Annotated in this window: 39 protein-coding genes (1 of these 39 only partly in view); 8 read left to right on the top strand and 31 right to left on the bottom strand. The window is 44.9% G+C overall.

Translation table 11 applies throughout. The features are described 5' to 3' along the window. The 4 genes from IY568_RS07505 to IY568_RS07490 form a co-directional block, all read right to left on the bottom strand. A protein-coding gene (locus IY568_RS07505; RefSeq protein ID WP_194867217.1) for a tyrosine-type recombinase/integrase crosses the window boundary here: on the bottom strand, positions 1-1,135 show its 5' portion. Its footprint begins 74 nt before the window's first position; the window shows 1,135 of its 1,209 coding nt (coding positions 1-1,135); its start codon is at positions 1,133-1,135; its stop codon lies beyond the left edge, outside the window. A 124-nt stretch (positions 1,136-1,259) separates the two neighbouring features. Further along, the gene (locus tag IY568_RS07500; protein WP_194867216.1) at positions 1,260-2,108 is read right to left on the bottom strand and encodes a DUF417 family protein; all 849 of its coding nucleotides are present in this window, start codon (positions 2,106-2,108) and stop codon (positions 1,260-1,262) included. A gap of 249 nt (positions 2,109-2,357) precedes the next feature. Continuing rightward, positions 2,358-4,151, bottom strand: coding sequence for a S8 family peptidase (locus IY568_RS07495; RefSeq protein ID WP_194867215.1), 1,794 nt, complete (start codon positions 4,149-4,151; stop codon positions 2,358-2,360). Between the two features lie 697 nt (positions 4,152-4,848). Continuing rightward, entirely contained in the window at positions 4,849-8,034 is a 3,186-nt protein-coding gene (locus IY568_RS07490; RefSeq protein WP_194867214.1) for a M43 family zinc metalloprotease, read from the bottom strand. 811 nt (positions 8,035-8,845) lie between these two features. Between IY568_RS07490 and IY568_RS07485 the strand changes: the two genes are divergently transcribed. Beyond that, entirely contained in the window at positions 8,846-9,646 is an 801-nt protein-coding gene (locus IY568_RS07485; RefSeq protein WP_194867213.1) for a GIY-YIG nuclease family protein, read from the top strand. Between the two features lie 585 nt (positions 9,647-10,231). On the opposite strand, the gene asd is transcribed toward IY568_RS07485, so the two are convergent. From asd to IY568_RS07420, 13 genes are all read right to left on the bottom strand, one after another. After that, the gene (gene asd, locus IY568_RS07480) at positions 10,232-11,344 is read right to left on the bottom strand and encodes an aspartate-semialdehyde dehydrogenase (protein WP_125556901.1); all 1,113 of its coding nucleotides are present in this window, start codon (positions 11,342-11,344) and stop codon (positions 10,232-10,234) included. Between the two features lie 602 nt (positions 11,345-11,946). After that, positions 11,947-14,634 (bottom strand): TonB-dependent receptor plug domain-containing protein, encoded by a 2,688-nt coding sequence (locus IY568_RS07475; protein WP_125556903.1) that lies wholly within the window; start codon positions 14,632-14,634, stop codon positions 11,947-11,949. 89 nt (positions 14,635-14,723) lie between these two features. Next, positions 14,724-16,463: a hypothetical protein gene (locus IY568_RS07470; protein ID WP_125556905.1), complete on the bottom strand. Its 1,740-nt coding sequence runs from the start codon at positions 16,461-16,463 to the stop codon at positions 14,724-14,726. A gap of 172 nt (positions 16,464-16,635) precedes the next feature. Continuing rightward, entirely contained in the window at positions 16,636-17,940 is a 1,305-nt protein-coding gene (locus IY568_RS07465) for a tetratricopeptide repeat protein (protein WP_194867212.1), read from the bottom strand. A 17-nt stretch (positions 17,941-17,957) separates the two neighbouring features. Further along, positions 17,958-18,563 carry an energy transducer TonB gene (locus IY568_RS07460; RefSeq protein WP_010381305.1) on the bottom strand — a complete coding sequence of 202 codons (606 nt, stop codon included), beginning with the start codon at positions 18,561-18,563 and terminating at the stop codon, positions 17,958-17,960. A 9-nt stretch (positions 18,564-18,572) separates the two neighbouring features. Next, the gene (locus tag IY568_RS07455; protein ID WP_010381303.1) at positions 18,573-18,983 is read right to left on the bottom strand and encodes an ExbD/TolR family protein; all 411 of its coding nucleotides are present in this window, start codon (positions 18,981-18,983) and stop codon (positions 18,573-18,575) included. Positions 18,984-19,003: 20 nt separating this feature from the next. Next, a complete protein-coding gene (locus IY568_RS07450) occupies positions 19,004-19,531 on the bottom strand; it encodes a MotA/TolQ/ExbB proton channel family protein (RefSeq protein ID WP_010381299.1) in 528 nt (175 codons plus the stop codon). Between the two features lie 2 nt (positions 19,532-19,533). After that, complete coding sequence (locus IY568_RS07445) at positions 19,534-20,868, bottom strand: MotA/TolQ/ExbB proton channel family protein (protein WP_416365160.1); 1,335 nt, start codon at positions 20,866-20,868, stop codon at positions 19,534-19,536. A 46-nt stretch (positions 20,869-20,914) separates the two neighbouring features. Continuing rightward, entirely contained in the window at positions 20,915-21,667 is a 753-nt protein-coding gene (locus IY568_RS07440; protein ID WP_194867211.1) for a DUF3450 domain-containing protein, read from the bottom strand. A gap of 187 nt (positions 21,668-21,854) precedes the next feature. Further along, on the bottom strand, positions 21,855-23,744 hold the full coding sequence (locus tag IY568_RS07435; protein WP_125556911.1) for a methyl-accepting chemotaxis protein: 1,890 nt from the start codon (positions 23,742-23,744) through the stop codon (positions 21,855-21,857). 223 nt (positions 23,745-23,967) lie between these two features. Further along, a complete protein-coding gene (locus IY568_RS07430; RefSeq protein WP_194867210.1) occupies positions 23,968-24,720 on the bottom strand; it encodes a basic secretory protein-like protein in 753 nt (250 codons plus the stop codon). After that, the gene (locus IY568_RS07425) at positions 24,720-27,071 is read right to left on the bottom strand and encodes a GH92 family glycosyl hydrolase (protein WP_194867209.1); all 2,352 of its coding nucleotides are present in this window, start codon (positions 27,069-27,071) and stop codon (positions 24,720-24,722) included. The genes IY568_RS07430 and IY568_RS07425 overlap by 1 nt, the downstream gene beginning before the upstream one ends. Positions 27,072-27,260: 189 nt before the next feature. Beyond that, positions 27,261-28,532, bottom strand: coding sequence for a sugar MFS transporter (locus tag IY568_RS07420; RefSeq protein ID WP_194867208.1), 1,272 nt, complete (start codon positions 28,530-28,532; stop codon positions 27,261-27,263). Between the two features lie 170 nt (positions 28,533-28,702). On the opposite strand from IY568_RS07420, the gene IY568_RS07415 reads away from it, so the two are divergent. Both IY568_RS07415 and IY568_RS07410 read left to right on the top strand, forming a co-directional pair. Then, positions 28,703-29,896 (top strand): AGE family epimerase/isomerase, encoded by a 1,194-nt coding sequence (locus tag IY568_RS07415; protein WP_194867207.1) that lies wholly within the window; start codon positions 28,703-28,705, stop codon positions 29,894-29,896. Further along, entirely contained in the window at positions 29,893-30,843 is a 951-nt protein-coding gene (locus IY568_RS07410; protein ID WP_194867206.1) for a carbohydrate kinase family protein, read from the top strand. Before IY568_RS07415 ends, IY568_RS07410 begins: the two co-directional genes overlap by 4 nt. A 65-nt stretch (positions 30,844-30,908) precedes the next feature. Here IY568_RS07410 and IY568_RS07405 read toward each other — a convergent pair whose 3' ends face one another. Then, positions 30,909-31,175 carry a hypothetical protein gene (locus tag IY568_RS07405; protein ID WP_125556921.1) on the bottom strand — a complete coding sequence of 89 codons (267 nt, stop codon included), beginning with the start codon at positions 31,173-31,175 and terminating at the stop codon, positions 30,909-30,911. 133 nt (positions 31,176-31,308) lie between these two features. On the opposite strand from IY568_RS07405, the gene IY568_RS07400 reads away from it, so the two are divergent. Next, positions 31,309-32,394: an MBL fold metallo-hydrolase gene (locus IY568_RS07400; protein ID WP_194867205.1), complete on the top strand. Its 1,086-nt coding sequence runs from the start codon at positions 31,309-31,311 to the stop codon at positions 32,392-32,394. Between the two features lie 19 nt (positions 32,395-32,413). Here IY568_RS07400 and IY568_RS07395 read toward each other — a convergent pair whose 3' ends face one another. The 3 genes from IY568_RS07395 to IY568_RS07385 all read right to left on the bottom strand — a co-directional run bounded on the left by IY568_RS07395 (position 32,414) and on the right by IY568_RS07385 (position 36,847). After that, a complete protein-coding gene (locus IY568_RS07395) occupies positions 32,414-32,920 on the bottom strand; it encodes a YcgN family cysteine cluster protein (protein ID WP_194867204.1) in 507 nt (168 codons plus the stop codon). Between the two features lie 89 nt (positions 32,921-33,009). Further along, positions 33,010-34,812, bottom strand: coding sequence for a DUF885 domain-containing protein (locus IY568_RS07390; RefSeq protein WP_194867203.1), 1,803 nt, complete (start codon positions 34,810-34,812; stop codon positions 33,010-33,012). Positions 34,813-34,882: 70 nt separating this feature from the next. Beyond that, a complete protein-coding gene (locus IY568_RS07385; RefSeq protein WP_194867202.1) occupies positions 34,883-36,847 on the bottom strand; it encodes a sensor histidine kinase in 1,965 nt (654 codons plus the stop codon). Positions 36,848-37,180: 333 nt separating this feature from the next. Between IY568_RS07385 and IY568_RS07380 the strand changes: the two genes are divergently transcribed. Together IY568_RS07380 and IY568_RS07375 are read left to right on the top strand one after the other, a co-directional pair. After that, positions 37,181-38,320, top strand: coding sequence for a Na/Pi symporter (locus tag IY568_RS07380; RefSeq protein WP_010381270.1), 1,140 nt, complete (start codon positions 37,181-37,183; stop codon positions 38,318-38,320). 123 nt (positions 38,321-38,443) lie between these two features. After that, entirely contained in the window at positions 38,444-38,968 is a 525-nt protein-coding gene (locus tag IY568_RS07375; RefSeq protein WP_194867201.1) for a hypothetical protein, read from the top strand. On the opposite strand, the gene IY568_RS07370 is transcribed toward IY568_RS07375, so the two are convergent. From IY568_RS07370 to IY568_RS07335, 8 genes are all read right to left on the bottom strand, one after another. Then, positions 38,933-40,099, bottom strand: coding sequence for an anhydro-N-acetylmuramic acid kinase (locus IY568_RS07370; RefSeq protein ID WP_194867200.1), 1,167 nt, complete (start codon positions 40,097-40,099; stop codon positions 38,933-38,935). The genes IY568_RS07375 and IY568_RS07370 overlap by 36 nt on opposite strands. Positions 40,100-40,103: 4 nt before the next feature. Further along, entirely contained in the window at positions 40,104-40,526 is a 423-nt protein-coding gene (locus tag IY568_RS07365) for a hypothetical protein (RefSeq protein WP_125556934.1), read from the bottom strand. Between the two features lie 3 nt (positions 40,527-40,529). Further along, entirely contained in the window at positions 40,530-41,327 is a 798-nt protein-coding gene (locus IY568_RS07360; RefSeq protein WP_138539302.1) for a substrate-binding periplasmic protein, read from the bottom strand. A gap of 143 nt (positions 41,328-41,470) precedes the next feature. Then, positions 41,471-43,936, bottom strand: a complete 2,466-nt coding sequence (locus IY568_RS07355; RefSeq protein ID WP_194867199.1) for a glycosyl hydrolase family 18 protein — start codon at positions 43,934-43,936, stop codon at positions 41,471-41,473. Between the two features lie 81 nt (positions 43,937-44,017). Continuing rightward, positions 44,018-45,454 carry a lytic polysaccharide monooxygenase gene (locus IY568_RS07350; RefSeq protein WP_125556940.1) on the bottom strand — a complete coding sequence of 479 codons (1,437 nt, stop codon included), beginning with the start codon at positions 45,452-45,454 and terminating at the stop codon, positions 44,018-44,020. Positions 45,455-45,506: 52 nt separating this feature from the next. Beyond that, positions 45,507-48,632: a glycosyl hydrolase family 18 protein gene (locus tag IY568_RS07345; protein ID WP_194867198.1), complete on the bottom strand. Its 3,126-nt coding sequence runs from the start codon at positions 48,630-48,632 to the stop codon at positions 45,507-45,509. Positions 48,633-49,145: 513 nt separating this feature from the next. Then, the gene (locus IY568_RS07340; RefSeq protein WP_194867197.1) at positions 49,146-50,114 is read right to left on the bottom strand and encodes a sensor histidine kinase; all 969 of its coding nucleotides are present in this window, start codon (positions 50,112-50,114) and stop codon (positions 49,146-49,148) included. Positions 50,115-50,210: 96 nt separating this feature from the next. Then, positions 50,211-50,753 (bottom strand): heme NO-binding domain-containing protein, encoded by a 543-nt coding sequence (locus tag IY568_RS07335; RefSeq protein WP_125556946.1) that lies wholly within the window; start codon positions 50,751-50,753, stop codon positions 50,211-50,213. A 109-nt stretch (positions 50,754-50,862) separates the two neighbouring features. On the opposite strand from IY568_RS07335, the gene IY568_RS07330 reads away from it, so the two are divergent. Next, positions 50,863-52,197 carry an HD domain-containing phosphohydrolase gene (locus IY568_RS07330; RefSeq protein ID WP_194867196.1) on the top strand — a complete coding sequence of 445 codons (1,335 nt, stop codon included), beginning with the start codon at positions 50,863-50,865 and terminating at the stop codon, positions 52,195-52,197. Here the strand turns inward: IY568_RS07330 and IY568_RS07325 are convergent. Continuing rightward, positions 52,194-53,744: a methyl-accepting chemotaxis protein gene (locus IY568_RS07325; RefSeq protein WP_194867195.1), complete on the bottom strand. Its 1,551-nt coding sequence runs from the start codon at positions 53,742-53,744 to the stop codon at positions 52,194-52,196. The two genes, IY568_RS07330 and IY568_RS07325, sit on opposite strands and share 4 nt — an antisense overlap. 219 nt (positions 53,745-53,963) lie before the next feature. Between IY568_RS07325 and hemH the strand changes: the two genes are divergently transcribed. After that, positions 53,964-54,986 (top strand): ferrochelatase, encoded by a 1,023-nt coding sequence (gene hemH, locus IY568_RS07320; RefSeq protein ID WP_194867194.1) that lies wholly within the window; start codon positions 53,964-53,966, stop codon positions 54,984-54,986. Positions 54,987-55,026: 40 nt separating this feature from the next. On the opposite strand, the gene IY568_RS07315 is transcribed toward hemH, so the two are convergent. Next, entirely contained in the window at positions 55,027-57,597 is a 2,571-nt protein-coding gene (locus tag IY568_RS07315; RefSeq protein ID WP_138539512.1) for a putative bifunctional diguanylate cyclase/phosphodiesterase, read from the bottom strand. Between the last annotated feature and the right edge of the window lie 74 nt (positions 57,598-57,671).

Raw genomic sequence — 57,671 nt, 5'->3', positions numbered from 1 at the left:
CGATTTTTGAATGGCCAAGGTCTTCAGACAAATGCTTCAGTGGTCTGTGCTGCGCGTCATGGGTAGCACCTGTGTGCCTTAACCAATGGGAGGTCGCAGCTTGTAGATTTTCTGACTCTTCCTGAAAACCATCTTCATTCAGTTTTTTTATTGCAAGATCAAAGCTCTCCTGAACGATGCGACGGATTTGTCTGACATTCATCCCGCCGCTCCCTCTTAGCTTATGAATAATGGGATGTGGCTCATCAACACGGGGGAGGGAGCTCAAACCACGGCTCAGGCGATAACGTTTAAGGTAACCAATAAAGTCCTCGCTCAAGGTAACATCCCTGAGTTTGTTGCCTTTTCCCATAATACGTAAAAACCAAAACCCGTCCTGATCTTGCCAAAAATGACTCATTACCGGTGCCCATTGTGGTCTATCAGACAGTTCAGAGATACGCAGATATAAGCCTTTTAAACAGGCGAGGGTAAACAGGTTACGCTCAAGCTTGGGATCCTTTTCGCAACGATCTTTTGTAACGCCAAACACATATTCCCATTGTAAATCACTAAGCGTGTCAGGCAGCTTAATCTGCGACTGAACAACCAGATAAGGACAGTTCTTTTTAACAACAGGAACGAAATTTGTAAAAGTTCTTTCTTCTAAAATCGCAAATTTATAAAATACATTGAGCGCGGTGAACATAGATGAAAGTGTTTGCTGACTAACCCCATTAGCCTTGTAAACAAAGGGGCGCCAGCTTGGATTAACTCGTCTAAAGCCTTCAATATCCTTAAATCGCCATTGTACTGAATCCGCTACCCACTCATCTTTTGTTTCAACAACAAACTCAACATAACCCTCAATGTCTTCTCGTTTTAAGTCGAACACCGAGGTCTTTTGAATACACCAGGCCCACAAGAAAAAACGCTCAATCTCATTGCGAAAACGATTAAAAGTGGCTTCAGATTTACGGCCATATACGTACAAAAACTGATAAAGAAATGCTAGTTCACCTTTACACCGTTCGGGATCAAACACGTCATTTTTCAAAAAGTGGTCAATATCAGGGTACTCAGTTGCCAGTGTATTGTCTTCAAGATGCGCAACTAAATATCTAAGCTGTCTGAGTGTGTCAACAAGAGGCGTCATAAGGTGTGTATAACACTGATTATTTAAACAGTGGTTTATTCTGACCTAAGCATTTGTAGATTGCAACGGTCATATCCCACTAAAAGGAAAATTACACACCCATTGACTCAGTCTGTCCGGGCAATTAAACCTCGACCTTTCTATCCGACTGCTTAACGTACTCCAGAATGATGAGAAGATTACAGATGAACCATAAATCTTTGATAATGAACAAGCCCAGTCCATCGATCACTGTTGCATCGGAAAAACCCCCGTCAGCGGTGAACAAGAATGTCTGAGTCATAACGAATACCGCTCCGGTCCCAGCCAGACCAGCTAGCATCACAACACGCTTGTTAAACCAAACCCCAAACCCGAGAACAATAGCAAAAACCAGGTCATAGATACCTATCAAATCAGATGCCTGCTGTACACTAAACAGAGTATATAACCAGCTCATGAAAGGCGAAGTTTCGACCAGGGGCACGATTGCTTTTGCTTCAAGCTCTAAGAACTTCATACCACCAATCCAGAATAAAACAATCGCAACTGGTATATAGTTCAGTAATGCATGGGTTCGGATATCTACACGTGTACCAAAACACAAATAAAATGCCAGAGGCAAAAGCGCAAAATACTTAATAATACCCTGGCCCGATCCGATTACTGGAAACCCTCCGTGTTCAGCTATCCAGCGGCTTGAATCGAATAAGGTTAATAGCATAATAACACTTACGAAAATTAGTGAGAAAAATTGAGGTCTACGAAGAGAAGGTAATATTGGTGATGAAGCCAAGATGATCCCCGTGAATAAAAACAATCCGCCTAAAAATAGGCCGAGATTTGACGAAGAATAAATATCTGTAAGAGAATAGAAACCAAACGCCTTTTCTACATATCCAGAATGACCGCCGAGCATAAAAGAAGTGCCAATCACAACCAGACTGGACGCAATGACAAAAGCGATTAGCTTAAAATTAATTGAGTGAGACATAGTGTTCCTGAAATATTGATTGTCCTTAGGAGACCGGTAAAGACAATATTTATTTCACGAGCTCTCAAATTTGTCTTTTAGACTACTGAGATGACTAAAATATATGTCGACGTTCTTTTTGCTCTTTGAGTTCACATAAACACAAAGTAGGCAACCACCTGAGTACCGGTAGCTCACGCACACTTATCTAAACAAGAAAGCAGGCCAACTAATTGCCCTGCTTAAAAGCAAACCGATGTAAGGTATCCGTTAGTTTGTTTGTGCTTCCAGGCTTACACCGTTATATGATGAGTAGCCTCGTAGCATGATGTGATAAGTGCCTGCAGAGGGATTATTCACTGTACATACTTCATTGTTACCATTTTTGTAAGGGCGACAATCATAGGTCGTGCGAGTAGGTTGCGCATTTGCGCGCACATACAAATCAGCGTCACCTGAGCCACCGCTCATAGTAAAGGTTACTTTGCTTACGCCATTACCAACGTTAAATGTATAGAAAGTTTCACTACCAGATCCACCACTCAGGCTAGTTTTTGCTACGCCATCTTGTAGTTCATTGCCACCGCCACCATTGAGCGCTGCATCTACAGCTGCAGAAGCATCAATGATACCCGTTCCACAACTGCTACAAGTAGCAGGGAAACTGCGAGTCGTGCTCTTCAAAATACTTTCAACTTCGTCCGGTGTTGCAGTAGGCTTAGCTTGCTTAATCAGCGCGGCGACACCAGCAACATGCGGTGCTGCCATTGATGTACCCTGGGAGTATGCATAGCTGTCACTGGAAGGTGTGTTGCTGCCGGTATTATAAGTTGACAGAATACCTTCTGGATCATTAGCAAAACTCTGCGCACCACCTGGTGCTGCAACGTCGATATTTGATCCGTAGTTAGAGTAATATGCACGACCGCCATTACGACCTACAGAAGCAACGTTGATAATGCCTGAACAGTTACCCGGGTTGAAGTTTGCAGAATTTGCGTTGCTGTTACCCGCCGCGATAACAATAGTTGCACCATTTGCACGCGCAGTATTAATCGCACTCTGTGTGGTAGAGCTACAAGCCCCCTGGCCACCCAAACTCATATTAATGACATCCGCTGGATTTGCATTTGCCGGCACGCCAGAAACCGAGCCGCCAGACGCCCAGATGATACCATCAGCAATATCAGAAGTCAGACCGCCACATTTTCCAAGTACGCGAACGGGTACTACTTTCGCATCGTATGCAACGCCAGCAACCCCCTGACCGTTGTTTGATACGGCCGCAACTGTACCTGCTACATGTGTACCGTGCCAGCTAGAGCTACGTGCACTGTGAGTATAACCACACTCATTCGCAGATACCGCGTCACCAGGATCGCGAGCATCGCTATCACGACCACCACCGTCATTTGCTACAGACAAATTAGAGATCATGTCGTAGCCTTGCAAAATATTTGGATTCAGATCAGAGTGTGGACGATAACCGGTATCCAGAACAGCGACTACGACACCATTACCAGTTGATTTGTCCCATGCGGCCGGGGCATTAATACCACCTGCAGATTCAAAATAGTGCCACTGATCAGAATAGCGTGGATCGTTCGGCGTTGCGAACGGCTGTAGCATTTGGTCAATTTCGATATACTCGATATTGCCTGTAGATGCCATTTCCTGCATCAAGCTTTGTGCTTCTGCCGCTGTCAATGTCTTATCTACGCGCATAACGTGGTGGTTGCTTAAAGCCATTTTACGAACATACTTGGTTTGTAGTGAAGCTTTCTTTTTACTTTTGAAGTTCTTTACAAAGCTTTGTGCTCGCGCGTTCATCATTGCAGGGGACATATCAGCATCAGAGATAGACATAAGTTGGTTGCTGTTATCTTTATACTTGATGATAAATTGAGTACCAGCTGTATTCTGACCTTCAATTTTCTGACTCAGTTGCGTCATGCTTGCAACGGAGTGGAGTGCTTCAACCTCATTTGCGAATGCATGGGTTGTAGCGAACATACCTGAAACAGCCAGCGCGATGGCTCCAATTTTTAAATTATTAGTTGTCATAATAGTTTTTCCCTAGATTAGTTGTTGTTCCTTCCGTCCAAGATTAAGTACAGAAGGTTCACAACTGTAAACACAGGGTTACCGTTTGTTTAAATTACTTTTGGCTATATAAAATACAATTCGGGTTATAAGACATGACTTTATTTCACATACTTCATTGTTTTGTAATATTTTATCAACAAAAAAATGACTAGTTATGATATATTCTTCATGTAAATGAATGTAAACAGTTAGTAGTATTTTAATTAGCATTTCAAACGTTTTAATGTCGATAATTTCAGCACGATACTGTTAAGATTGCCTTATCAAACAGCAATCCAAATTTCCCCGTCGAACGGATTTCACTCTTGTAATAAACTAATACCTGAGCGGTAACCACTTCCCACTAACGCGATCTATCGCATTTCAAAAGCAAAATTCTGAGCATAAAACGAACGGGCGTTTATCAAAACACGCCTGCTTAAAAGTAGGCATAAATGCATAAAAACATATTAAATCCATACATATATATGTATATTTTTACTCCTTTAAGAAAAGCTAGGCCAATGATTAACTGACACTTATCAGGGTAGGGGAAAGTTCACAGAGCTTAGGTAAGCTTCACTCTCATTAAGCCTGGCTTGCTTAATGGTTTTTGCAGAGTAGGGCAGCATCGCGTCCGATGCTGCCCTGTAATCAAATAAAGACTAGTGCTTCGCTATAGCCCACGGCATTGCTGGACGTCAAAGTCCACTATGATACTTGCATTGGTGGTATCGCCTGTGATCTTAAGATAAGACCAATACTCACTGCCAGCTGCAATTTGGATGCACTCCGTTGTTGTACCTGAGTTCGACTCTGCATCTTTGTCATTATCACTTGGCCATCCGCCATTTTTATAAAGTATGTGCAAGTTACTCGTGCCATGCGCCGTCGTGATTGCCACATTTTGTGCAGATGACACATCGGCGATCGATAACCACACGGTGCCATCTCCGCCCAGGCATTCAGCTTTACCAGCTTCCAGACGACCTCCAATTACCGGCTGCTGCGTCGCACATGCATCAGGTATAGTCCCACTCGTATCTTTAGCCATTACCTCAATAGTATAGTCCTCTACTTCGCCGTCGCCGATGGTGCCACACGCACTTTGAGCCGCGCCATTATACTTCATGGCAATACGTAACCTCGTTTTCGTGCCTACCATGTTTGCGGGAACATTAATTGTTCCTGTTACTTCACCTTTGCCTGACACATCAGATAGAACCTGCTCAGATTGTTCGAACTGACCGTTGTTATTAAAGTCGATCCAGGCAACCCAGTGTTCAGTGTAGGAACCACCCGGAGTGAACGTAAACTGGTTATCACCCTCTGTCAGTTTAATAGTCTGGTCTGAAAAGTCGCTATATCCGTTCGCCGGTGAAGGGTTACTAAATGTGCCACTTTGGACATTTGCAATCCATTCATATCGGGTATTACCGCTGGCAGAGCAATATTCGATACCCGTAATGTCGACTAAAGCTTGTGCGCTATGGCTTAGGCCATCGTTATCTGTCACTTTCAACGTGGCAGTATAATTTCCTGCCTGAGCATAGGTATGCGTTGGGTTGGCATCACTACTTGAATTACCATCTCCAAACTGCCACAAGTAGCTGACAATATTACCGTCTGTATCTTCCGAACCAGCACTACTAAATGTAACAGACTGACCATTCATAGCGGAGTAGGGACCATTGGCCTGAGCAGTAGGTGCAACACGCTCTAATTTAACTTCAGCCGTGGTGGTATCCGTTGATGTATTTCCATCGTTATCTGTGACGGTTAACTTAACTGTAAAGACATCTTTACTTTGATAAGTGTGTATCGGACTCGGCGAAGTCGATGTATTACCGTCACCAAATTCCCATAAATAACTAACTATGCTGCCATTCGCATCATTTGAGCCTGAGGCGCTAAACTGAATAGCTTCGCCAATGATGGCACTGTAGGGTCCATTTGCTTCGGCGATTGGTAACTCAGAATTTGCCGCTCGTTCATAATAAACAACCAATGATGCATCGCTATACTCAAGGAAAGGATCTATCATAATGTTCAGCTGACCGCCACCTGCGTCAAATTCACAATACTCGCTGTGCCTTGGTGCACTGAAGGGACCACAATCATGATTATCTGCAGTCGGTACAGAGTTTAAACTAACGTATGCGTCCGGATCTCCCTGATAGCCACCCGGCATAACCGCAACAGTGCGCAAAGCATCTGACGGAATATCAAATTGATACGTTTTTGGTTCCGCGCCTTTAGCAGAGCTTAAACCTGTTACTTCAGCCAAAAACACACGCTCACACCCATTACACAGCGTATCGTCCACACCAGAAATTACGCTCAGCGTCGCATTAGAGTATGCGCTAAATGCATCGATCGCTGTATGGTAAGAGTCTGTGCTTGAAGGCGCTGAGATCGTGACCAACTCAGGTGAGCCGGCGCTTCGGAATGAGATAAAATCGGCGTCCCAGTTATCTCCATTTTTTACAGGCGCTTTACCTTTAGAGACATACATATCCGGGTCTTCATCATAGCCATCCAGATAAAAAGCGACAGCCTGAGTGCCTGCCGGAATCGTGATCTCATAGTTGTCTATATCGCCTTTTTGACCAGACAGATTAGAAAATGACTGGATCACATCACCTTTTGGCGGTAATACTACGCCAGAAGTACCATCCCAGGGGTGGTCGGCATTACTGGTATATTCTTCAAGGCCTGTTGCAATCAGGTTTGCATTAGACCATAGCGTTGCCCTGGCCGGGCCATGAAGCGCAGCGGTCATTCTGTCCACTTGGTCCTGCGTGAACATGGCATAGTTATCCGAATAGTGCATAAAGTTTTCGGTATTTGTCGGCTGATCCAGACAGTTCTTTGCATTATTTTGTAATATGCTGCTACTCATTTGTGGTGTATCACATGATCCATCACCGGTCGCGTTACAAAATGCCTCAGAGTGGATTGTACATACATTGCCGTCAAACGTGTGGGGCAAGTTTAACCAGTGGCCAAATTCGTGAGTTAGCACAGAGCGGAAGTTTTCGTTGGTGTTTGCACCAACATAATCCCCGTTATAGACAACGCGAGATAGACCGTTTTGCGACATACTTAACTGAGGGTACCAGGCAACGCCTGAGTTGTTGGTTGAACCATCATCATATAAGTCTTGCTGAATATAGATATTCATGTACTTAAAATTGTCCCAGGCGTCTGCGGCAATCTGGTCATCAACACCGCTTCCTTTACCGTAGCCTGCTTTTTGCGGATGGCGCACGATACCGTTCGTAGGCTGACCATTTGGATCTTTTTTGGCGAGCACAAACTCAATATTCAGATTTTCGCGTATAGCCTGAAATTCTGGCGCGATCGGACCGTCGTCTGTGATCAGACCCAGAAAATCCTGATTGGACTTGTTCAGACCGTCAATCACTTTCTGTTCGGTTAAGCAATAGGTCCCTGACTCACAGTTGTACCTGTCGCCATAAATATGTACGACCACAGGAATGTAATAACGCCCGGGGATACCATTGCCGTTTTCTGCCGCCAAGTCTTCCTGATTAGCCAAAGATGACATAATTTGCGTCGCGAAGCTGGAGCTAATCGACTGCTGTCTAACATTTTCTTTTTGGATAGATGACCAATCCTGTGAATTGTGGTCCGTCCCACAAATCTGGCCTTCATGGGTATGGCCCTTGGTCGAGGTTGCACTTAAAAGCAGCGAGTTGTTAGATGCAGCCAAGCCTAGCTCTAAAGATTGACCGGCCAGAGCCGATCCACACGTCAGCGTCGACAGTGCTATTAACATAGCATGGCTAAGTTTATTTCTGGCCGGTGTCTTTGCCAATACCTGTTTAGCAAAAGGCATAGTATTCTCCTGTTGTTGATATATTTGTTAACAAGGTGATGCTCAATGCGAGTTCTCTTGTCCACCATGCAACTTGTAGTGTTATTATTTTTTACCGTTTTCAGTACTCTGTTGTTTTTCTGAACTACCTAAAAGTGCATTCATATCAGTCACCTGACTATCACACCTCAACAGCTGGTGGATTTCTGTACGTCATGAAAGCTTTTTGTAACTTACATGAATGAAATTATATTGTATACAGTATAATTTAACATTTTGCATAATTGTTATTTTGAAGAAGTAGAGCAGGGATGCCCAAAAGTGAGCTAATGGGTTGTTTTTAGTGCTTATGTTGGTTGGTCAGGTAGCAACGTAGAAGTGATTTAGCTGACTTGAAAAGACATTTACCCATAGATATTCACCGCTTCCTAGTCCCTTCAAGAACAAGCATAACAATTTTAGAGGCGCCATTTTTATGATGTCACAATACCGGATGGGTATTGGTTCTGGTTGCTTCATGCCTGACTTTTCTGTGAGTTTGGAGCCTCGTCCTTCTCAAATTACGGATAGCTATATACAAACTTCCTAAGGCTCAATGGTAGCCCCAAAAGCTTAATTTAAAAGAAAACTCAAGGTGTGGGATATGCTTTGCTCTTGTAATAGGAGCAAAACACCAAGTTTAAATGTATGGAATAATTTAACACCAAAAAAATCTTTTGTGAATTTTATGGCATAATGTAGAACATAGGTGTCGACTATAAAACGCTTTTTCTAATGGACACTCTATCTTTTCAGTACTTACCTTAAACTAGGATTGAACAAGGAATTAGAAGTGAAATTTTATGACATTTTGAACATATCGCCCGAAGATTGCAAAGTACATTTAGCGCAATGGAATGGGGCGCAAGAACCTCTTGATTTGTATTTTTCAGGTGAGTTTCAACATTGGCAAGAAAGACAATCAAAGAGGTACTTTGAGAGAAAATTTATCCTCAGCTTAATACGGTATCAAAGAGACAATCTCTGGTTGTTTGTAGGTGTATATGAATCGAAAGGGGTAAAAGAAACAGATCGTGAAGGACGCCATTACTATAATACCGAGCTGTCACAAATAGGAGAATCGTTAAGGGGTCGCTTAATCATTAATTACAAAAGGCAAGGTCGAATTGCTTATCCAAACGGAGAAAGCCTAGATAACGTAGCGACGGTATATAAGATCACCCCCGAGCCAATTGCAATAGCTGACTTTCCTGGTTTCAAGGACGTACTACTATCGAGAAAACAACTTAATATCATTTTTAGCGAAATGTATCCTTCGTGGAAATCTGCACTTTCTTCAGCTTCTGGTGTTTACCTTATATCTGACACACGAACCGGCAAACTATATGTAGGTAGTGCTTCAGGTGGAGAAGGCATTTGGCAACGATGGATGACATATAACAAAAATTATCACGGCCAGAATGCTGAACTACGACTGCTTTACGACGAACAAGGACCACAAGCATTTGATACTTTTTTATACTCCATACTTGAAGTATGTGACATAGATTTAAGTTCTGATTTAGTGATCGAGGCTGAAAATAGATGGAAAAAAAGGCTATTGTCCAGGGAATTCGGGTTAAATAAAAACTAACACATTGCCTTTAAAGACCGATACTGGTTAGTATCGGTCTTTACTTTACTAAAAGTCACCATTACTAATAACGCCCACCGACAGCATTGTTGAAAATTGGCAAAAGAACGGGGTAAAGAAAGGCTCTTCGGGGGCCGAGTAAGAAGTTTAATAACTATAAAAATCAAAGCTTGCGAATGACGGATAAACGTCGTGAGCAAAATTGAACGCAAATCTATACCTTTAATTTAAGTAAGAGGTTAGCCATTGCTGATACCGATATAGGCTAGATAACACAGATACTATGAGGGCATAAACTAGAAAACAAACACATTTAACATAATATAATTTATAGGATATTTAATAATTAGTCCTATTTTGAGTATCACAAGTGTATTCTCCGGTTTTCCAACGTCAACAATTAGCTTAAAACGAGATATCACAACTTGGAATACCTTAGAGCTCGCAGTACACTGCCTATCAGCCGGAGAACTTAGCGCTATGCCTCACCAAGAGGTAGATTCTGATACTAAGTAAAGATCTACCTCTCGAGCCAAATTCTGACGCGTCTACCGTAGCTGTATTGTCAAACAGTTGATAGCTAGTTTACTGCTCAACAATGATCCGAAGCATACGGCGCAAAGGCTCTGCGGCGCCCCATAAGAGCTGATCACCCACAGTGAATGCGCTGATGTATTGCGGGCCCATAGTCAATTTACGAATTCTGCCGACCGGAATGCTTAACGTACCGGTGACTTTAACAGGCGTAAGTTCCTGCTCCGTAATCGTTCGATCGTTTGGGATCACCTTTACCCATTCGTTATGTGATGCCAGAATTTCTTCTATTTTTTCAACAGGAATATCTTCGCGAAGTTTGATCGTCAGCGCCTGAGCATGGCACCGCATTGCGCCAATTCGAACACAGATCCCATCAACAGGGATTGGTTGTTTACTTGAACCCAGAATCTTATTTGCTTCAACCTGAGCTTTCCATTCTTCTTTGCTTTGGCCACTTTCCATTGGTACATCGATCCAGGGAATTAAGCTGCCAGCAAGCGGGACGCCAAACTGATCAGTTGGCAAACTGTCGGATTTTAGCTTTTCAGCGACCAGTTTATCTATTTCCAGTATTGCCGCACCTGGGTCGTCCAATTGTGCTTTAACTGAACCATGTATGTCACCCATCTGGGCGATCAGTTCTTTCATATTACGCGCGCCGGCACCCGATGCCGCCTGATAGGTCATCGGACTCACCCATTCTATCAAGTCTTGCTCGAACAAGCCGCCAAGTGCCAGCAACATCAAAGAAACGGTACAATTTCCGCCAACAAAGGTCTTAACGCCCTGCTCCAGGCCTTGCTTAATAACGTCTTTGTTAACTGGATCCAGCACAATAATACTGTCGGATGACATTCTTAATGCTGATGCCGCATCTATCCAATAGCCATTCCACTCTTTGCCTTTTAAGTCACTGTATACAGACTTAGTATAATCTCCGCCCTGACAGGATAAAACAATGTCCATTTGCGACAGGCTGTCGAGATCATAAGCATCCAAGAGTGCTTTAGACTCGCCGTTTACTTCCGGTCCTGGCTGCCCGGCTTGAGATGTGGTGAAGAAATAAGGTTCAATATCAGAAAAGTCACTTTCTTCATGCATACGTTGCATCAATACAGAGCCGACCATTCCACGCCAACCAATTAGTCCTACTTTTTTCATGGTATTACCTTTTTTTGATTCATTGAGTACTTTGCGTGAGAGGCATGTCTAGACGTCTAAAAATAGCAAACATTACCTGAAGAAACTATACTTTTAGCGTTAAACTTGTACATAAATTATAAAAAACCCCGCATAAGCGGGGTTTGGATACAACATGTAAAGGTTGTGTCCCATACTGCCGCCTAAGCAACAGTTTAGAACTGGGTAGTTAGCAATCAGAAACTCATTCTAATTGCCAAAATTCTGATTTTGTATGTGAGAACAAAGTATGGCTTAATTCTAACAAGGGTTCAAGAAATTTTGATTACAACGATCTGAAAAGTAAGAAAATATTTTCCCAATTTAGCAAAACCGCAAATATCACATAAGTTTAACCTTATCACCAACTTAAACCACAAAAATTGACTTAGAGCAAATTTACGAACACCACAAAAGGGTCAAACAGGCATCACTTTCATTTTGTACCCACCTTTTGACGAGCATACTCTTCTGAAATTCAGTTTTATGCAAGAATATTGGCGAGTTTCCAAGGGGGAATTTTGGATAAAAAAAGCCTTCGGAACTCAACGGACCGAAGGCTTTTGGATTTCTAAAAAACTAACTTAGAATTCGTACTTGTAGCTCAGACTCACGCTGGTGCCTACTTCTTTTTGCCGCACTATATAGTCAGACTGAGTCACTTCTTGCTCTTCATCGAGTAAGTTCTGAACCTTGAACTTAACCTGTGAATTGAAGTCCGGGTACCAAGTGTAAACAAGGTCTAGTGAATGGAATGGCTGCTCAAACGCGTCTTCACGACCACCGATACCAGATGCCAGAATACGTTCACCGAACACATTATATACAAGTGAACTACTGTGCTGACCATCTGCAGAATCGTAGTTAAGCTGCAAGTTGACTACGTACTTAGAATGGCCTGTCATACGCTTAGTTGGGTTAGTCAGGTTACCCGCCCTTGCAGGGTCAATTTCAACTTCTGAATCACTCAGAGTAATGTTACCAGAAGTGAATAAGCCGCTAGCGACACCAGTCAAATCGTATAGCCATTCAGCTTCAACGCCATATACTTCGCCGGTTTCACCGTTAACGAAAGTGGCCGTATAATCTTCGTCACCAACTTGTAAAACAGTTTCAATCGGTGCAGTGATGTCTTTATAGAAAGCGCCAACGGAGAAATTGTCGCCGTTATCCATATAGTATTCGAAACGGGCGTCATAGTTAGCCAATTCACTACTTTTCAAACCTGCAACACCGAACGTACGGATGTCGGTAAGCGGATCGAAATAAGATACCGGTACCAATTCACGTAAGTCAGGACGAACGACTGTCTCACCATAACCAAATCGGATTTGATACTTCTCACCACCCAGATAGGTCATCGATAGCGCATTGAAAAAGTCATCTTCGTTAACTGTACCAGCCAGGATACGCTCTTCCGAATAGATAGTACTGTGCGTGATACGATCAAAAATCAAGCTTGATGTACCAATCGACACCTGTTTGAAGTCTTCATAGCGAATACCGCCACTTAAACGCCAGGTATTATTGAAAATAGCGTCAAACTCAAAGTAGCCAGCGTCGATTTTCTGAGCTGCAATGTAGTCATCAGCACTGGGCGCGGTTGGCTCATTGAAGCCGACTAGAAAATCGTTGTTAGCAACAAAATCATCGTTCAGATAAGCCGTAATGTCATTGATGCCCTCTGAACCAGTATTAACCGGAATAGCAATGTTTGTTTCGTTGTGGATAGCGAAGCTGGAAGTCGAATACACACGAGCACGGTCTACAAAGTCGTAACCCGCTTTGAATGTCAGTTCGACATCTTCCAGATACACAGGCAATGTCAGGTTGCCGCTATAAGATTTAACATTGTCTTCCATTTCTGTATAAGAATACAGAATACGGTTGTCATCACCGGTGACTATCGAATCCTGATATGTCTGGTCTTCGTTATAGTTATCGATGAAATCATAATCAATGTTAGTTGGGATCTTAGTTTCAGCTTTAGACTCAGTGTACTGCCAGTCCACACCGATACCCATATAGTCCATAAAGGTATGCTGACCGACAACCTGATCAATGTCCAAAATACGCTCTTCGTAATTGAAGTCGTATGTACGATAGGCCTGGTTGGTTGCGGCAATCGTTCTTACAGTACTGCCATTTGGGCTCTGTGCAAGAGACAGCTCTGATTCGTCTTCTGTATCTTCCAGGTAAATTTTTGAGTAAGAAACATTATGTTGTTCGTACTTATAACCCAGATTGAATACACCACTCATGCGTTCTGTCTGAGTCGTTACCTTAGAGTCCTTAACCGTCACGTAGCATGAATTAGCGGCGTCTTCGGCTGTTTCGAGCTTAGTCGTACAAGACTCGTCAAATGACTGATCCAGCACTGCCGTCATACGCTCAGAGTATTTCCAGTCATTATCGTAAGATACAGCCGCCAACACGCCAATGGTGCCACCCAGCCAATCTTCATCAAAGCTGTTACCAATACTGGCTTTCACATCGTAATTAGGATCTAGTGACTCTTCTTTAACCCGGATATCACGAGGCAATTCCAAAACCAATGCCTTATTCAATGCAGTAGCCTGATCAGCGGCGGTTTGGGTTTCTGTGCCAGTAATCCCTTCTCGCTCTACAATACCGCGTAATGACAGGTCACCCCGATAACGCACCACCGCTGTTTGCACAGCAACAGGGATCCCATTTTCATTGCGGTTGTAGGTAAAACCATCTCTGGAATTCAAATTCTGGCCAACACCGACTTCGATATTAGCGACAAATTCGCTCGGAACAGACTTAGTACGAATGTCGATGTTACCACCACCAAACGCCGCAGGCATGGAAGGCGAATAAGCTTTTTGAACAGCCAAGCTCTCGATGATGCTTGATGGGAATATGTCTAGAGGTACAACGTTACGGGTCAGGTCCGGGCTCGGAACTGCCGCGCCATTTAAACGTGCACTTGAGTAACGTTCACCCAGGCCACGCACATAGATAAACTTGCCATCTACCAGCGTCAGACCCGTTACGCGGCGAAGTGCAGATGCAACATCACTGTCGCCTGTTCGCGACAATTGCTCTGCGCCAAGAATGTCTGCAACGAAAGCCTGATTTTTACGTTCTTCAATCACGGCCGCAGCACTGCCTTGTAAGCGTGAACCGACAGCTACCACTTCTTCGATTTCCTGCGCTTCTTCAGCAAACACGGGCGCAGTCATACCAACTGACAAAGAAGCACCTACTGCCAAAGCGACTTTTCTTAATTTTATCTGCGTATTCATTTGCAATCCTGATAAAACTCGTAAAAAAGGCGCAATCAATGCGCCTACTTCGAAATACTTATTGAGTTAACACAAAGTAATCGCAGGGATTAGTCTTTGTCAGCAGCTTCCAGTGCTTTTTCAACCCACTTGTACCAATCGCTTGTAGTATCTGTGCTTGAAACCGCACCTACATAGTCAACTTCTTCGAAGAAATCATCATTCAGAGACTTCAGGTCATTTGCTGCAACTGTGATGTCTGCAGACTCTTTGTTGGTAGAGAAGCCGTCATCAGCCAGTACGTCACCTGCTTTGTCAAGGATTTCACTAGAACCTGCGTTATCCCACCACGCTGTGTAAGACTCGTTGCCAGGCAAAACTTTGCTTCCATCAGTTACATTCTTCACACATGCAAGTACAGAGCTGTGGAAGTTAAGAACGTCGTTAGTCGCGTTTTGTGCAGCATCGTCATCTTTGAAGTGAAGACACGCTGTACCATTTTCTGCGTTGTCCGCTTTAACGAATAATGTGTTGTAGTATTGACCACGGATTGCATCATCAAATGTTGCAGCCTGTGATGGGTCGTTGTCACGAATCGACTTACCGTCTGTTGTAATTACAGTAACGTTTGCGATAGTAGGATTAGACGGCTGAACATCATCGTACTCTGCACCTTTGTTCTTTTCGCCATCAGTCTCGAAACCATTGTTACCCATGAAGCCATCTGTGCCCGCGTCAATGATTTTTGTAATTTTATTACCATCATCATCTTCACCGGTATAAGTTACAGGCTTCTTAGTTTTAATTGTGCCGTGTTTGATGAAGATGAACTGAGCCTTACCTTGCCAGCCAGCGTCGATATCAATTGAGTCATCCTGTGTGTCAGTAACTACGATGTTTTTAAGGTTAGCTGCACCACCGAAGAACTCGATACCATCATCAAAACCCTGGTGAATGTGAAGGAATTCAAAGCTAGAGCCAGAACCTACACCGTTCAGAGTCAGTGAGTTAAGGTCGTCACCTACACCGCCTTCACGCGGGCCAGAACCTGCATACCAGATTTGTGCAAATTTGATATTTCCACTGTTGTCGGCATTGTTTGTTCCACCGAAATGGCTGGTAATACCTTCAGTTTTTGCATTACACAGGTTTGCTGCACGCTCTTCATTGGTACACTGGTTAGTCAGACCCTTACCATTGATCATGATGCCACCCCAATCAGCGAACTGAGGGCCAGTTTCTGTAAGGTCAAACTCTGGTATTGCGTTTGCTGAAGTAAAGGCAATTGGCGCCTCAGCCGTACCTTCAGCCATGATTTTTGCACCACGTGCGATACGAACAATCGCTTCACCTGAAGCAAACGCCATAGTTGTACCAGGCTTAACAATCAGAGTTGGTCCTGTTTCTGGTACCGTACAACCTGTGTTTGAGCTAGTATCGCAGTTTTCACCAATTAGTAGTGCGCCAGCGAAAACATGCGCGCCGCCATTTGGTAGAGCATCAAAAGTGATGTCCTCTTTAATTTCTAGTGCTTTGCTTGCAAATGAAGAATCATAGTAACAGTGTTTGTCGTTACGGAATTCACCCTGAACTTCTACGCCTGCAACGGTACGGCTTACACATGGATTAGTAACAACTGGATCTTTATCACCATCGTTATCGCCACCATTACCGTTGTCACCACCGGAATTATCGCCGCCTGTGTTAGTATTATTATTTGTTGTTGTGTTATTTGAATCTGTAACGCTTGTATCGTTTACAGTCGGTGTTACTTCGATGTCACCGCCACAACCAGCTAGTACAAGTGCAGATGTAACAAGGCTTACTTTGAATAACCCAGTAAGTTTCATTTTATTCTCCGTTGAGTGTTTATTTGAGCTGGCGTTATCATATAAACCATATATTTCATTTGTGTGTCTGTTTATTTTCAAAAAAATGAAAGTATCTATTTAGGGTAAGTTCTTCTATTTTTCAGACATAAAAAAACCGCCCGAAGGCGGCTTTGGTGTTGCGATTATAAAATCATAACAAAGCTTGCTTTAACGTTTCAGCGTGAATTTTTTCTCGCTTAACGTATTTTATCCATTGCTTGGCAAGGTTAGCCGACTTTTTGTGCTTTTCTGCCTGCTCAAATGCGAGTATAGAGGCATCAAAGTTTTTCAAGTTATACTGTGCCATTCCCAGTGCAACATACGCATTTGATTCAAAGGTAAGATCCCCTTTATCCAGTGCGCTACGGGCTGCATCTGCGGCCTCATCAAACTTTTCCAGGTTGATATACACTTCAGCTATGCGCTGTAGGTAGTTACCATGGCTGACATCTTTGTCTGCCTTAACAAAGTAGTCTATCGATTTACTCTCATCTTTTGACTGTACATAAGCCTCAGCAATAAATGCGTAATTTTTGGCATTGCCTTCAACCACGCCTTTTTTAATACCTTCGTCCAAGGCTATCGCGGCTTTGTATGGTAAACCGTTAAACAGATAAACCTGAGCGAGCTGAATAATGTCACTGCGCTTTTGAATAAAGCCTCTCTGCTTAGCCGTTTCCAGCAAAGCCAATTGCTTTTTCTCTTCGCCTAACTCGCCAAACATACCCGCCAACTGAATCCAGTATTCAGACTTATCAAACAGCTTAACCATTTTTTCGAGTACATCAGCAACCTTCTGTGGCTGACTTAATGAGTAGTATAATGCCCTTTGTAAAACCAACCAGTTTTCCTTAGGTACATTTCCCTCACTCTCTGTTAACGATACAGCTATATTGATATTCTCTACCGCTGATTGATAATTTTTATCCTGGTATAAAGCCTGCGCTTTTAATACGTAGTAATTACTTTTAATTGGTTGGGTATTTATTTTCTTCCATCTGTCTAAATAATCAACCGTTGCCTTGTAATCACCATTTGCCATTGCCAGCTGTGCCAGACTGAAGGTTGTCGATAATCTCAATGATTCTGGAATCGCTTCCTCTGCGACAACCAACTCAAAAGAACCGATAGCTTTATCAAGCTGGTTTTCGTTGTAGTAGATGAACCCATAGAAATTGTGCATCATGGCAATTTCGTAAGAGTTCATACTTCCTGAGCGTTCCTTGATGGAGTCGAGCACCTCAAGGCCAGCTTTGACATCACCGTCATCAGCCAGTTTTTGTGCACGTGCAAGCTGGCTGTAAACCTTTTCACGCAGTGCAGGAACTCGCTTAGTTTTAGTTTCTGCATGAGCAACAGCCAGGTCTACACCGGGTAACACCGAGACCAAGCTTGGCGCCACCAGACCCGCGCAACTCAATGCACTTACCAACAGAGCTTTTTTAAATAGTTTCATAATCGCACCTTTGTCTGTTAGCCGTTGATCTGAAATGAGATCTTGTTCTGAACTCCGGCCACTTCTACCGCTTCACCGTTCACAACACGAGGCTTGTACTTAAATTTCAACGCTGCATCCATTGCCGCACGTTCAAAAATATTCTCGGGCTCAGCTTTAACGACAACAGGATCTCTCACTGTTCCCTGTTTAGTTACAATAAACTCAACGATGACATAGCCTTCAATTCCTCGAGAAAGTGCACGTCTTGGATAAACTGGTGCCACTTTAACGATTGGTAGATATTCACCATCGCTGGATTCAAGCGCCAAGCCACCAGCGAGGTCTACATCAGCTGCCACATCTGCGCTAAAGTTGAAGTCTGCACCAGCTGCATCGAGATTATTACTTTGCATCTGCGGTGCATCCATTGGCGGAGGCGGCTCTTTTGGTGTTGGCGGCTTTTGAGGTTTACGTTCTTTTTTCTGAACTGTTTCTTCTTTTTTCAGGCGTACAAAGTCAAGAACATTGCCTTTTACCGGCTCATCCATCTTGCCTTCACCGCCTGTGATCAGTGCTTGCATACCGAGAAACAAGAAAAAAGTCACAATACCTGCAATAACGAGTGCTAGTAAGTAACGCATTTTCTAATCCTATGATTCCTGTGCAGCAATTGAGACATCAAACGCGCCTGCGGCACGAGATGCATCCATTACCTTGATTAAGGTGTCAGTCGTTGCTTTTTTGTCTGCCTGAATAACAACGCTTCCCTGAGGATTTTCCGCTTTAAGACGTTCAATATTTGCCTGTACAGCGCGAATATCAACCTGGCGTTTGTTAATCCAAATCTCACCTTTGTCAGAAATCGCAACCAGGATATTTGCACGCTGCTTTTTAACCGCTGTTGCGGCTTCCGGGCGGTTCACATCAATACCAGCTTCTTTAACGAATGACGCCGTTACGATGAAGAAGATAAGCATGATAAATACAACGTCCAGCATGGGTGTCATGTTAATTTCTTCGGCTTCTTCTTCCTGAAAAACCTTAGCTAATGGAGCTCTCATTATGTTTCCTCAAATCTTTTCTAGTGATCAAGCAACAGCTTGTCTTCTAACAGTTCTACTTCGCGCTTTGCCTTACGTTGTAAGAAAGTCGAGGCAAATACCCCGGAAAGCGCGCCAACCATTCCCGCCATTGTTGGGATAGTGGCTTTAGACACTCCGGCTGCCATCGAACGCGCACTGCCGGAACCTGTGATTGCCATTACATTAAATACTTCTATCATACCGGTGACCGTACCTAGCAAACCTAATAGCGGACATAAGGCAACCATCACATTGATGTAAGGCAGATTACTGTTAAGCTGAATACCGGCTCGTGAGATCATGGCCTGGCGTATCTGCTCTGCATTCCAGCTGTTTCTCTCCTCTCGGCTGCTCCAGCTATTCAGTAGATCTTTGCGATAAGTTCTGAATTTGCCGAAAACAAACATAAAACGTTCGAGGATCAACAGCCACATCAGAAAAGTGACCAGTCCGATGACCAGGAGAACCTGGCCACCTGTATCTAGGAACTCACGTAGCGCATTAATTGCATCTACTAAAAGAACCACAATTACGCTCCTTTCTCGCTACGTTCAGCGATGATTCCAGCGCTTTGCTCTTGCAAGATAAGCAGCAGGTTACGAGAGCGAGTGTTAAGCAGGGTGTAAAGGAATACGGTTGGGATAGCCACTACCAGACCAAGTACCGTTGTTACCAGCGCCGTAGAGATACCACCCGCCATTAGTTTCGGGTCACCTGTACCGAACAGTGTGATTGCCTGGAAGGTGTTAATCATACCGGTTACGGTACCTAACAGACCCAACAGTGGCGCGACTACCGAGATAATTTTAATCAGTGTCAGGTTACGGGTAATTTTTGGCATTTCACGCAGAATTGCTTCGCTTAATTTCAGCTCAAGCGTATCGTATGCAACATCAGGATACTGCTCTTTAACTTTCATTACACGACCCAGCGGGTTGTCTTCGCGTGCAACCGAGTCTTTCAGCTGGCGATTAATCTTGGCACCCATAATCATCAGTGATACGAAACGCTCTAGCGCAATCAATAATGCCAGCAGACCAACACCAAGGATGACATAACCTACTGCACCACCTTGCTCAACCTGCTCTTTAGTGTTTGGCGCCTGAACCAACAGACCCAGGATTGAACCACCAGTCGGGTCAAGGGCAAAATCAACAATGCCTGATTGTGCACTCTGAAGCTCAGCAGCACTTTGTGTGAAACGAGCCGTTGGCTGACGCGTTAGTTCAGACAATGTGTTAGTTTCTGGGTTATAAGACAGATATTTACCGTCTGCAATCAGGTTAAATGCGCCAACACGAAGTACTTCTTTTTGCGTTTTAGTACCACCAGCAACAATAACGTCTGACGTATAACGAGATACTTTACCCTGCTCCGTCATTTCACGCTGCAGCTCAACCCACACCTTCTCAATATCTTCAATTGAAGCAAGCTTTGTGCTTGAGCCCATACGTTTTGCCATATCGTCCATAAAGGCGCTACGGTTAGGAATTTCTGCAGAAACAACTGAGGTACGGAACTTGTTGCTTGAGTCGCCAGCAACCTGCTGCAGAACACCAAACAACTCTTTTAGTGAACCCATGCGCTTTGAAAGCGTATCGCTCAGGTTACCAAGTTTAATTTCGTTTTCTTCAAACTGAGTCTCGAGGCGCTCTGAACGATTTAGCTCACCATCGCGGTTAGACGTTAACTCGCGAAGCATTCTTACCTGCTCACTCTGCTGTGCTTTAAATTGAGCTTCACGTTGAGCGTTTTGTGCATTTTGTGCACTCTGGCCTTGTTCAAGTTGCTTTAACAGCGTATCCAGGTCCATTGCCTGCTCGGCTGCAAATGCGGAGCTCGACAGCGCCAATGTCGCTGCCATAACGGTTTTTAGGCTGAAAGATTTAAAAAAGTTCATCATATACCTCTTATTCTGCAGCCTGAATTGGCAGAGTTAACATATCCGGGGCAAGTTGCTTACGTGCAATGCGGATACCTTTGTTGATTTGACTGATATTGGTGTCTGGCAGTGCTGTGAATGACTTGCTGTCTTTATTCCAGCTACCAGCTTTGCTGCCGTCTTTCGTTACATAAAGAAGTTCAAGACGTCCAATGCGCAGCATATCAACTTCGCGTTCCTGACCATCAACAGTTAACAGAGCTGAATACGCTTCAATCGTACGACCGTATTCAACTTCTACCTGATAGGCTTCTAGAACACGACGAAACTTTTCACTGGAAGACACGTCTGCGCGGTCCATCATTGCCTGTAGCTTAGCAATACGCTCTGCACGTTCTTCTTTCAAAAACGGCACATCCAGAGAAACGAATTGATCAAGACCTGTGATCATGCGCATCATCAGAGGGGTGATTTGACGCTCGATCACGGATACCTGATCCATTGACTCATTGATAGCAGCCATTTCTTCTAGTTGATTTTTTATCTGCTTATCGAGTTGGCCGTTATACACTACCAGGCCATCGATCTCTTTATTCAGCGTTCTGAATTTCTGTAATCTTGACTGCATATCGTCTGCAATCGAGTTGATTTTATTTTGAGACTGTAGAGCGGACTGATTGATTTTCGAACTTGAGTCAATGACTTGGTTCAGATCATTTGCCTGAGCATTGGCCGCAACTGCGACCATACCTGCTAATAGCAAGTGGTTAACGCACTTCATCGCATACACCTTTTAATATTTGCTTGTTGCTATATTGGAATTGCGTGCAGTCTAATGTGCCTAAATGACATCCATGTTGCGCTAACAATACAGTTAGGTTACAGATGTCATATATAGTTCATGGAAGGGATTATTTATTTTGATGCAACAAATAAAAAAGGCTGCATTCATGCAGCCTGTGACAGGGTTATACTTTAAACTTGGCGAGCATATTTTCGAGTTCATCAAATTGCAATTTTAGCGTCTGGCATTCTTGCAATGTTTTTGTCAAGCTGTCGCTGCCCTCAACACATAAATCACTTATCCCGTGAATGTCACTGTCAAGGGACTGGATCACTGCATTCTGCTCTTGTGTTGCGCTCGCAACAGCATGATTCACACCATCAATAGAGTCAATAGCGTGAGTAACTTCCTGCATCTTAGTTCCAGCAGATTGGGCCTGTTCAGCACTATTACTGGAATCATCAATACTTGATTTCATCACGGCAACGGCAGATGCTGAACCCTGTTGCAGCTCACCAATGGTATTTTCAATTTCCTGTGTCGACTCTTGGGTACGCTGTGCAAGCTGCCTGACTTCGTCAGCAACCACAGCAAACCCTCGACCGGCCTCACCCGCACGTGCCGCTTCTATCGCGGCATTGAGTGCCAGCAGGTTAGTTTGCTCACTGACCCCTTTGATGACTTCTAACACCTGACCTATGCTTGCGGTCAGTTTATCCAGACCATCGATTGTCGATTGTGCTTTTTGCATTTTAGCGCTGAGAGAACCAATCTCTTCAATGTTGGCATTTAATGCAACCTGCCCCTGACTCGACAGGCTGTTTGCTTCAGTGGCAAGCTCAGACGCATGTTTGGCATTATTAGAAATCTCAACCGCACTGGATGACAGTTGGTTAATTGCTGTAGCAACACTGTCAGTACGCTTGGTTTGCTCAGTATAAATGTCCAGGGCCCCCTGTGTTTGGGATTGTAGCCCAGCCATAACCTGCTCAAGTGCTAGCGTGGTTTCTTTGACTTTAGAGATACTCTCGTGAATTTTGTCTACGAACAAGTTGAAGTAATTTGATAGCTCACCAAATTCATCGTTGTTCTCTACATCCAGCCGACGAGTCAGGTCACCTTCCCCCTGCGCTATGTCTTTAATTGCTTCATTCAGGTGAACCATAGGTCGCATCAGGTATTTGAGCAACAGTTGTAACATCACCACTATCACCACGACACCCACCAGCATGTAAATTAGCGCCATATTGCGAAATGATGCGACAGAGCTATAGGCAATCTCTTTGTCTATAACTACGCCTAAATACCAATCAACATTTTTGATGCCGCGCATAGCCACAAAGGAAACCAATTTTTCTTTACCATCGATTTCTAACTCTGCGAACGCTTCAGTGAGGGGTAATTTAGTGCCAAATAAATCCACCATTGGTTTGTCATTCAGCTGCGTGTCCGGATGGCTCAGGATCCGCCCTTCGGCGTCTAGCAAAAAGCCATATCCATAACCAAGAAAATCAATTTCATTGACGATATCAGTGATGGTGGCCATATCTATGTCGCCACCGGCAACACCAGAGAAGCGACCATTGTTCATAATAGGCACCACAGCTGTGATGGTCAGCTCATTACTGGTTACATCTATATAAGGGGTCGTAAATGCAGTATCTCTTTTACGTTCTGCCAGTTTATACCAGGGCCTTTGGGTGGCATCAAAGTCGCTTGGTAACACCACCGTCGTATCGTTCAGGACGAACTGGCCGTCTGGCGTACCAATAAAGGTATTCTTAAAGTGTCCGGCTTCATGTGCAGTTTGTACCCGGCGCAATATATCAGCGGTTGCATCATCACGGCGATGGCCGCTGGCTACAGAACTGACAATATCCAGCCTGTCATTCAACCAGTTTGCAATGTTTTGTGATACAGATTCAGAGATTTCCTGCAATACCAGAGTCAGCTGAGCCTGAGTTTGCGAGCGCATCAGAATAAAGTTGTTCACGGTAAAAAGGGAGAGCACGATCACCAGCACCAATGAAGCGGCCAGTGTTATTTTAGTTGTAAATTTAAGCGCACTAAACATGGGGATCCTGTCTTAATTCTGCTAATACAAATTTGTTTTACCAAATCTTAACGAGTTTGTCTTACCTTATCGGCGAAACTTTTACTGTCTTAAGTCAATTATACACTTGTTTTCACGATTTATTTTTCAATTGAATGGTTATTAAACAAGTGTCAACTTCAGGAACGAAAAAAGGTGAGATATTTCTCACCTTTGTATGACACACAATAATTATCAAAAAACGCTACAGCTGTGATTGATAGGCCTTCCAGCTAAGCGACCAATCAATCCCTGAGTGCTTAGAGAAAGTCTGCCAACTCCACTGTGTGTCATCATTTGGGTCTAGCTGTCCATTCAGGTCAACCAGCAGGTTCGGGTAACCGGTTGCTTCAAGCCAGTGGATAAAAAACGCAGTGGTTTTGTATCCTGAGTCAAAGTTACCGCCGGGCTTACGAAAGCCCGGATCAACGTATCCGGCTTTCATACGCACCACATCCGCAATCCCTTCTATCACAGGACCTATTTCTTTGTAGTTGTTATCGTCAAATTGATAAGCATGAGCTATCTCATGGTATAACACACCAATCAACTCATCATACAATGCTTGTTGCGACTTACCTTCGGCAAATTTCGCAAGGTATTGAGCGCTGATGTGTATTTTCGCACCATTAAAATCCCCCTCTTTATACGCAACCCCTTTCATGTCTTCCAGAATGATTTCAATTTCAGGCAGCTGAGGGGCCACAGACATATCCTTATAGAGCAGCCTTGCAACATTATATGAAATCTGGCTTATCAGTCTGATATCAACATACTGCCAAACCTCGGGGCTAGATTCGCTGAAATTTCTGATTGTGACATTTGGCAGCGTAAACTGCTGCCATGCAATATCAGCATCAAAAGCGAGTGGCTTTAGCTGTGTGTCTATCTCTGCAGCAGATAGTGATGCCGACATCAATATCGCACAGGCTGCGGTACATATCGTAGACGCTTTCATTATTTATACTCTGACAAAGAAGGCGGTCTGGCAGTAAAAGTCTTGCCCCATTGTTTATTCGGTTTGTCACCCATAACGTATTTAAGCTCTCCGCCAGCCATAATGTCGTCATGAGTCAGGTAACTGCGTTGCAGCGCCTTGCCATTTAGGGTGACTGACTGAATGTACTTATTGGTATCGCTCAAACCCACTGCTGTGGTTGTGAATCGTTTACCGTTTGCCAGCTTCAGAGTGACCTTAGGGGTCTGAGGCGCACCAATCGCGTAAGCCAGATCGCCCGGCGCTACAGGATAAAAACCCATTGCAGAGAAGATATACCAGGCAGACATTTGGCCAACGTCATCATTACCAGCAAGTCCGTCAGGCTTATCTGAACTCAATGTATCCATGATCTGACGGATACGCTCCTGGGTTTTCCATGGCTTACCCGCATAGTTATATAAATAAGCGATGTGATGGCTAGGCTCATTGCCGTGCGCATAATTACCGATAAGGCCCGCAATGTCCTCGTGCTCTTTGATCATGTCATGTGATAGTGGCGTATCGAACAACTCATCCAGTCGTTGAGTGAATGCTTCATCTCCACCCATTAACTCAATAAGGCCAGCGACGTCCTGCGGCACGTAAAAGCTGTACTGCATTGCGTTACCTTCCGTGAAAGGTCCCATGTACTTCGCTTTAAACGCATTGAATTCAGGATCCCAACGGCCCTGGCTATCACGACCGCGCATAAAGCCGCTTTGTGGGTCAAACACATTCTTGTAGCTCATTGCCCGGGCATAGTAGTGTTTAGCCTGCTTGCTTTTACCCATTGCCTCGAACATTCTGGCAATAGCAAAGTCGTCATAAGCATATTCCAGCGTAATAGAAACGGATTCGGGTAGCACATCCATAGGAACATACCCGTACTTTTTATATTCCGGGATCGCATCGTAAACTGAGTTGTTTGCGGTGTTAATAATGGCTTCTACGGCCAGATCAACATCATAGTCCCGGATCCCCTTAAGGTAAGCATCAGCAATAACAGAGACCGCGTGATAACCAATCATGGTCCAGGTTTCGTGTGCGTGGAATGACCAGATAGGTAACATTTTTTCGTAGCTTTGCTGATAGTGCACCAACATTGACTGGATCATACCCGAAACCCTGTCTGGATCTATGTAGGTCAACAGAGGGTGTAGCGCGCGATAAGTATCCCACAGCGAGTAAAGTGTGTAATGCTCGAAATCCTTGCCATCATGAATTTCACCATCTACACCGCGATATTGCCCGTTCACGTCCTGATATAGGCTGGGTGCCTGTAATGCATGGTACAGTGCGGTGTAAAATTGACGCTTCTCAGAGCGAGTACCTTCTACATCAACTTTGTCCAAATAAGATGCCCATTGAGCATTGGCGGCCTTGCGTACTTTGTTGAAGTCCCAGTGCGGGATCTCTGCCCTCAGGTTTTCTAGTGCATTACTGCGACTGACAGCAGATAGCGCCACTTTGATTTGCAGCGGTTTGCTCTCTACATTGTCAAAACTGGCTACGAATTTAACCGCTTTGCCCGCTGTCATTTTGACTGCTTTGTTTTCAATCGTTGAGTGCTTTTCCTTACCAAGGCAATCCATACAACGATAGCGCATGTTGTCTTCATTGATGAAACGGTAGCTATCTATTGGCTGAGAAAACTCAATGGCAAAGTACATCTGGCGATTACGCGCCCACCCGTTAGTTGCTCGATAAGCAACCAGTGTGGTGTCATTGATCTTGCGAATATCACTCCAAATCACTTTGTTTTCAAAATTATAAATTGCACTGGTCAGATCGAACAGAACATGACCCTCGCCGCCATTTTTAAACGTGTACTGGTGCATACCAACACGGGGACTGGCCGTTAGCTCTGCCTTGATATTATAATCTTGCAGCTCTACCCCATAGTAACCAGCCTCAGCCCATTCCTGATCATGCGAAAATCGCGAACGATAGCCCGCGTCTGGGTTTTCTGCGGTGCCGGGGTCGGTTTTAACCTCCCCGCTAATAGGCATAACCAGCAAATCACCAAGATCCGAGTGGCCCGTGCCAGAAAAGTGCGTATGAGAAAAACCAACTATGGTGGTGTCATCATAATGGTAACCTGCGCACCGCTTGTAAATTTCAGGCTGCGGTGATACCCCACGCATTGGATTATCCGTATCCGGGCTGAGCTGAACCATACCAAAAGGGACAACCGCACCAGGAAACGTATGACCGTCTCCGCCGGTGCCTATAAATGGGTCTACCCACTGAGTGTTTGACTCTTTTGCCATCCCCAGTGATGAGACAGATATCAAAGTAGCCATAGTCGCTACTGATACGATGCGATACATGCACCTCTCCTTAATACCTAATTGTTATTATTTGGACCGTTCCAATTAGCACTATCTTACACCGCAAATGAATACGTATTCAATAGAAACAGGATAAGAAATAAATGCAAAGATAAAAAGTGAGAAGTTAAAAATGATGCGTTGGGAGGATAAAAAGCCGGCACTGAGGCCGGCTTGAAAATATGATAATTAGCTATCGACTTTCTGCTGCCATTGTTTGTAAAGAGACACCACGTTCAAGCCGTACCATGCGATAAATACATAGCAAACCATAGGCACAACAAAGCTGATCTGTATACCCGCGCTGTCTGCAACCAGACCCTGAACCAGAGGGATCAGCGCGCCACCTACAATTGCCAGACACAACCAACCTGAACCTTTGCTGGTTAGTGACCCGAGTCCCTCGATGGCAATAGAGAAAATCGTCGGGAACATGATTGAGTTGAATAAACCCACCGCAAGTACCGCAAACATAGCCAGTTTACCGTCGGTTGACATAGTGAGCAGCAACAGCGCAATTATTGCAATGGCGTTAAACATTAGCGCTTTAGAAGGAGAGATTTTTTGCAACGCGGCAGAGCCAATAAAGCGGCCAACCATAGCGCCACCCCAGTAATAAGATATATATTTTGCTGCGGTATGCTCTTCCATGCCAGCAATCGAAGGCTCTGCAAAATAGTTAACCAGGAAACTGCCAATCGCAACTTCTGCACCAACATAACAAAATATGGCAGCCACCCCCATAACCAGATGTGGGGCTTCTGTCAGCTTGTGACCACGTGCCTTACAATCACCCTCTTCTGTGTGCGCTTCGATTGTCGGCAATTTAAGAAATGCAAATACAGCGGCTATCAACAACAAGGCGCCTGCAAGTATCAAATAAGGGACTTTAACAGAATCAGCACTCGCATCTGTCGCCATGCTAGCGCCTGCACCAAACAACAGAATACCACCGACAGCCGGACCAACCGTAGTTCCGAGAGAATTCAGCGCTTGCGCTAAGTTCAATCGACTGGACGCTGTTTTTTCCGGACCTAGTGCTGCAACATACGGATTAGCAGACACCTGCAACACTGTAATACCTGATGCCAATACAAATAAAGAAGTCAGGAATAACCAGTATTCATGCACGACAACCGCTGGATAAAACAAGAGACAGCCAGCCGCTGCAACAACAAGGCCGGTTAATACACCATTTTTGTAGCCATACCGTTTTAGGAAAGCACCAGCAGGTAAAGAGACGATAAAATAGGCGCTAAAGAAGCAAAACTGAACCAGCATGGCTTCGGTGTAACTCAGGTCAAACACCGCTTTAAGACGCGGGATCAGTACATCATTAAGTACAGTTATGAATCCCCATAGAAAAAACAGGGTGGTCATTGCCGTCAGTGGTAACAAATAGTTGTTGTTCTTTGCATCTCCACTGGCAACATAACTTTGGTTAGTGTTGATTTCGCTCACTTGGAATACTCCGTGTTATAGGATTCAGTGATTCTACACACTGTTACAGAAAAATCACAAATGTTTTATTGGACCGTTCCAATTTAATTTTGTTGGTGCTAAAGTAAGACGCAAAGAGAGTACCGCCAAGTCACTAGACTCAGGCCGAATAACCACAGACTGGAAAGGTTATGTCTATAAATTTCAAAAACGACGACTTCTTACTTAAGCATATTAACCGGACAATGGGCTTTTACCACCCTCGATGTATCGACCCCAGTGGTGGCTTCTTCCACTATTTTCTGGACGATGGCACCGTTTACAATCAGCATGCTCGTCATCTGGTTTCCAGTACCCGGTTTGTTTTCAATTATGCGATGGCCTATTTGCAGACCCAGGAACCTGAGTACCTGAACCAAGTACGTCACGGTCTGGATTTTCTGGAGACGGTGCATAAGCAACCAAATGGTGGATATGCCTGGGTGATCAATAAAAATCAGGCTGAAGACACCACCAATCATTGTTACGGCCTCGCTTTTGTGCTGCTTGCCAATGCCGTCGCACTTAAGGCAGGAATTAACTCAGCCGCGGACACCATTGAATCTGTCTGGCGCATGTTAGAAGAAAGATACTTTCAAAACGATTGCCAGCTGTACCTGGACGAATATAACAGCGATTTTAGTATCGCAGACCCTTATCGTGGTCAGAATGCCAATATGCACATGTGCGAAGCGCTGTTAATGTGTTACGAGGCCACCAGTGACGATAAGTTTCTCGAACGTGCTCATACCCTGGCGTTCACGATGACAGTACAGCAGGCCGAGCTAGCTGATGGCCTAATTTGGGAGCACTACTCTGAAAACTGGCAGATAGACTGGGAATATAATCTGGATAATCCCAAGCACCTTTTCCGACCCTGGGGGTTTCAACCTGGCCACCAGACCGAGTGGAGCAAGTTACTCTTAATTTTATATCGACACAAGCCACAAGGCTGGATGATAGAGCGTGCGCGCTACCTGTTTGACACTGCGCTTGAAACAGCCTGGGACAAAGAGCATGGCGGAATCTTCTATGGTTTCGCACCAGACAATAGTATCTGTGACGCCGACAAATATTTTTGGGTTCAAGCTGAAAGCTTTGCCGCCGCCGCCCTGCTTGCTCACGCTACGGGCGAAGACCGCTACTGGCAGTGGTACGACAAAATATGGCAGTATTGCTGGGACAATATGATAGACCATGAACATGGTGCCTGGTATAGGATCCTGGACAGTCGTAACGAAAAGTACAGCAACGAGAAAAGTCCTGCTGGTAAAACCGACTATCACACCATGGGCGCCTGTTACGAAGTACTAAGAGCTAAGCAGCTCGGGCAGGAGAAACAATGAGTTTAGTATGTTTTGGCGAAGCCTTGATAGATTTTCTGTCTGATGGTAAAGAGCCTGAATCTTTTACTAAGTATGCAGGCGGCGCGCCTGCCAATGTCGCAGTCGCTGTAGCCCGTCAGGGCATTGCAGCGAGCTTCTGTGGGATGGTTGGCGATGATATGTTTGGCCAGTTTATCAAACGTGAACTGCAACATCACCAGGTAAATTGTGATTACCTGATCAGCACAGATAAAGCAAAAACGGCGCTGGCGTTTGTTTCTTTGGATAGCTCAGGAGAGAGGAGCTTCAGCTTCTATCGTCCGCCAGCGGCTGATCTGCTATTTCGCGCAGATGACTTTGACACAAAGATGTTTGACACCCATTCACTGTTGCATGTCTGTAGCAATAGCCTGACAGAAAACAACATCTATAAAACAACCCTATCTGCATTGACTCAGGCACGCGCAAAGGGGATGACCACCAGCTTTGACATGAATCTGAGAGAGAACCTGTGGACATCCCTGACGCACTGCTCAAAGCGTATCTGGCATGTTATTTCCAACGTAGATATTGTAAAACTGTCACTTGAAGAGCTCGAGTTTTTAAATACCCAAAGTCATCCGGGTCTGCCACAATCACATACCATCGATGCGATTATGGCCGCAAATGTAAAACTGCTCATCGTTACAGATGGTGGCAATCCGGTTCGATTTTATGGACGCTCATTTGAAGGGTCTGTCAATGTCCCTGATGTCAAAGCGGTAGACACCACCGCAGCCGGAGATGCATTCGTAGGAGGGTTACTGGCAACGCTCATCCGCCAGCAACAAAATCAGCCTATCGATTCATTACTGGGCGACCCAAATAGCGTAAACTCAGCTGTCGAATATGCCAGCCGCTGTGGTGCTTATGCGGTGACCCGTTATGGGGCATTCGATTCTTTGCCCGGGCATAAAGATATTACATAAAGATTTGTGAGAGTGGGTGCACGGAAGCGCCTTTATTCTTATGCACTGGTCTGGTCTCTGACACTTTAAATGTGGATCAGATATTCGGTGTAAACATAGTAGAAAAGCGGTAAGCAAATTATGAGACCAACCAGATAAAGTTTAAAAAAGCCATCCCGCTGTGCACTCAGCTGAGCAACCACAGACACTGAACTTTCATTCTGCATTGACTGCGTTTTCGGGCGGTATCGGCGATATACCTTCATGACACCCCAGCCAATAATAAAAGGTCCCAAAATAAGCGAAAAAAATAACCCAACCGCATACCAGGTTTCTGGCGCAACTCTGTCCATTCTCTACTCTCGTCGATAAAAACACAGGTACATTCATACCTGCTTACATCTAAGCGTTTGATTTAATACTGATCAATTATGCTATGCTAGGCGCAAGCGTATCACAGTAAAAAAATAAGAAAAGAACCGATTCATGAACAAACCCTTTGTAGTGTTTCCTTTCGCCGTCTGCCTTAGCGCCTGTATCGCGAACCAGGTTGAGATCACGCAATCAGAACATACAGTGGTCAAATATAAAATCACGGAAGGATATACAGACAGATTTGCCAACCTCTACAAACAGCCAGAAAGTTACCCCTATACTTGTGAAGAATCCTGTTACCCGGATACCCCTTTCATTGAGTGTCAGGAAAATATGGAGCGATGTACCTATGTGGGTGAGCAACCCCATGTCGAAAGCAAGTACGGCTTTCAGGTAAAATGGCTGGGCCATGCAAGCTTTTTGCTGACTATGCCTGATGGACAGCAAGTGCTCGTAGACCCTGTGAGTGAACAGTTTGATTGGCCAATTGACCTGGGTTTTAAGTTGACTGGCGGATTTTACCGCACCGAACCAGACTGGCCCGCGGGCTCTGAATTGGACAATCTAACAGGCGTTGTGTATTCCCATATACATTATGATCACTTTAATAAAGCAGATATAGCCGCCTTAGGAACTCAGCCAACCTACTATACCCCGCTCGGATTTGCTGATTACTTTGCTGATGGCGGATACAAAATTAACGAGATGGCATGGTATGCAAGTGCACAGCAAAAAGCGCTCACCGTGCACTTTGTGCCCGCACACCACTTCAGCAGCCGAGTGATCGTGCCCTACCTGACCGAAGACAACGATGCTACATTGTGGGGCGGCTGGTTATTCGAGTATCAGGGCAAAACATTGTTCTACGCAGGAGATACTGGCTACTCTGCTCACTTCAAAGACATACAAAAGAAATACGGTGATATTGATGTTTGCCTGCTGCCAATCGCGTCGTATCACCATGAGAAACATGGTAATTGGTATAGAAATGTCCACCTAACACCAGAAGACATGTTAGCAGCCGCCGATGATCTTAACTGTGAGCAGGTAGTGCCCTGGGGATATGGCAATATGAGCTGGAAAATGGGAGATTTAACCTCCCACTCTGCGCTGTTTCGGCTACTTCACGTAAAACAAACGCTGGCACCAACACGCCCTGTCTACATACTCAATGAAGGAGAGAGTGTGACTTTCTAGGCAAAGTCACAAACAGACATTAATCTCTATCCTGCTCAGGCCAGGTAACAATGTAATCTTCGAAGTCATTTTCAAGATCTACGTCATTCTCACTGATGGCTTTGCCAAGGATACTAATCCCGGCGTCATGCATTGCCTGTTTTGAGCCATCGTGAAGCAATGGGTGCCAGCTTGCGAGACCACGTCCCTCGTGCAACCTGCGGTAGCTACAGGATTGTGGCATAAAAAAGATGTCTTTAAGGTTATCTTTGGTTAATTGCACACAAGATGGTACCAGTATCTGGCGCTCAGTATATCGCGTACAGGCACACGTATTTGCATCACTGTATTGACACACAACATCAGTGTAAAGTAACTCTTCCCCTTCCCTGAGTACATCAGTGCTACTAAATTGTTCTTCCTCTTCTTCGTCAGAATCTATAAAGGAATGCAAACAGCACTTACCGCAACCATCACAAATGGCTTCCCACTCCTGCTGGTTCATTTCTTCAAGTGATTTTTCTATCCAAAAAGGAGTTGTACTCATAACGCCAAACTTGCCACATGTTTAAGGGCCGCAAATTGTACTAGAAGAAACAGGCCAGCGCAAAACTGCCCTGCTTCTGTGCGGTGGGGTTATTTCTGGGATTTGACCCAGCGCTGAATTTTAGCTTCTAATACAGGCATGGGAACAGCGCCATCAATCAGGACCTGATTATGAAAGGCGCGAATATCAAACCGTTCACCTAACTCCTGCTCGGCATACTCTCTGAGCTGTCTGATTTTAAACTGGCCTACTTTATAAGACACGGCCTGCCCGGGCCAGGCGATATAACGCTCTACTTCTGCTTCTACATCACTTTTCGCCATCGAAGAGTTATCAAGCATAAAATCAATAGCCTGAGTGCGTGTCCAACCTTTGGCATGCAAACCTGTATCCACCACCAGCCTCATCGCTCTTAACTGTTCGTCAGACAATCGTCCATACCACTGGTACGGGTCGGTAAACAATCCCAGCTCTTTACCCAGGCTTTCGGCATACAATGCCCAGCCTTCGACAAACACCGTTGAGCCTCCGAATTTGCGAAACTCTGGCAAATCATCAATTTCCTGCTGTAACGCCAATTGAAAATGGTGTCCAGGTGCGGCTTCGTGAATAGATAGTGTTTCAACAATAAACTTAGGCTGTGCCTTAAGGTTGTGGCTATTTATATAGAATACACCGGGTCTTGAGCCATCCGGAGCGGGACTCTCATAGGATGCCCCCGGGGCAGACGCTGCACGGAAGGCTTCAACAGGCTTAACGACATAATCAGCCTTTGGCTTAATATCGAACAATAAAGGAACGCGTGCATCGATTTTCTTTTTCACGTCTTCATAGGCCTTTATTAACTCGGCCTCAGACTGAAAATAGAACTCTTCGCTGTTCCGCAGATGCTCAAAAAATGCCTGAAGGTCTCCTTCGAAACCCACTTTCTCTTTAACACTGCTCATCTCGTCGCGAATACGCTTCACTTCACTCAGACCCAGCTGGTGGATTTCGGTTGCGGTCATATCAAGCGTGGTATTTTCTTTGATATAGTGCTGATACCAGGCCTGCCCATTGGGTAACGCACTATAACCAACCGAAGCTCTGGATGCAGGCAAATAAGTTGTTTCTAAAAAACTCACCATGTCGCGATATGCTGGTACCAGAGTACGCTCGATGTAATGTTTGTAAGACTGCGTAATTTGGCGTTTTTCTTCGTCAGAAAATGAATCAGGTAAATTCTGGATTGGTCCCCAGAAAACAGAGTTTTCTGCTTTATCAACAGCATGCGTTCTAAATTGAGGGATCACTTTGAGTGTGATTGCACGCGGTAATACGACATTGCGCTCAATACCCTGGGTCATCATAGCCTGCACAGACTGCAACCAGATAATAAAGCCATCAGCGCGTTTAAGGAAGTTACTGTAGTCATCAACCGTTTTAAAAGGTTGCGCGCTTTCACCGGACCCCATGGCTGCGAACACGTGATGAGGACCATACATTTGGTCAATGGGCATAAACTGATCATCAAACTGTTCAGCAGCTTTGCTTTGCACCAGCTCATAATGGAGAATATCGTAAGATAGTTTTGCCTGGCCACTCAGTTTACTGCGGTCAAGCGCTTCCAGGCGTGCGAGATATCGAGCAGTGAATGCGCGTGACTGTGCAAGACTATCAGGTCCAAGCGGTGGCTCGAACTTATCGTTGTACTCAGACATACCAAAAAAAGTGGCTGATAACGGGCTGAGCGTAATGCTTTCATCGAAGTAAGTCTGTGCAAGCGTCATCATCTGCGTATTCGCATCCGCTTGCTCAACAATGTGTTGTTGAGACTGCACATTGACGGATGTTGCTTCACATCCAGTCAGTGCAACACCAACGATGAGCGCTACCAGGGTTTTTCTTATCATGTCTGTAACCTTACTCTTAGTCTATATCGCAGCGCAGTCTGCCAGACATCAAGCAGATTACAACTATTTTCTATGCCAAAGCCATGTCTGTCTCTGCGGTAGGCAGGATAATTTCAATACACAATCCGCCCAGCAGGCTATTGTGCGAATCAATTTTACCCCCATGACACTCGACAATTTTTTTGCACACTGCCAGACCCATGCCTTTGCCCCCACTCAGCGAGCTGCGCGACGCCTCTTCCCGAAACAATGGCTGAAACAACTGCCTGTGCGCATCATAGGACAAGGGCATACCTGAATCTTCGATTCTCAGTACCAGATTTTGCTCTGTCACCAATGCGCTCATTTTAATATCAACGCCTTCACCACCATACTTCAGCGCATTTTTCACGACTTCCAAAATGGCGTTGCCAATAGAGCGTTTATCAAACTGCATCGTAAAGTGCGGGTCGAGTCGATTAATCACTTCAAGTCGCGCTTTTTTGGGGTCCACATAGGTCATACAGGTTTGGAAGGTTTCGTTGATGAAATGCGCCACTTTCACATTTTCTTTGTTGAGAATACTCGCAACGTCTTTATCGCCCGTCACGAGCATCAACTGATCGATAAACTTGTGAAGCTCGTCGATCTTTGCCATTAATTTGGCATAAGAGTCTTCGACATTTTCAACAATATTATATTGCAATGACTCAACCTGGATTTTCATCACAGTTAACGGTGTACGTAACTCATGCGACAGGTCAGTGAAAAGTTGTTCTTCTTTGGCTTTGAGCTGATTCACCTGCTCATTCACCACCTGCCTTTCACTATCAACGGTTCGGTTAAGCGCATTAACCTGTTGCTCCAGATGTCTGACTAATTGCCCCTGAAGTGATTTATGCTGCAATGCCAGTGCGACAGTAAATAACAGCACTTCTATGAGATAGCCCACTTTAATGAAGGACGTGATCTCAAACACGTCAATCAGGTTACCGTAACTTGCCCCAACTATGGTAAGCACATTTAGAAATAACAGGTGATTAATCAAACTATATGTAAAGGTGCGCATTCCGGGCCCTTTTTGTCTGAAACTCCATATACAGGTATACACAAACAGTGGGATAACAAAGGTACTGGCAAGTAAGTTGTAATACACGCTTTCGAGATACAACGCGGTAGGAACTAGAATGATATAAAGCCAGGTCCCACAGACGTATACAGTATTAAGCGTCGGATGATAGTGTTTTAGTTGTAAAAAGCCGCGTACGAACAACAGGTGAAATATGGGAACTATTGCCATCAGTGCTATTGAAAACTGGCCGCTGAAAAAACCATGATTGGGCCAAAAATACTGAAATGAGAAGCCCGCCATATCAATCACAATAAGCAAAAATAACAAGGTCCACATGGCATAGAAGACATTGGTGGTATTGCGGTTGAAGGCCAGATTAACAATGACGATGAGCAAAATGGCAGCGACGACACCGGCCAGGCTGGCATTGGTAAGTATGCTGAGTTGTGACGTGGATAAATAGTTAGCATTGGAGTGTAAACGCAAATTAGCTGGTGCATTTGCAAACGTTTGGTACTCAATCAGGAATTCGCTGTGACCCGGCTTCAAGTCTAATGGTAAGTACATTTGCGGGTCCTGGACAGGCCGTTCATCAAACCTCGCGTCTTCGTCCTGCGATAGCACCTGCTTAAACTCTCCCCCGTCCACCTGATAAACCACCAGTTTGGGCAATCTGGCAAAGCCAAATGAGAGTACCCAATCCGCTGAACTTGATTGATTGTCGAGTTTCAGCGAGACCCATTTAGAATAGAGTTTATGTTGAGGCCGCTTATCAATCTCGTTCAGGGGGACAAATTGCGGGAGAAACTCGGGTATATCGCCGGGCGCTTTGATTTGCGTGTCGTAATCATAAAAAAAGGTGGCGTTATTCAAAGTAAGCTGCGTGGTAGTGTCGTCAATGACAAATCTTTGCTGCTGTTCTGCGCTAGTGGCATGACCTGCAAACAAAAAGCTCGCTATTAAAAGCATTAAGATAAAACGCATGAACAAGACTCGGTAACCATTTGTAACTATCATAGGTCTAAATCGTGTATGAAATGTGGAGTAAGGACGAATTTGCGTATCGACCTGCGATTAATGTAAACCAATGTAACACTATTGCGAAATCCAAAATAGCACCAATTATTAGAAACTTAAAAAAAAATCTATAAATTCTTCATAGACAAAGTGTCAAACTGTCGCCTTTAACTTTGAGTACCTGGTTAAATGACAATCGCATTGAAATATTTCTGTCATATAACTTTGTTTTAATCCGCCCTGAAATAAAAACGTCATCAAAGTGCCACATAGCTTGGCCAGACATAACTGAGTAAAATCATGAGTGAACAAAATCAAACCTCTCTTTTTGCAAAGATCTTAAATTGGACCGCGATTGCATTACTGGTCTATCTTGTTTTAGTTGCTGTAGGCACCGTAAGTGGTGGTTTTAAATTAGCTTCAGGCGGCACAGAAGGTGCTAAAGAAATTTTTGCATTTGCAACAAACCCATTTGTGGCGTTAATGCTGGGTGCATTTGCCACCGCGCTCGTTCAGTCTTCATCTACCGTAACTTCAGTTATTGTTGGTCTGGTTGCAGGTGGTCTGCCATTAGGCATCGCCATTCCTATGATCATGGGTGCTAACATTGGTACCACTATCACTAATACACTGGTTTCAATTGGCCATATCCGTGATAAAGAAGAATTCCAACGTGCATTTGCCGCATCGACAGTGCATGACTTCTTCAACTTGTTTGCAGTTGCAATTTTCCTGCCGCTGGAAATTATGTTTGGTCTGCTTGAAAAATTCTCTGCAGCACTGTCGCACCTGTTCGTTGGTGATGCAGACTTATCTCTAAAGAGCTATAACTTCATCAAACCACTTGTAAAGCCTGCAGTTGGCCTGGTTAAAGACGCAGTAAGCTTCCTTGACGGTAAAGCTGTAGGTATTGCGATGGTTGTGGTTGGTATTGCCATGATTTTATTCGCAGTAACCACCTTGGGTAAACTGCTTAAGAAAGCACTTGTAGGCCGCGCAAAAGAGCTTCTGCACAGTGCAATTGGTCGTGGCCCAATCGCTGGTATCAGCTCAGGTGCAGCCGTAACCGTGATGGTTCAATCTTCATCAACGACAACTAGCCTAATGATCCCTCTGGCAGGCAGCGGTGTATTCAACACGCGTCAAATCTATCCATTCACATTGGGTGCGAACATTGGTACAACTATCACAGCATTACTTGCTGCAACATCTATCACCGGTCCTAATGCAGAAGTTGCACTGACAATTGCATTGGTACACGTTATGTTTAACGTATTCGCTGTTGGCCTGATATACGGCTTGCCACTGCTTCGTGAAATCCCGCTGCAATTGGCCGAGAAACTGGCACGCATTGGAACACGTAATAAATCTGCGGCATTTGGTTATGTACTAGGTTCCTTCTTTGTATTGCCTGGCCTGTTGATGCTTGCAATCAAATAATCTGGCAGACAAAACAACGAGTAATTCGTTACTCGTAAAAAGGGCTCACTCATGAGCCCTTTTTTAATAATTTTGACATATAACCCCGGCATAATGACGTCGGTTTAATCTTTCGGCAGAATCATGAATACACGTAAACGGTCTTTGACTTTTGATATACAGGACCAGGCCCAACAGCTGTTTTTCCTTGAGCAAGGCTCACCATTCGATCAACTTGAGTTTTTCATCGAGCAAGACCAGTTGGTCGTGTCGTGTCAGCTACCTCAGGATGCAGTGTCAGGTAATCAAATCCGTATTACGGCAAATCACCAGGACAACCGTGACGTTGACTTTGTAGGCATGGCGAAGCTCAAAGAAAAAGATATTATGACCGGTACCATTGAAGTACGTCTGAGCGGGGCTGGAAAAAGTGGCTCGTATAATCTGCAATTGAGTTTACTGGGCTACAAACAACGCGTAAAAAACAGCATGGATTACATGGCCTACCTACCGCGTGAAATACACCCAAATGAAAATCAAGTTCTGGTTACGGCCAACAACGCAAGGCATGCCGGTGGTTTGTTTCAGGCTGTCATCCAATATCTGCGTACAGAAATTAATAACCTGCTAGGCTCAACCAGGCAGGCTTATCTTACCGAACGAAAATGATCCACCACCAGCCACGCATTCATTAGCCAGGACCGCAAATAATGCCGCTTCTTTAGAATCAACACACACGCCATCTTGCGACAGCTCAGACACCTCATAATCGTCTGGCAGTCCAGACCCAATCTTACTGACCAAAAATGTGTTGTGCGCACCACCACCACTGACAATCAATTGCACGGAACCATCCAACTTAAGACGCTGTATATGTTCCAGCACACACCAGACAGTTAACTCATTGAGTGTAGCGAGCACGTCATAAGAAGACAGTAACTCTGGGCATTTGGCCCGCATTTCTTCCAACATGGTAAGATTAAACACTTCAGGTCCGGTGGTCTTTGGCGTGTCGAAATGAAAAAAAGGTATGGTTTTTAGCAAATCGAGCAAACTTTCACAGACTTCTCCCTTTGCGGCTAACCGTCCACCTTCATCGAAAGGCACATCAAAATAACGCTGACAAAATGCATCCATGAGCGTATTGCCCGGCCCGATGTCTGAACATTGCACATCGTCTACTTGGCCATTACGCGGTAACACAGTGAAGTTTGCAATTCCGCCGAGGTTTAACAAAATACGATGCACCTGTGCGCTTTGATATAACAGATAGTCGCCGTACTGTGCCAGTGGCGCACCCTCGCCTCCTTTTGCAATGTGCTTTTGTCTGAAATCCGAAACTGTGATTATCTGAGTATGTGTTGCAACCTGATCTCCGTCCCCTAGCTGCAGTGTCCCGTCACCGAAGTCGACATGCATATGCTGATGATGAGGGCAGTGAAATATAGTCTGGCCATGGCTGGCTATCAAATCTATGTCTGACGTATTGACTTGCCACTGAGACAGAGTTTGATTGATTAATTTTGCGTGGTATTGCCCAATCCAGGGGTTAAGTAAGGTGAGGTATTCGAGGTTAATGGTCTCTTTGGCAAAAACTGCTCTCACCTTGGTTTTAAATTCGCTGTCGTAGGCGTAGGTTTTAAATTTTAGCAACTTACATTGTGTTTCTGTGCCTGAGCCAGTCACCTCACACAAGGCCAGATCCAGGCCATCGAGAGACGTGCCGCTCATCAACCCCAGAATTCTACGGACAGGTTTGTTTGAGATTGCGTGGAGCTGACGAATTTGTTTAAGTCCCATTGTATTAATATCCTTCGTTATTGGCTGCCACTACTGCCACAACAGGATAATCATTTTCGCCTAACTCCAGTGTGAAGTTGCGTTTTTCGTAGCCCTCTAGCAGAATTTTTTTTGGTAATGCGTTAACCCGCAATGCCGTACCGTCAGCATAAATCACCATCAGTTGCTCAGGTTCGAGGATACGCCTGCCCGAGGAAAGGTTTTCAAGGCTCAGTATCACAGCACGGTGTCCATCGTCATTCGACATTGCCACACTGCGGTTGACCTTAAAGTCACTTTTTGCTGGCCTCATGCGATCTGCACGGTCAAAAAATAAAGCGCCGAGGTTCATTTGCATGCTGTCAAAACGATAGGGCTTAAGATCGTCGGCAATAGCAGAGACCGAAACCACCATCATCAAACTCATTATCAAGCCAGCTTTGTGCATCTATCACACTCCGTAAAATGACTCGAGGCTCGCACTTTTTGGTCGTGCCTCTGTATTTATGCCATATTGACCAATTAAATCGGCTATCTCGTCTTTCAGGGCGTCGATAGCGGCATTAATCTCATCTATTTGCTGCTTATTAAATGATTTTCGGCTTAACATAAAATGAATCGCGTTGTCATTTACCACATAAGGGTGTATTCGCATCTGCTCAAAACCCAACTTCTCTATGTAGTAGAAACCCGAAAACTCATCTTCAATTAAAAAATCGACACGTTTGCGATTCACCAGCTGCATGCGCTGGTTGATGCTCGGTACTTCAAGCAACCGTTCTCTGTACCAGGCAATTTTTAAAATTTGTTCGAGCTCTTTGCCGTAGTACGCGCCAGGATTAGACACAAACGTGTGTTCTGAAGCAAATAGCTCAGTCAAACTTCTGACTTCTTTAACCCGTTCCTTGCGTGTAAACAAGCGCATTCTCTCTCGACGATATGCCTGGCTAAAAAAAGCCAGTTCAGCCCTTTGCGTATTGAAGCTGGCAGAAGGCAAGATATCTATGAACCCCTTAGATAGCTCAGTGATACCGCGGGCCGATGAAGGTAACTGTACAAAATCGATACACAGCTTAGCTTTACTGAACACCCTGCGGGTGATGTCTACATCCAAACCGTAAGGCACGGTGTCTCGGTACATCACGTAAGGTGGCCAACTGGTACCAACACCAACCTTGTAACGTGTATCACATTGTTCACTGGCAAGCGCAGCGATGGGCAGGAAAAACAATAGAAAAATTAAATGCACGATGTCTAACTATCATTAATATTAGCTAGATTATGAAGGATAACTGGAAGAAAACAAAGGCGCCGAAGCGCCTTTATTGATTATTGTTGGCCAATCCCTTGGTCAATCAGAGGCCAAACCCTGACCTCTGATATCAACATACTTTATAGTGCTTTCCACACCATCGCTTTGCCTGGCTCTTCACCACGCGTCCACCATTTTGCTTCGTACAAGTTACCTTGATAACTAACGCGGTCGCCTCCGACATAGACTTTATTTCTATCCCAAGGATCTGCACCTACTGAAGAATCAGTCACAGTCACATCAAATGACGCTGTAGTCGTCGCAGTACCGTCAGATACAGCAACGGTCACCTGATAAGTTGTATCCAGTGTTACTTCCGGCGCTGTAATTGTGGCGTTCGCGCCCTGACCGTTGACAGTCAGGCCATTGCTTGCCGACCAAGTGTAAGTGAGTGCATCACCATTTGGATCCGTTGCACTTACCTGTACTGATGTGCTGGTGTTTTCCGCAAGTGATACTGCAGCGATTGGTGATACAACAGGTGCATCGTTACCTGTTGAAGGCGCTTTTACCAACACAGTAACATTGCGCGTTGTAGTCGCTTCGCCATCAGATACAGCAATCGTTAACGTATACTCGGTATCCTGAGTAACCACTGGTGCCGCAACACCGACTGAAGTAGTCGTTGCATTAGTCAGCGTCAAAGCGCTTGGCGCACTCCATGCGTAAGTCAGAGGCTGATTATCTGGGTCAGACGCTGTAGCTGTCACTGTGATTGAGCCACCTGACTGCACTACAACGTTACTATCTACAGACACAACTGGCGGCTTATTAACTGGCACGCCACCAGTCAGGCCATCGTACATTGCATTTAGAATATCACCATTATCCGCGTCAATTTCCCAGGCAAACAAACCACCCAAGTCATACAAGTTAACGTAACGGCCTTTCGCTTCTACAGAACGCGCGCTATCGAACGTCAGCAATTTACCATTGCTGCGATTCCAAACGTAAGCTGCTTCAGCTTGATCGTCATAGCCTACTTCAAATCCATTCAAGCCTGTACCATTTGGACCGACCAGATTAGCAGCAATGGCTTTATAATCCATGATACCTGGTTCCCAAACCCCCTCAGAAGTTGAACCTGCGTATTTACCATTACCAGGTGCAGTCATTGGGTTGCCCGGGATAGTGGTATTCTGGTCTAGCACGCCTTCCCAGCCACGGCCATACATTGCAGCACCCATTACAATTTTCTTGGAATTAACGCCCTGTTGAAGCAACAGTTGTACCGCATTGTGGGCTGTATAAGCAGGACCCTTGCGCGGCTCACCATTATCATCTACACCAGTGCCATTACATTCGTCCTGGCTCAGGTGCGAACCACAATATAGTCCAGTCTGGTGACCTGTAACATTGTTCCAGCCGCCGTAAAAGTCATAGGTCATTGCAAAGATGTAATCCATGTACTGCTGAGCAGCCTGATAGTCAACATCTTCAATTTTGTCGTAACCAGAACCGATTGCAGAAGTAAGCTCATAGGTGCGGCCAGTTTCGGCTTCCAGCTCATCAAGCATGGCACGAAGCTCAGCCATTAACGCAATATAGGCAGGACCATCATTGACTGGATCGCCCAAATCAGGATTTGGACCATCACCACCAGGGAATTCCCAGTCAATGTCTACGCCGTCATAGAATTTCCAGGTTTTCAGGAATTTCTTCATTGAAGCGACGAAAACGTCACGGTTTGCTTTCGTTGTAAAGCCGTGGAATGGGTCAGAAAGCGTCCAACCACCAACTGAAGGCAGAATCTTAAGATCAGGGTAACGCTGTTTAAGTGCCATCAGCTGAGCATATGTGCCACGGATTGGGTCGTTTTGATTCACGCCAGGCAGTGTTTTCTGCACAGCAGCCCAGGGATCGTGAATGACGACTTCATAATCAGCTGTTCCCGCACAAGCCTTTTGCAATGCGCGCCAGCTGTTACCATTTTCAATTTCTTTCAGCGACTCATTCGCGCCACAGATTGGAATAAATCCATACAGCAGGTGACTCAGGTTTTGTGCAGGAATGTTGGTAACGTCAAAGTCACGGCCGTAGATTCCCCATTCTACAAAGTAAGCACCTGTTACTTTGCCCGGGATTGTGCCGTTGTTACGGTTATTCGGGTTAACATCCATAGGCAGAGGCTCAAGATGACCACCATCTGTATCGGCAATCACTATCTCTTTACCAGCACTTCTTGCACAACCCGTGCTATCACACAGCTCAACATACAAAGTATGGCGACCAGATTGCATATAAGGGAAAGTGATAGTGCCGCTCTTTGTGCCGGCTGTTAACGTACCTTCATTAACAAGCTGATTGTCAAAGTAGACTTTATAACTGTCACCACCTGTACCACTCCAGGCGTTCCATTTAATCTGAATATCAACTTTATCTTTAGCAGTTACCAAGTCTTTGTATGACCCGTTTCCATCGAGTACAACATCTACAAAAGAATACACTTGTGGCTCCCAGCTCAAGCTAGGTGTTGAAGGTGCAGCTAATACTGAACCGCTCATAAGTGCTAAGCCTATCGCTGTACTTATCTGTTTAATCTTCATTACTTTCTCAACCTTATTTACATGTTATATCCAAACCCCGAGGGGTGAGTTATTGGTACTGCTTAAAACTTTTATGTCTCACTAAAGTGCTTTCCAGACCTGTGCTTTTCCTGGTTCCTCACCACGTGTCCACCATTTGGCTTCGTAGTTTTTATTACCATGAGAGACTTTATCGCCACCTACGTAAGTTTTAGAGGCCTTCCACTGAGGAAAAGTTGATACAGGTACATCCTTAACCGTGACAGTGAAGTCTCTGGAAGTCACTAATTCACCATCCGATACAGCTACCGACACGGTATACTGTGTATCTGCTGAGACTTCACCGCTTTGTAAAGAGATAGTGGCGCCGCTGCCTGTCATAGAGAGCCCAGCAGGCAGTGTCCAGTTGTATACAAGCTCGGTCTGCTCATCATCAAAGGCATGCACGTGTACCTGTACTTGTGCATTCTCATCCATCACAACCGGGTCAGGTTGATGAACCGTAGGAGGCGTGTTTGGCGCCTTAGGTACGATAGTGAGGTTATAGGTGTACGCCGCATCTGTTACGAACACTTGATTACTAAGCAAATTCGCTTCATCGAACACCACGTCGCCATTAGTCTGTTTGACACCGACCTGAACATCATTGGCATAGGTTGCATTCAGCTGACCTGCCAGCACAGTCGCCCAGCTGGCCTGATTTTGCGCCGTGACTGTTAAAGAATGTTTGACAATTTCCTGGCCGTTTTGGTCAAAAACGCGCGCCCACACAAGGTCGCCAGCGTTAGCCGTCTGTCCCCGGCTAACAAAATAGCCAGCTGCGTACCAGTCGGTAGGCTGCGAATCAGACACTATGTTAATGTCGCTACAGTTGTAAAAGCCTTCTCCAACGACATCATTGCGCTGCCAGCGCGTATACAAAATAGCGTCGCCACTACGGCCTTGAGGTATCTGAATGGTCATTTCGTAAATACGTTTACCATCCGGATCTTTGACAAAATCTACGTTACCGATCTCTGTGATCAAGTCGATACTGCCCCACGTCATGACGTCTGTCGCCGGGTTAAACCCAGGCTTGGTCAGATAGAACTTCCAGAAGCTGGGGTTGTGCGGTGTCGTCGCATGAAAGCGAATTGCCAGCTCACCATTTGCATTAGGACGAACCTCTGTCTTTTGCCAATCGGCTGACGGCAGATTCATGCCACGTTTTTCATGTGAGCCCGCCGCACAGAGAGTGCCGTCTGGTATATTCTTCTCTACAGCCTGTTGGTTGTTGTAATCTGGCGTATTAACGGCGAATTCGTGTTCCTGAATAAACTGCACGTAGCCTGATTCCAGATAAGCAGCCCGACAGGCAGCATTGGGGATATTGGAACCATCTTCTGGCCACCAGTACCCTCCTTGGTCTTCACAAATAGCCTGCCTCGCAAGCGGAAAATCCATGTAACCATGGCTTGCAGCCAGGTCGCTGTAGCACAATGCTGACAATACCAATGCGCTGATTGCGCTCTGCTGTGATAGTAATTTAAACGTTTTCATAGTTTGCCTCTATCATAGGGGCCGAAGCCCCTGTCCTTTGAAATTAGGTCGGTTACAAACTACAAACCTTGGTGTAATCCGAACTTACTGATGGCTGTTTATTGCTCCACCACTTCGCTTTGTAAACACCATTTCCATCGATGATTAAGTCACCCTGAGCAGCATGAGTGCCCTTTGGAAACTCTGGGTATACTTTAATCTGAGAGATAGGCACACCTTCACAGCTTGTGATTGGACCGCCGTTACCATCACCTGGTTTTGCATCTGGCAATTTCGGATACTCGAACTTAAATGCGTAACGTTTACCGTCTTTCTCAGCAACAAAGTTAACCGGACCTGTAATAGGCATGTAGTACATTACCTGAGCATTGACCGTTTCACCCGGTGCGAACGACTTCGGAATGTTGCCCCACTCGTCTACCAGGGTGATTGAGAAGCGGTGGAACTCATTCTCAAATCCGCCAATGTTGTTGCCAGCAGCGTTAGAGGCATTCGCTTCAACCGCCATACCCAGTTTCTCTTGCGCATTCCAGTTCGACTTAAAGATTGCCGATGTTGCAACTGGCACATCAAATGTGATCTTCGCACCTGACAAATCAATGGCAGAGTTGTTGGTAAACGCAAATGTTGGCGCAATTGGATAGTTATCATCACCTAGTGGGAAATCTTTTGCGGTGAAGGTAACATCAACGGATTCCGCAGGAACCTGGAAGTTCACATTCCCCGGATGAATATCGTAAGGCGCACCAGACTGATTAAACTTATTGTATGCTAGCGTTGTCAGGCTCGACCCCATGAAGTACTCACCTTTTGCGGCATCGTAGTCAAAGTCACCAGCAAGTTCCCAGAACATAATGCCGCCCAGACCATTGTTGATAACATAGTCAACTTTGGTGCCCATCGACTCCTCGTCTTCAATAGACAAGAACACTTTTTTCTCTGCGTTCCATAACCAAGGCGCCACGGCAACAGAGTCATAATGACGTGCATATGTACCGGTCAATGCATCTTCTGGGTCTGTCACCGGGTTCAGACCATAGTCAGCCAGGTAGCTTCCTAACACGCCAGACTGCAGGTTCTTAACATGCCACAGCGGGTTAGAACCGGCAGGTACTTCCAGGCCTACGTCATTCTTGTCATGCCAAAGGTTATCGATACCCACTGCGCCATTGCCGCACTTATTCTTCTCGCCTTTACCGGTGCCCGGAGGACAGTTTGCCTGATCTGGGAAGGCTGCCTGGCCCCACAGTCCATTAGTCCCACCCTGGACATCCTTGAAACCACGCGTGTAGTATGGAATACCAATGTTAATACGACCGCCCGATAGCGCACCACGGAAGTACTTAACAGCCCAGTCTGTATTCAGGTAACCGATGCCTTCAAACTCAGCAGTGCCGTATACGTTCCATGCTTTAAGCTCTGAATCTTCACCAGTATCAAACAAAGAAGCATTGTGGCCTACGTGTTGGTTCCATGCGCCATGCAGGTCATAAGACATAATGTTGACGTAATCCAGATACTTAGTAACCTGGAAGGTCTCCATACCACGCAGCAAATAGCCAGAAGAAGGTGACGCAATAGTTAGCATGTAGTGTTTGCCATCTTGCTGACCGGCTTTGTCTAACTCTTCACGTAAACGCTTCATCAATACCTGATAAGAGGCATTCAACCCGGCACGTAGCGCATTAGAAATTGGGAAGTCATCTGGGTGACCTGCGTCATTCATTGAAGTCGGGTATTCATAGTCAATGTCGACACCATCGAAGCCATAGGTGCGAATGAACTCGACCGCACTTGCCGCAAACGCATCGATACCAGCCTGATTAACACTGCCATCAGAATTGGTCGTCATAGTGTAGAAGCCACCACTGTTAACGCGCTTGCCATCGCTGCCAAAGTAGCCACCGGTTTCTGCCCAACCACCTACAGAGATGAGAGTTTTAACATCCGGATGTTGTTTCTTATATTTGTTAAGTAAGTTGAAGTGACCTTTATAAGGTAAGGCAGGGTCCATCTCAGCACCCGCTTCGCCTGGCCATTCCATATTTGTAGCCGGGTTGCCTGGTGCGGCTGGGTCACCAATTGAAACCTTGTTGTTCGCGTCAACATGAGCAAAAGCATAATTAATATGGGTTATTTTGTCCCATGGAATATCATTCACTAGGTAAGAAGGCTGGCCATTGGCACCGTTTCTCCAGCTCGTGAAGTAACCGATAACCCGACGAGGGTGATCTGTACCCATTTTTTCACGACCATCGACATCATAGATAGTACAGTAAGGTGTGTTCACACCAGGTGTTTGGAACAAACCTTCAGGTTTACAGTCGTCGCGTCCACCCTGGCCCTGCTCAACAACGGTCAGAGATTGAGAAACGCTAGCCGTAGCGCCTTTATCGTCAGTTACTGTTAGAGTAAATGTAACTGGGCCAAGTTGCTGCGCTGTCCAGGTATGGTCCGTTGCACTACCATTGGTTGTTACAACATCAACACCATCTACCGTAAACGTCAACTTGGTTACCTGGCCGTCTATATCGCTACCAGACAAGCCGAAAACGACCTGCGAACCAACAATCAATTCCGCTGGCTGACTCTTAATAACAAGCTGCGCTTCAGGTGCTTTGTTACCAGTATCTGCTGGCTTTACAACCACTTGACTAGTCAATACGTTAGATGCAGCACCTTTATCATCATAGGCTGTCGCGCTGATATCATGCGTACCAACACTGGCATTCCATTGCGCGTCAAACATATCCGCGGTGCCGCTTACGTCAGTGGCAACCAGGCTTCCGTCAACAAAAAACTCGACCTTGCTCACAGTGCCATCTGAATCGACGGCTTTAACACTGATGGCAACGCTGTCATTTACAACGAATTCAGTGCCGGAAACTGGCTGTAAGTTACTAGCTACTGGCGGTTTATTTTCGACAGCGCTGTCACACAAACCCAGCCAAGTCCACTCCTGCCAGTCACCGGAATTCGTTGCCGGCTCAGAACGCGTCCACCAGTTCGCTTCATAAGCATTATTATTTTGTTCGACCTGCTGACCACCCGTATAGGCATTACCAGATTGCCATGGATTTAGACCGGTACAGTCATACGCGTTTGCATGTGTTGAGCCTATAGCAATAGCGATTGCGCTGAGCTGCAGTGCCATCTTGAATTTGTTTCTCGTTTTCATACTTTCTTCAACCTTTACTGTTTTTGTGATTAACATTTTTAAAGTAAAGCTAACATAGAAATGAAGTACGTCAACGTAAGCGTGACTACTTTTTAATCAACAAAACCTCACAAACCATCCTTTTTACCTACCAATTATTCAAATGAATGGACTTTTTCTCATTTTGACCCTACCCCAATTAAATGAGTTAAATTCATATATTACAGTTCATATATTCAAAGCTATTGCATAAAGAACAATCAGTTAGAAACAAATTAGAAACATAGGAAAGAAAAACTTATGTATTCGGATAAGTTTTTCTTATCTTTTGCGTGCAATTCTGAAGATCACGTTTAAACATATATTATAACCAATAGTTATATAAGAAACCAACCAGGTCAGACCAATAACATCACGTTAACGTTAACGTTAACGCTGTAACAAAGGCATGATTTGACATTAAATGAGGTACAACGAGGTTGTTCAGTAGTTATTTTGAAGGAATAGAAATCTTAATGAAGACTATCTGCGTGATTAACTGGCAATGATGACAGGCAATGTTAGCGAGACTTTAGCACCTTCATTACGCTTACTTTCAATATTAATGGTGCCTTTATGCTCTGAGATAATCCCATACACAACAGCCAGACCCATACCGGTCCCCTGCCCAACAGGTTTGGTGGTAAAAAAAGGTTCGAATATATGCGGTAATTTGTCGGATTCTATACCGGTACCATTATCAATCATTTCGATCAGGATATGGTCCTGCACCTGTCTGACGATCAGTTTGATTTGAGGAGTTGGGCAGTTCCCTAGTGCTTTACCCTGCTCACAAGCATATTTGGCATTCATCAATAAGTTAATGATCACCTGATTTAACGCAGCAAGATTGCAATAACTAAGTGGGATATCTGCTTTTTCGACCACCAGTTCAATGTGCTTAAGCTGATTAGCAAGCAAGCCCAGCGCACTGTCAATCGCTTCTGTCATATCAGCCATCACAAATTCATTGTTTTTGGGCCGAGCGAAATCCAATAAACTTGCGACGATAGTCGCGATACGCCGACAACCGTCCTGGCAATCTTCGATGAGATCTTCTGCATCTTCCGCAAAGAAACCCAGCTGATATTGTGCTTCCAGGTTCTTAAACGCCTCTTTAAACGCCTCCTGATCAATTGCGTTGTCTGAAAATTGCTGACTTGTATTAATCAATTCCGCAACGCCTTTAGCGACCTGCCCCAGTGTAGCCACATTACTGTTAACATAAGCCAAGGGATTATTTATTTCGTGTGCCACGCCCGCAGACATAACACCGAGCGTCGCCATCTTCTCACTCTGCAAAATAGCGGCATGTTGTCGTTTTAGCTGCGTCAGATTAGCCTCAAGCTCTTGGTTGGCAAGGTATAAAGAGCGTGTTTTGTCTTCTAATAGCGTTTCAAGCTCATCACGAGCTTGCTTTTCTCTGCGGTACGCCTTGTAATATTCATTGTCACCTTGCGACATAGTCACCTCTTGCACTCAACCTTGGGAACCAACAGCATCAGCCCTGCTGCCGGAAAAGACAGACCTAACCCATAAATCGCATCATACTTTCGGCACTCACGCCAAAATTTTCACCATAAACTGGGTGTGTTCACCACTTTGCGTTATAGATCGACTATGCGATATTTCTATTTGCTTATTAAAGTAATCGGCCGCACCATAGATAAGCCCTTCGGCACAGAACCCTAGCTTTCGGGGTGATTGGTAATCTACTAATATCTCCGTATCATTGACAATCGTAGCTTCAATCTTTGGCAGATTCGGCTCATCATATAATTTGGCCACCTCAACATGGATCACGCTGTCTATTGCCATAATCAACTTTTCGAATGTATCCAGCTCTGCAAGCACAGTAGTATGCTTGGCAGCCAATGAGCCAAACAAAAATCGACCAAATACGCTTAATACGTCAGGCAAAGGTAAAGCCATTTTTTCAGCAACACCATTTGCCAGCGCATACAGTTCTTCGTCCGGATAAGAGACAGCAGATACATAACTGCGATGTTCCGGGCTATGCTCATCCAATAGTGCATTCCATGCGCTCATACCTAAGTTTTCGATAACTAGTTCTTCTAAACTACGGAATATTATGCCTTTCATTGTTCACTCCTTACACCACATAAATTAGCACCAAACTCGCTACAGTAATTGTTATAAAACAAAGTTTAGACTAATTTTTATATTACCTATTGCTTTACGTCATTGATTTATGATGGAACACAGCCAAGAACCTGAAATTGCTACGCCTCCCTCCGGGCCTATTCGAGTATTGTGCCTGGATGATGAGCCGGGCGTGCTTAAAGTACTCAGAAGAACGCTGGGTATGGCTGGCATGCAGGTCGCCATATATGAATGTGGAGAGCTTGCACTCAAGGCACTTGATGAAAATGATTTTGAAGTGATCATCTCAGACATGAGAATGCCAGAAATGGATGGGGTTGAATTCCTGACCAAAGCGAGGCAAGTATCACCCGAGTCACAACGCATCTTACTTTCTGGCTACGCGGATATGGATTCAACGATCGCAGCCATAAATGAAGGCGGGATCCATAACTTTCTTCAAAAGCCCTGGCAGAATGAGGCCCTTATCCACGTTATTAAAGATGCTGCCGAAAAATATCGCCTTAAACAATACAACCTGGCACTTCAAGAAGAGGTTAGGAAACAAAACGAACAACTGAAAGTGCTCAATGGTAATCTCGAAGAGTTAGTAGAAAAGCGTACTGCTCAGATCAGAACAGTACTTCGTCAACTTGAAACGGCTAACAAACGAGAACAAGATGAGCATAAAGCAACCGTAGAACTTCTGTACAATTTTATTAATGCTAACCCCTATATCAATGCTGATCTGGCAAAGCACATTGCTCATCTTTGTGGCCTTGTTGCACATAAACTTGGGCTCAGTGAAAAAGTCATACAACTAACCAAGATGGCTGGTTACTTGGCGCAAGTAGGGCTGTTGGCAATGGATCCCGCCCTTTATAATCGACCTGTCGAACAGTTAAGCCCCCAGCAACGAAAATTATTTTTCACGCACCCAGCGACCGCACAGCTGATGCTCATGCCGGCACAGCATTTGAGTGATGTTGGCGAAGCTATCTACCATCAGTATGAAAAGTACAACGGGCAAGGTATCCCTAAAGGCTTGAAAGGCAAAGAAATCCCCATAGGCGCGCACATTCTTGCGGCAGTCAGAGATTACGTAGAACACCTGCTAAAAACCAATAACCCAGAAAAAGAACAGCGCGCTCATGCATTGGAAATGATAAAAATGTACAGTGGATCCTTTTATCACCCTAAGGTAGTGGCTGCATTAGAGCAATCTGTTCAAGCTGACGGAACAGGCTCAGAGCAAGTGGGGTCAATGAATATCCTTGATGCACAAAAACTCAAGCCAGGCATGGAACTGGGCCTGGCCATTCATAGTCATAAAGGCATAATGCTGTTACCCAAGGGGCATGTTTTTACCGCTGCAACGGTTGCGAAACTGCAACAGCTCGAATCACAAAAACCCACCCCGTTTAGAATACTGATTAAAACTTAGCGTTTAAATCTGACAACGAGTTCATACATATCATTTGCCACTGTGGTCAATTCTTCACTGATCACATGCATTTCATTTGAGCTATTTACGCTTGTGTTGGCGAGTGTTGCAATGCTCACCACCTGCTGATTAATATCCTCAGAGACCGTTGCTTGCTCTTCCACAGCCGTGGCAATTTGCATGCTACTCGCGCTGATTTTCTCTATCAGTTGATAAATCCCTTCTAATTTTTGAGAAGAGTGTGAAAGCTGCTCAATGCCCTGACGAGATTCATCTTCTCCTCGCTTTGCAATGAATTCGGCGTTTTGTGTGCTTTGCGTCAACTGTTCGATGATCGCATGGATTTCTTTAGTCGACTCCTGCGTGCGTTGTGCTAAATGACGCACTTCATCTGCAACTACAGCAAAGCCTCTACCTTGCTCCCCGGCTCTTGCCGCCTCGATTGCAGCATTCAGAGCCAACAAATTAGTTTGCTCAGCAATTTGCTCAATGATCTGTGCCGCCTCTGCAATTTTAGATGTTTGTTTTGCCACACCTAACACTGAATCCTTAATATCAACAACGGTTGCACCCAAACTTTCTATTGAAGCGCGCGTTTCTTCCGAGCTGCGTGCACTTTCCTGGGCCAATACGAGTACCCCTTTAGCATCTTCTGAACTGGCCTGGACACTATGCGAGACTTCATTGATGGTGGTTGCCATTTCATTCATCGCAGTGGCAACCAGCTCAGTTTCGAGTTGCTGTTTTGTCAGGCATTGAGAGGTTTCGATACTTTTACTATTACTCTCTTTCGCACCACCAGCGACACCCTTTGCAGCGAATTCAATACGCGTAATAATAGTATCCAAGTGCGCACGCTCACTTAGCAATTTAACGTGTAGTTGAGCCATCTTGCCACTCCATGGGGAGTAAACCTGAGTAGCAATATCATCACAGAAACTGTGCGACATCACTTTATCAATCCTGCCCAGCTGTTCGTTATCGCGGTAAGTGTTATAAGCAAACAACGCCAGTGTGTTGGCAATCAGCCACCCGAATCCAAGCATTTCATTCACTGATAGATATAAAAAGAGTGCCGTGAGCACTGCCAGTGAAGGCCAGATTGCACGTAGCTTGGGTAGTTTCACTTGATCACGTTGACCTGATTTAACCCGTTTGTAAAGCGCTTCGGCTCTAGTCACAGATTCACGGTCCGGACAGCTACGGACAGATTCGTAGCCGATGATTTTTCCGCCTTCCGTCATTGGCGTGACATACGCATTTACCCAGTAATGGTCACCATTCTTGCAACGGTTCTTAACGAGTCCCATCCAGGGTTTACCCGCTTTTAATTGATCCCACATAGTCTTAAATGCGATTTCGGGCATATCCGGGTGGCGAACCAAATTATGTGGCTGGCCAATTAATTCATCTTTGGCATACCCACTGACTTCAACAAAATGTTCATTACAGTCAAGTATTGTGCCTTTCAGATCGGTCACTGAAATTAGTCGGGTGTCAGCGGAAAAGCGTTTTTCCTGATTGGTGACGGGGTGATTTAATCGCATGTTTAAACTCGAATTCTATGCTATCAATTGCTTCTGCGAAGCGAGAAAATACGACTAATGCGCTGTTTTTGCAATAACAAATCTGTATTTTGCCATTTTTTTAAGACAAAATAACGAGATCTAACTCAACGCCAAGTACGTACAACCAAAAATCGTTTTTTCACTCTAGCCTTTTATGTAGAATAGCAAGGCTAACAGAACACACCAAAGGAGCCGTGAGTGCCAAAGCTTTCTGCCATTACTGATAATCCACACGAGAACAGATTTAATGAAAAAATCGGCGTTCTGGTAACCAATTTGGGTAGCCCGGATGCCCCGAATGCACCTGCACTAAGAAATTATCTTCGTGAGTTTTTATCTGATCCTCGTATCGTAGAGCTGCCCAGAGCACTTTGGTGGTTAATACTGCACGGCGTCATCTTACGAGTCAGACCAAGCAGATCGGCCAAAGCCTATGCAAGTATCTGGACAGATCAGGGATCTCCGCTGGTACAAATTACACAAGACCAGTGTAATAAACTGAGTGCATTACTAAAAGAACAAAACTACGACAATGTCGAGGTGGTCATGGCAATGCGCTATGGTAACCCGTCTATCCAAAGCGGCCTTGAAGCACTTCGCTCAAAAGGGATCACTAACATCGTTGTCTTCCCTCTTTACCCACAATATTCAAGCGCTACAACAGGCTCAACGTTCGACGCGGTTGCAAACGTACTGAAAACCTGGCGCTGGGTGCCGAGCCTCAGCTTTATTAATGGCTATCATAAGCAACCAAGCTATATCACAGCCCTTGCCAACTCAGTTCAAGAGCACATAGACAAACATGGCCTGCCAGAAAAGCTACTTTTTTCTTATCATGGCACACCGAAACGATTCCTCGATAACGGCGACCCTTACCATTGCTTCTGTCAACAAACCACACGGCTTGTGTGTGAGCAGCTTAAATTAGACAAAGACATCGTCATGACGACTTTCCAAAGCCGATTTGGCCGGGAAGAATGGTTACAACCCTATACGGATGTCACGCTAAAAGAGCTGGCTTCTCAGGGGGTAAAGGAAATTGCTATTCTCAGCCCAGCATTTAGTGCGGACTGTCTGGAAACACTAGAAGAGCTTGAAGAAGAAAACCGCGAGTACTTCATCGAAGCGGGTGGTGAAACGTACCACTATATACCAGCGCTGAATGACAGAGACGATCACTTAGCGGCTTTATTCGACATCCTGAAACCTTATATCAGATAGAGCGATATATAAAATAAGGGGCCGATTTGGCCCCCTATTTTCAGTGTTGTTGTGATGATTTGCTTATATAAATAAGCTCGTCATTGAATACCTGACCTGAATTGAACTCCTGTAGCAGACGTAAACAAGCAGATAGTGGCTGCGCCGGGCTGTAATAAAAGCCCTGGATATGGTTACACCCTAACTGTTCCAGCATCGAAAGCTGGCTCTGAGATTCAACACCCTCCGCAATAACTTTGATGCCTAACTCCTGAGCTAAATTCAGCAAACAACTGATCATCACCTTTTTGTTTCTATCTGCCATTAGACTGTCGACAAAAGACTTGTCAATTTTTAGATAATCAACCTGATTTTCTACCAAATGGCTCAGCGAAGAGTAGCCTGTACAAAAATCATCTAACGCAATTTTGACGCCTTGCGCTCTCAGTTTCGATAACAGTTCCCAGGTATAACGATTCGTCGCCATAGACTCAGTGACTTCCAGCGTCACTTTATCGTAGGGTACTTGCGCTTTTTCAATCGCTTCTGTCACCAGCTTAAACTGATCATTACTGGTTTTGAACTCATTGACAGAGCGGTTAATCGAAATGCTAACTTCGTCATAGCCTTGCGAATGTAACACTTTCAAATCTTGACAAGCTTGTTCAAGAACAAACTGCCCTATCAGGTGTATCAAACCGAATTCTTCAGCAATCGGAATAAAGGTGCCCGGCGAGACCATGCCCTGCTCGTCATCGAACCATCTGACAAGCGCTTCAAATTTAACAATTTTACCGCGCTGCACATCAACGATGGGTTGGTAGTAAACCGTCAGCAAGTTGGCTTTAAGCGCTGCTTTCAGTTTGTCTTTGAGTTTAATTTTATTCAGATAGGCGTTTTGAATTGCGGCATTGTGAAGTGCCACGTGCCCGCGATGTGTTTTCTTGGCGCTTTCAAGCGCATGCGCTGCATTGCGAATAAACTTAGCAGCCGTGATCCGACCGCGGTTTTCCAACTGCGCTATCCCTGTGCTCGCACTAAGCTCTACCGTCAAGTCATTAAATACATAGGGCTGCTTTATTTTGTCGCTAAGCTTTTTGGCAACCTGTAATGCACTTTTAACGTCGGTATTATCAAGCAAAATTGCAAACTCATCTCCGCCATAGCGAGAAATCGTGTCATTTTCCCTAATCCCATTCCGCAATCTTTTTGCTACCGAAACCAGCACTTTATCGCCAATTTCCGGACCATAAATATCATTCACTTCCTTAAAATGATCCAGGCCGATAAACAACAAAGAACAGGGTGTGTGCAGGCTACGACTTGCGGAAATTTTTTCTTCAACGATATCAATAAAGCAGCGGCGATTAAGTAACGCAGTCAAAGGCTCGTGATTCGCGTAGAACATGAGCTGTGCTTCGTTGCGCTTCCACTCGGTGATATCCCGGAAAATCGCAACATAATTGACAATGTCACCTTGCTCATCCTTTACCAGGCTAAGCGTCAACTCTTCAGGAAAGATCTGGCCGTTCTTTCGGCGGTTAAATATCTCGCCTTTCCAGCAGCCTGCACTCATCAGGCTATTCCACATTTGATGATAAAAGTCATCACCATGTTGCCCCGAGGACAGCACAGAAGGATCACGCCCCATCAACTCATGACCGGTATATCCAGTTAGACGCTCAAAAGCACGGTTTACCATTATGATTTTATTTTCACCATCGGTGATCATGATGGCTTCAGTGGCGTGTTCAAATACAACATTGGTTAGCTCAAGCTGCTTATTCAATGAATAAATATAGGAAACATCCTGAACCGTTGCGCTAAAAACACGCTCGTCACGTTGCTCTTCACACTGCTCGACACGACCTATAATGCGATACAGGCCACGCAAATTAGTACGCTTTTTGTGCGCCACATTAACGTCAATGTAATCAAGATGGCCCGTCCTGAGCTTCTGTATAATGACCCTCAGCCGCTTTTGATCAGCTTCTGTTAAGCAATTCGTAAAGTCATCAAGAGTCAATGTTTCTTCACGATGCTGCAAAAGGCGACGCATTTCATGGCTGAATATGTGCTTATCGCGGCTAATATTCCAGCTCCAGGAGCTTAGCTTAGCGATACGCTCTCCCTTTGCCAGTTGTTTAACGAGGATTTGCTGCGCCGCAATTTCAAGGTTGTGATTTAACTCAGCCCCAACAAGCAAACTGAGCTCTCGGAACCAATGCTTATCTTCGTCACTGACGGTCACCTTTTCATCGAACAAGCAAACCATTATACCAATCGGTTTATGATCCAGTGCTCGCAATGTCACGCCGAGGTATCCATCAATATTAAAGATCTTTAGGATTTCGTCTTCTGCGTACATTTGTTGCAGGTTGCAACTAATAGAACAGACCCCCTGACTGGTTTTGGCGTCGTTACAGGGCGTTCCTTCGAGGTCGTAGATAATATCGTTTGAGCGATTACCATCAACAGAATAGGCAACCGTTTTAACCCGAGTATCGGCATCAATGAATTTGCCAATCAAACAATGAGCCGGCTTGAACTTCTCGTAGATCAAATCGAGCGCCAATTCATAGCGCGCCTCACTACTACACAAATTGTAAAATGTACTAAATGAAAAAGTCATTGTTCGGCTAAGTTCTTATATTTTATTGTTTTCAATATCAACAGGTATTTTAACAAATTGCAATGATAGAATTA

Source organism: Pseudoalteromonas sp. PPB1 (genome assembly GCF_015356275.1).
GTDB lineage: Bacteria > Pseudomonadota > Gammaproteobacteria > Enterobacterales > Alteromonadaceae > Pseudoalteromonas > Pseudoalteromonas rubra_D.
Note: the sequence above shows the minus strand (reverse complement) of the source record. Positions and strands in the feature narration are given on the sequence as shown.

Coding starts and splice junctions, on each gene's coding strand:
- IY568_RS07500 (WP_194867216.1), bottom strand. CDS start 2,108: ATGTCTCACTCAATTAATTTTAAGCTAATCGCTTTTGTCATTGCGTCC.
- IY568_RS07495 (WP_194867215.1), bottom strand. CDS start 4,151: ATGACAACTAATAATTTAAAAATTGGAGCCATCGCGCTGGCTGTTTCA.
- IY568_RS07490 (WP_194867214.1), bottom strand. CDS start 8,034: ATGCCTTTTGCTAAACAGGTATTGGCAAAGACACCGGCCAGAAATAAA.
- asd (WP_125556901.1), bottom strand. CDS start 11,344: ATGAAAAAAGTAGGACTAATTGGTTGGCGTGGAATGGTCGGCTCTGTA.
- IY568_RS07475 (WP_125556903.1), bottom strand. CDS start 14,634: ATGAATACGCAGATAAAATTAAGAAAAGTCGCTTTGGCAGTAGGTGCT.
- IY568_RS07470 (WP_125556905.1), bottom strand. CDS start 16,463: ATGAAACTTACTGGGTTATTCAAAGTAAGCCTTGTTACATCTGCACTT.
- IY568_RS07465 (WP_194867212.1), bottom strand. CDS start 17,940: ATGAAACTATTTAAAAAAGCTCTGTTGGTAAGTGCATTGAGTTGCGCG.
- IY568_RS07460 (WP_010381305.1), bottom strand. CDS start 18,563: ATGCGTTACTTACTAGCACTCGTTATTGCAGGTATTGTGACTTTTTTC.
- IY568_RS07455 (WP_010381303.1), bottom strand. CDS start 18,983: ATGAGAGCTCCATTAGCTAAGGTTTTTCAGGAAGAAGAAGCCGAAGAA.
- IY568_RS07445 (WP_416365160.1), bottom strand. CDS start 20,868: ATGGCAGCGACATTGGCGCTGTCGAGCTCCGCATTTGCAGCCGAGCAG.
- IY568_RS07440 (WP_194867211.1), bottom strand. CDS start 21,667: ATGAAGTGCGTTAACCACTTGCTATTAGCAGGTATGGTCGCAGTTGCG.
- IY568_RS07435 (WP_125556911.1), bottom strand. CDS start 23,744: ATGTTTAGTGCGCTTAAATTTACAACTAAAATAACACTGGCCGCTTCA.
- IY568_RS07430 (WP_194867210.1), bottom strand. CDS start 24,720: ATGAAAGCGTCTACGATATGTACCGCAGCCTGTGCGATATTGATGTCG.
- IY568_RS07425 (WP_194867209.1), bottom strand. CDS start 27,071: ATGTATCGCATCGTATCAGTAGCGACTATGGCTACTTTGATATCTGTC.
- IY568_RS07415 (WP_194867207.1), top strand. CDS start 28,703: ATGTCTATAAATTTCAAAAACGACGACTTCTTACTTAAGCATATTAAC.
- IY568_RS07410 (WP_194867206.1), top strand. CDS start 29,893: ATGAGTTTAGTATGTTTTGGCGAAGCCTTGATAGATTTTCTGTCTGAT.
- IY568_RS07405 (WP_125556921.1), bottom strand. CDS start 31,175: ATGGACAGAGTTGCGCCAGAAACCTGGTATGCGGTTGGGTTATTTTTT.
- IY568_RS07400 (WP_194867205.1), top strand. CDS start 31,309: ATGAACAAACCCTTTGTAGTGTTTCCTTTCGCCGTCTGCCTTAGCGCC.
- IY568_RS07395 (WP_194867204.1), bottom strand. CDS start 32,920: ATGAGTACAACTCCTTTTTGGATAGAAAAATCACTTGAAGAAATGAAC.
- IY568_RS07390 (WP_194867203.1), bottom strand. CDS start 34,812: ATGATAAGAAAAACCCTGGTAGCGCTCATCGTTGGTGTTGCACTGACT.
- IY568_RS07385 (WP_194867202.1), bottom strand. CDS start 36,847: ATGCGTTTTATCTTAATGCTTTTAATAGCGAGCTTTTTGTTTGCAGGT.
- IY568_RS07380 (WP_010381270.1), top strand. CDS start 37,181: ATGAGTGAACAAAATCAAACCTCTCTTTTTGCAAAGATCTTAAATTGG.
- IY568_RS07375 (WP_194867201.1), top strand. CDS start 38,444: ATGAATACACGTAAACGGTCTTTGACTTTTGATATACAGGACCAGGCC.
- IY568_RS07370 (WP_194867200.1), bottom strand. CDS start 40,099: ATGGGACTTAAACAAATTCGTCAGCTCCACGCAATCTCAAACAAACCT.
- IY568_RS07365 (WP_125556934.1), bottom strand. CDS start 40,526: ATGCACAAAGCTGGCTTGATAATGAGTTTGATGATGGTGGTTTCGGTC.
- IY568_RS07355 (WP_194867199.1), bottom strand. CDS start 43,936: ATGAAGATTAAACAGATAAGTACAGCGATAGGCTTAGCACTTATGAGC.
- IY568_RS07350 (WP_125556940.1), bottom strand. CDS start 45,454: ATGAAAACGTTTAAATTACTATCACAGCAGAGCGCAATCAGCGCATTG.
- IY568_RS07345 (WP_194867198.1), bottom strand. CDS start 48,632: ATGAAAACGAGAAACAAATTCAAGATGGCACTGCAGCTCAGCGCAATC.
- IY568_RS07340 (WP_194867197.1), bottom strand. CDS start 50,114: ATGTCGCAAGGTGACAATGAATATTACAAGGCGTACCGCAGAGAAAAG.
- IY568_RS07335 (WP_125556946.1), bottom strand. CDS start 50,753: ATGAAAGGCATAATATTCCGTAGTTTAGAAGAACTAGTTATCGAAAAC.
- IY568_RS07330 (WP_194867196.1), top strand. CDS start 50,863: ATGATGGAACACAGCCAAGAACCTGAAATTGCTACGCCTCCCTCCGGG.
- IY568_RS07325 (WP_194867195.1), bottom strand. CDS start 53,744: ATGCGATTAAATCACCCCGTCACCAATCAGGAAAAACGCTTTTCCGCT.
- IY568_RS07315 (WP_138539512.1), bottom strand. CDS start 57,597: ATGACTTTTTCATTTAGTACATTTTACAATTTGTGTAGTAGTGAGGCG.